This window comes from Sphaerisporangium dianthi (assembly GCF_042654065.1).
Classification (GTDB): domain Bacteria; phylum Actinomycetota; class Actinomycetes; order Streptosporangiales; family Streptosporangiaceae; genus Sphaerisporangium; species Sphaerisporangium dianthi.
On sequence record NZ_JBHSFP010000028.1, the window covers coordinates 56,982 to 111,600 of the forward strand.

Consider the following 54,619-nt stretch of genomic DNA (forward strand, 5'->3'; position numbering starts at 1 on the left):
CGGCCCTCGGGCCCCCCGACCATGGGCCGGTGGGGCGATATCTGTACGAACCGGACGGCGCCGCGATCAGGGCGCATCTCGTGGCCGAGGTGGCCGCCCAGGTGTCCGGCCGCCTGCTCGACCCCCAGATCGCCTACATCACCGGAGACGTCCCCGCGAGCACACCATGGGCCTCGCGGTACGAGGTTCTGGAGACGCTGCCTTTCTCGCTGAAACGCCTGCGCGCCGCGCTCCGCGAACGCCGCGTCGGCACCGTGACGTTGAAGAAACGCGGCTCGGCGCTCGATTTGGAACGCTTGCGAAAAGATCTGCACCTTTCCGGGGACAAGTCGTGTGTTGTGGTACTCACCCGCATCGGCGAGCGTCCTTTCGCATACATTTGTGACCCGTCCTGACCTGCGCCGACGCGTGTTCACCCATCAAATCGGGGCAATCTGGCGATATCACGATGTTTTAAAGTCGGCCCCGAAATTCTCCCGCCGAAGCACTACAGTTGGCCAGCGCGCGGGATTCTGCCTCATTGATGGTTCACCCGCCTGATTCGCCACGCAAGACGACCGCCCCGACCCCACCGCCGTGCGGCCGAACGCCCGCGAGTGAAGGAGCTTCCGGTGGATCACTCCAACCACACCCTCCTCCAGGCTGGAAGCCAGACCGCCATCTCCGACCGCATGCGCGAGCTGCTCGCCAGGGCCGCGCAGGACCACGTCTACGAGCAGCGCACCCAGGGCGCGGTGCTGGACGAGATCCGGCAGCGCCTCGAAGGCATGGAGTGGCTGCTGCGCGAGGTCCGCGAGCGCGAGCTGGGCGGGCTGAGCGGTGCGCTCGAAGGGGTCAACGGCCGGCTCGGCGAGCTCGCCACCCGGCCTCCGGCATGGGCGGAGGGCCTGGCCCAGCACGTCGAGATCGTCCGCGACCGCGTCGACGGCGTGGGCAACCGCCTCGCGGGGCTCGGCGACCGCATCGAGGCCGTGAGCGACCGCGTCAAACCCATCGCCGAGCTTCCCGGCCTGTGGACCGAGCTCGGCACGGTGCGCGAGGGCGTCGCCGAGTCCCTCAAGCGCGTCCAGGCCGTCCTCGACGGCGTCCAGGGCGTGCCCGAAGGCGTGGCCGAGCTGACCAGGCGGCTCGCCCAGCTCGGCACGAGCATGGAGGCCGCGGGGGGCCGGTTCACCCGGGTCGACAAGGCGCTGCTCGACCTCACGCAGCGCACCGAGCGGGTCGAGGGCAGCGTCCTCGACCTCACCGAGGGCCTGGAGGACACCCTCTCGTCGGCCGTCCAGCGCCTCAGCGGGTCCATCGAGCAGCTCACCGGCAAGATCGACGGCATGACCGCCCAGCTGGCCGAGACCGAGAGCCGGCTCACCACCCGCCTGGAGGGCGTCGAGGGCGGTCTCGCGGGCACCGGCGACGGGCTGGAGGCCCTCGGCGGGCGGCTGGAAGGCGTCGCAGAGCGACTCGCGACCGTGGACGAAGGGGTGCGGGCCGTGGACGGGCGGCTGGAGGCCGTGAGCGACCGGCTGACCGGCCTCGACGACCGGATGGACGGCGCCGCCGGGCACCTGGAGGCCGTCGCGGCCCGGGTGGAGGCCACCGACGGCCGCGTGGCCGGCCTCACGGGTCGATTCGACGCGGTGGACAGCCATGTCGGCGCGGCCGAAGGACGCCTGGAGACCGTCGACGTCCGCCTGCAGAGCATCGACGGACGCATCGAGACGGCCCAGTCCTGCCTCACCGGCCTCGCGGGCCAGGCCACAGGCATCCAGCAGCAGCTCACCGATACCGACGGCCGGCTGACCGCCCTCGACCAGCACGTGACCGGCGTGGACGACCGCCTGTCCAGGCAGGACGAACGCCTCGGCGCCATCGACGCCGGCTTCGAGGACGTCAACGAGCGGCTGGAGATGGTCGACGACCGCGTCGAGGCCGTCAACCAGCGCGTCGGGCAGCTGCCCGCCCTGCTGGAGGTCGGCGAGGTCCACAAGCGCGTCGGCGAGCTCATCAGCGCCCAGACCGACGGCCAGGGCAAGCGGTTCGACACGCTCGGCGAGCGGCTCGCCGAGGCCGCGGCCGCCCTGCCGCCCCTGGCCGAACTCGTGCGCGCCCGCCCCGACCGCGACCAGCTCTCAGAGACCGTCGACCAGATCGTCCAGCCCACGCACAGCGACCTCACCCGCAGGCTCGGAGCGCTGGAGGAGACCATGCTGGCCCTCGCCGAGGCGCTCCTGCGCCCCGCCCGCGCCCCCAAAGACTGAACGCGCCCGGCCGCGTCCCCGCCGTCAGACGTGGATGGCGGTGACGGGAAGCGAGGAGTCGGCGGGGATGTCCAGAGGCGACGGTTCCACGCCCGCCGCCACCAGCTCGGACCCGAGGGCCGCGATCATCGCGCCGTTGTCGGTGCACAACCCCGGCCGCGGCACGCGCAGGCGCACCCCCGCCGCGTCGCACCGCTCCTGCGCCAGAGCGCGCAGCCGCGAGTTCGCGGCCACCCCGCCCCCGATCAGCAGGTCCTTCACGTCGTACCGCCGGCACGCCTGCAACGCCTTGCGCGTGAGCACGTCCACCACGGCCTCCTGGAAGGACGCCGCCACGTCCGCCACGGGCACCGGCTCGCCCGCGCGCTCCTTGGCCTCCACCCAGCGCGCGACGGCCGTCTTCAGCCCCGAGAACGAGAAGTCGAGCGTGCCGTCGTCGTACTTGCCGCGCGGGAAGGCGACGGCCGTGCCCGACCCCTGGACGGCGGCACGGTCGATGTGCGGGCCGCCCGGGAAGGGCAGGCCGAGCACCCTGGCCACCTTGTCGAACGCCTCGCCCGCCGCGTCGTCCACCGTCGAGCCGAGGGAGATCACGTCCTTGGCCACGTCCGGCACCAGCAGCAGCGACGAGTGACCGCCCGACACCAGCATCGCGATCGACGGCTTGGGCAGCGGGCCGTGCTCCAGCTGGTCCACCGCCACGTGCGCGGCCAGATGGTTCACCCCGTACAACGGCACCCCGAGCCCCAGCGCGTACGCCTTGGCCGCCGCGACCCCCACCAGCAGCGCACCCGCCAGCCCCGGACCGGCCGTCACGGCCACGGCGTCGATGTCGGAGAACCGCAGCCCCGCCTGCTCGAGGGCGCGCTCGACGGTCGGCGTCATCGCCTCAAGGTGGGCGCGCGAGGCGACCTCGGGCACGACGCCGCCGAACCGCGCGTGCTCCTCGACGCTCGAAGCGACGGTGTTCGCCAGCAGCGTGTTCCCCTGGACGATGCCGACACCCGTCTCGTCGCAGGAGGTCTCGATGCCGAGGACCAAAGGTTCGTCAGCCATCAGCGTTCTCCGCCTCGTCCAGCTTTCTCATCATCATGATCGCGTCGGTTCCGTCGTCGTAGTACTCGCGCCGCAGCCCGATGCGCTCGAACCCGAAACGCTCGTACATCGTCTGCGCGGGCGGATTGTCCGCCCGCACCTCGAGGAACACCGCCTCCGCCCCCCGGCGCGTCGCCTCGTCGAGCAGAGCCCGCAACATCGCGCTGCCGATGCCCGCCCGCTGCCGGTCGGCGCTCACGGCGATCGTCTGAACGTCCGCCTGGTCGCCCGCCGCGGCCAGCCCGGCGTACCCCACGACCTCGCCGCCATCGGCCACGGCCACGATGTAGTGCCGGGTGCGCGGCTGGTCGGCGAGCTCACCTCGCAGCATGCCCTCGCTCCATGCGTCGAACGGGAACGTCGAGCGTTCGATCGCCAAGACCGCCGGCAGGTCGCCCACGGTCATCTGACGCAGCGTCGCGGCGCTCGTCATATGGTGACCTTCTTCGGCGGGCCGGGCACCCGCGCGTCCGGACGGCGCAGGTAGATCGGACGCGGCGCCGTCAGGACGCCACCGTCCGCGGGGGCGCCGGACGCCAGGATCTCGGCGGCCAGCGCGGCCAGCGCCCCCGCCGCCGGATACTCGGGAGCGCCCTGAACCAGCCGCGCCTCCCCCATGATCTCCGCGTACATGCGCGCGCCCGCCCCCAGCACGGGGAGCCCGCCCGGCACATCATGAGGACGGTCCACCGAGGGCCCCGCCACGCGCGTGCGCATGTCGGAATAGCGGCCCCAGAAGACCTCCTTGCGGCGGGCGTCGGTGGCCACGATGAAAGGCTCGTCCAGGCCACTCGCGTAAGCCAGCGCGTCCAGCGTGCACACCCCGTACGCCGGGGCCCCGCTCGTCGAGGCGAACGCCTGCGCCGTCATCAGCCCCACGCGCAGACCCGTGTACGGCCCCGGGCCCGCCCCCGCGACGATCGCCGTCACCTCGCGCAGCGACACGCCCGCCTCGCGCAACACCTCGCGCACGGACGGGACCAGCAGCTCGCCATGACGGCGCGCGTCTATCGTCGTCGACTCGGCGAGCACCCGCTCGCCGTCGTGGAGCGCCGCCGTGACGGCCGGAGTCGCGGTATCGAAGGCCAAGACCAGCACGAACATCAAGCCTAGCTGTGTTTGATTGCGCTCGCTCCGCTCGCGCGGTGCTCAGGCGCCCTTGAGCCGGCGCCCTTCCTCGTCGTTCACGAGCGCTCGTCCCTCGCACTCGCTCTCTCCTCGTCACGACACCGGCGCGCCCGAGCACAGTGCTCATGGCGCTCGCTCCGCTCCCGCAGTGCTCAGGCGCCCTTGAGCCGGCGCCCTTCCTCGTCGTTCACGAGCGCTCGTCCCTCGCACTCGCTCTCTCCTCGTCACGACACCGGCGCGCCCGAGCACAGTGCTCATGGCGCTCGCTCCGCTCGCGCGGTGCTCGGGCGCCTTTGAGCCGGTCCCCTTCCTTCGTCACTCGGAAGCGCTCGTTCCTCGCACTTCCTCCTTCCTCAGTCAGGGAACCGGCGCGCCCGAGCACGTGGGGGTGGAGGAGGCGGTCGGGTGGGGAGCGAGGAGCCGAGGGTGGGGCAGGGGAGGACCTGAGGGAGATCCACAGGTCAGGCACGAGAAGAGGGGTGGAGTGGTGATGGTTTGAGAGGCGGGAAGCCCGGGGGTCAGGAGACAGGGGCGGGGAGCGCTTTGAGGGGGGTGTCTCGGGGGGACTGGCGGGAGGCGTAGACGATGATGTTGTCGAGGTATTCGTGGGTCTTGCGGTCGAAGGCTCCGCCGCAGGTGACCAGGCGGAGGCCGTCTTCGACGTAGACGCGCTGTGCGGGGAAGTCGTTCTTGGCCACCTGTTCGACGGAGTCGACCTTGTAGGTGGCGGTCCTGCCGTCGCTGCGGAGGATCTTTACGACGGCGCCCTTCTTGACGTCGCGGAGGCGGTAGAAGACGGCCGGGGCCGTCTTGGTGTCCACATGCCCGATGATCACCGAGGCGCCGGAGTCGCCCGGCACGACGCTCTGGTCGAACCATCCGGCCATCGCGGGTTTCTCGAACGGGGGCAGCTCGACCTCGCCGTCATCGCCGAGCCCGAGCTTCATGAGAGGCGCCTTGAGGTTCAGCGAGGGAATGTCGAGCCGTTTGGGGACGGCGGCCTGCCGGGGCGCGGCGACGTCCTTGTCGCGGTTGGTGAGGGCGAACATGACCGTGCCCATGACGAAACCGATCGCCACGACCTTCAGCCACTTGGGGGAATCAGCCATCGAGGGGACGCCGGTTTCCGGTTCAGCCGGCCTTCGACCTGCGACGCGCCACGGCGATGCCACCGGCCAGGGCCGCGACGAGGCCGGCCGCGATCACGCCGCCGGGGATGCCGGAGGGCTCCTCGGCCGGCCCGCCGGCCGCCGTGCCGCCGCCGCCCGCGCGCGGCGCCCTGGAAGGCACGATGCGGGTGCGGGTCGGGTTCGGGGTGGCTCGGGGCCGCGCGACCACGGTGAGGGTGGCCTTGCCGATGTCGTTGGTGCCCTCGCACTTGACCTCGACCTGGAACTGCCCGGGGTCGGTGTCCTCGTCGACGAGCGCGAATCCGTGGACCTCCGGCGGCGGCGCGACCGCGGTCACCGGGGTGGACGACACGGCGGGGGTGGCCGGGGGCGGCTGGGTCAAGGTGACCAGGCCGGTGAACGCGTCCGACCGCGCGGTGGCGCGGTAGGCGGTGCCCCCCTGCGGCAGGGGGCAGAAGGCCCGGACGCGGATGGACCGCGTCGCCCCGCCCTGCACCCGCGCGGGAACGAGCTGCACGCGGATGTCCTGCCGGCTCACGGACGGCGTCGGCGTGGGCGCCGCTTCACCGCCGCTCTGCGCCTGCGCCGTGCAGGCGACGCCACCCAAGAGTAGGAATGCTCCAGCTAACGCGACCTGCCCGACCCTGTGCACCGTCGCACTCCACTTCGCCTGCGATACGACCCCGCCCGACATGACCACGCTGAGGCGTTACCCCACCTGCATACCCAGAAAAGTAACGGCAATCCATTGGAACGATCTTCATTCCGATGATCCGTAACATCGGGGGCATGCGTCAAGGTTGGCTAGATTACCGGTCTAGATCGCGGAAGGGCGGTCAATCGAGGGAGCCGGGCATGTCGCTCCATCGCCGACCGACGCCGCGCACGCGGACCAGCCGCTCGTCACCGGCGTCGCCGCGCTCGATGGAGATCTCGAGCCGGTCGTCGGCCAGGCCCTCCACCAGGCCCTCCCCCCACTCGACCACGGTCACCGAGTCGTCCAGGGAGGCGTCGAGGTCCAGGTCGTCGACCTCCAGCGCGCCGCCGAGGCGGTAGGCGTCCGCGTGGACGAGCGCCGGCCCGCCGGCCAGGGACGGATGGACCCTGGCGATCACGAACGTCGGCGAGGTGATCGGGCCTCGGACCTTGAGCCCTTCGGCGATGCCCTGCACCAGAGTGGTCTTGCCCGCGCCCAGCGGGCCGGACAGCACCACGAGGTCGCCGGGGCGCAGCAGGCGCGCGATCTCGTCGCCCAGCGCCCACATGTCCTCGGTCGTCGCCGCGCGCCTCATCGGGATTCCTCCACCGCGTGCCTCATCGAACCGTGCATCGAACTCTCTCTGATGGCCCGTATCGCCTATGGGACTCGAAGGGGCCCCCGCCGCGCCCCGCGCGTCCGCCGCGGGCTCGCCTGGCCGGCCCCAGAGGGGTGACGCCGCGCGCCTCAGCGGCCCGCGTCGCCCGTCCAGGATCTCATGGGGCCCGTCACGAGACCTCCTTCTCGTCCACGTCGCCCTCCTCGCTCACGGCCGCCCCCTCGCACTTCCCTGAGCCGGCGGCGGCCACGGCGCTCGGAGCCGCCTGGGCCTCCTTGAACTCGTCGACCTCGGCGACCCTTTCGAGCAGCTCGCCGATCACCTCGTTGACGATCGCCGGCTTCTCCATGAGGACCAGGTGGGAGGTGCCGGGGACCTCGGTGAGCCGGGCGGAGGCCACGGTGGCGCTGATCGCCTTGCTGTGGTCGGGCGGGGTCAGCCAGTCTTTGTCCCCGACGACGACCTCGACGGGCACCTTGCCGATCACATCGAGGGCGGCCAGCTTGTCGTGCGACATCAGCGCCGGGTAGAAGTCGGCGATGACGTCGGTCGGGGTCGAACGGATCATCGACTCGGCGAAGTCGACCACCGTGGGGCTGACGTTGGAGGGGTCGCCGAACGCCAGGTAGCGCAAGGCGAGGAACGACACGTCGTTGCCGGCCTGCCTGCCCCGGTCGATCAGCGCGGCGCGGCGGCCGAGCACCGACACCGCCGGCGGCGCCACCCAGTGGACGACCTTCGAGATCAGCGCGGGCATGCCGAGGGTGATCTCGGCGAGCCTGCCGGCCGAGGTGGAGATCAGCGCGACGCCGCGCACCTTGTCGCCGAACAGCTCAGGACGGCTGTCGGCCAGCGCCATGACCGTCATGCCGCCCATCGAGTGGCCGACCAGCACGCACGGCCCCGGCACCAGCTGCCTGAGGATCTCGGCCAGGTCGTCCCCGAGCCGGTCGATGGTGCAGTCTTCCGCCGGGGTGCGGGCCGAGCGCCCGTGGCACCGCTGGTCCCAGAAGACCATCCGGTAGCGGTCGCGCAGGTCGCGCCGCTGGTAGTGCCAGGAGTCGAGGTTCAGCGTGTACCCATGGCAGAAGACGACGGTCAGCGGAGCGTCATCGGGCCCGTCGACCTCGGCGTACAGCTCGATGCCGTCGGAGGTCTTGACCGTGGTGCCGCGTCCGCGCAACTCGCCGAACGGCTCGCTCACCTCCAGGTCGGGCCGCAGGCGGATGCGGCCCACGATGTACCGCTTCGCCAGGGCCGTCGCCGCGAGGCCCGCCGACGCCGTCCCGAAGACCGCCCCGGCGATCCCGACCCTGCGCCGTGTGGACATGCACGACCTCCTTCTACCGGTGAACGCGCGGCACGCGTGAACCAACCCTGGTCACGATCTCATGAGTGATCGTGCCGAGGGAATCGGCCCACTCTTGCGCGGTCGGCTCGCCTTCGGTCCCTGGCCCGAACAGGATGACCTCGTCGCCCTCGCTCGCGCGGTCGTCGCCGATGTCGATCATGAACTGGTCCATGCACACCCGGCCCGCGACGGTGCGCCGCCGGCCCGCCGCCCATACCTGCCCCCGATTGGACGCCGCACGCATCACGCCGTCGGCGTAGCCGAGGGGGACCAGCGCGAGCGTGGTCTCGCGCTCGGTGACGTAGAGGTGCCCGTAGGAGACGCCGGCGCCGGCCGGCACCCGCTTGACCATCGCGAGGCGGGCGCTGAGCGTCATGGCCGGACGCAGCCCGAAGTCGCCGAGCTCGGGGATGGGACTGAGCCCGTACACCGCGAGACCGGGCCGCACCATGTCGTAGTGGGCCTCAGGGATGTTCACCGTGGCCGCCGAGTTGGCGATGTGGCGCACGACGCGCGGCCCGGCCACCCCGGCCTTCTCGGCGACGGCGAGCGCGTCGTCGAACGCGGAGAGCTGGCGCTCGATGGAGGGATGCCCCGGGATGTCCGCGCAGGCCAGATGCGACCACAGCCCGGTGATCTCGATCAGGCCGTCGGCCTGCGCGGCCAGGGCGCGCTCGAGCAGCGCCGTCCACCCGCCGGCGGTCGCGCCGCCGCGCGTCATGCCGGTGTCGATCTTGAGGTGGACGCGCGCCGTGCGCTCGGCACGGCGGGCCGAGGCCGCGATGTCGTCCAGCAGCCAGACCGCGCCCGCCGACAGGTCGACCGCGGCGGCCACGGCGTCGTCGATGGGCTCGCCGGGTGTGACGATCCACGAGAGGATGGGCGCCGTCACGCCGGCGGCGCGCAGGTCCAGGGCCTCCTGGATGTAGGCGGTGCCGAGGCGCGAGGCGCCGGCGGCGAGGGCGGCCCGCGCGCAGGGCACCAGGCCGTGGCCGTAGGCGTCGGCCTTCACCACGGCCATCACCTCGGCGGCCGGGGCGTGCCCGCGGAGCACGGCGATGTTGTGCGCGATGGCCGAAAGATCCACCCGGGCCTGAGCCGGCGTCACGAGGGAACCGTCCATGGGAAAGCTCACCCTCTCAGTCTGGCAGCGACGCGCCGTGCCTGAGCCGGTCGGCGGCCGGACGGCGACGGCGGGTCGTCACAGTGGTGCGAATCGGCGAGATCGCGCCGGAGCCGGATGGTGATCGGCGGCGCCGGTCGCCGCGGACGGCGGGATCGGTCCTGGTCAGGCGCTCGCGGTGAGCGCGCGGACGGCGGCGGGGATCTGAAGGGCCACGTCGAGCGCGGCGATCGGCGCCTCGCCCTCTTCCGGCCCTCCGGCCGCGAGGCGTCCGGCGAGACCGTGCACGTAGGCCGCACAGGAAGCGGCGTCATAACAGCTCAGACCCCCGGCGAGGAAGGCTCCCGCGATGCCGGCGAGCACGTCGCCCGTGCCGCCGGTGGCCAGCCATGGGGTGCCCGTGACGTTCACCCGGACCGGCCTGCCCTCCTCGGCGACCAGGGTAGTCGACCCCTTGAGAAGAACGGTGACTCCGAGCTCGCGCGCCGCGCGGCGCGCGTAGTGGAGCCGGCGGGCCTCGATCTCGGCCGGCGCCACGTCCAGCAGGCGGCCCAGCTCCCCGGCGTGCGGGGTGATCAGCGTGGGCGCCTCGCGTCGCAGGAGCTCCCGGTCACGGGACACGACGGTCAGGCCGTCGGCGTCGACCAGCACCGGGACGTCGCCGCCGAGCACCGACCGTGCCAGGGCGTGCGCCTCGTCGCCGGTGCCCATGCCGGGCCCGAGCACCCACGCCTGCACCCGGCCGACGTCGCGCACCCCCTCGCCCGGGGTGATCACCTTGGTGACGGCCTCCGGCCACCTGGCGCGGACCTGGGCGACGGGTTCGGCGGCGCTCGCGAAGCGCACCAGCCCGGCCCCGGCCCGCACGGCGCCGCCGACCGACAGCACGGCGGCCCCGGTGAACCGGTCGCTGCCCGCGACGACGCCGACCACGCCTCTGCGGTACTTGTCGGACACGGCGGAAGGACGGGGCAGCAGGCCGGCCACGTCCGCGCCGGTGAGCGCGACCACGTCTGGGGCCGGCAGGTGCGGGCCGAGGCCGATGTCCGCCGGGTGGAGAGTGCCCACGCGGCTCGCCCCCGGGTCCACCAGCAGGCCCGCCTTGACCGCGCCGAAGGTCACCGTGAGATGGGCGGCGACCGCCTCCCCCTGGACCTCCCCCGTGCTCGCGTCGACGCCGCTCGGGACGTCCACGGCGACGACGACGCCGGGCGCGCCCGCCGTCAGCCGGGCCAGCGACGCGTACGGCTCGCGCAGCGCGCCGGCGCCGCCGATGCCCACCAGGCCGTCGACGATGACGTCCGCGCGCCCGACCAGGTCCGCGAGGACGCGGTCGGCGGCGATGTCGCCGTCTCGCGCGTCCACCGGCCTGCCTCCGGCGCGGAGGAGGTCGGAGAGGCCGCCCTCGTGCGCCGTCCGCCCGGCCAGGACGGCGTGCACCCGCGCGCCGCGGCGGGCGAGCAGGGCTCCGGCGTACAGCGCGTCGCCGCCGTTGTCACCGCTGCCGATCAGCAGGACGACGCGCGAGCCGTACACGCGGGGCAGGACGTTCACGCAGGCCACGGCGAGCGCGGAGGCGGCCCGGCGCATGAGCGTCCCATCGGGGAGGCGCGCCATGAGCGTCCGCTCGGCCGCCCTGATCTCGTCGGAGGTGTACGCGGTCAGCATCCCACCGAATGTAGCCTTCCCGATCACCGCGGCGAAGGTCACCCGCCGTGAGACGCCGCACTGTCGCGCCCCGGCCGCGTGTCCTCCGCCGTCGCCGTCCCTGTCGCGCCCGGCCGCGTGTCCGCCGTCGGCGTCCCTGCCGCGCCCGGCCGCGCCGCGCCGTCCCTCGCGCGCACGCGCCTCACCCCTCGGCGATCACGTAGGCGATGGCGAGGCCGCCGTCGTGGCTGAGGGAGACGTGCCAGCGCCGCACGCCGAGCCTCGCGGCCTCCTCGGCGACCCGGCCGGACACGCCGAGCACCGGACGGCCGTGCTCGGCAACCGTGATCTCGGCCTCCCGGTGCCCGAGGCCGGGCGGCGCGCCGAGCGCCTTGGCCACGGCCTCCTTCGCGGCGAACCGGGCGGCCAGCGACGCGACGGGCAGCTCTTTCTCGACGTCGGTGAAGACGCGGTCGCGCAGGCTCGGAGTGCGTTCGAGGGCGGCGCCGAGACGCGCGATGTCAACGATGTCCACGCCGATGCCCACGATCACCGGCCCATTCTGCCGCAGACCGGCCCCGCCGAGATCGAAGGCCGGGCCGTCAGTAGAGTTTGCGCCCATGGAGGCACCGAATCCCTACGTGGAGCTCAGCCGCGCGCAGTGGCGGGATCTCCGAGAGAACACGCCTCTCACCCTCACGGCGGGCGAGCTCGAAGAGCTGCGCGGCGTCGACGACCCGATCGACCTGGCCGAGGTCACCGACATCTACCTCCCGCTGACGCGCCTGCTCAACCTGCACTTCACCGGGGCGCGGCAGCGCAGCGCGGCCGTCAACACCTTCCTCGGCGACGATCGCGAGCCGCCGCCGTACATCCTGGGCATCGCCGGCAGCGTCGCGGTCGGCAAGTCCACGACGGCCCGGCTGCTGCACACGCTGCTCGCGCGCTGGCCGGAGCACTCCCGGGTGGACCTGATCACCACCGACGCCTTCCTCCACCCCAACGCGGTGCTCGAACAACGGGGCATCACGCACCGCAAGGGCTTCCCCGAGAGCTATGACCGCCGGGCGCTGGTGCGCTTCGTCGCCGACGTCAAGGCGGGGGTGCCGCAGGTCGACGCCCCCGTCTACAGCCACCTCGAGTACGACATCGTCCCCGGCGCCGTCCAGACCGTGCGCCGGCCGGACATCCTGATCGTCGAGGGTCTCAACGTACTGCAGCCGGCCCCGCCGACGGCGCTCGCGGTGAACGACTACTTCGACTTCTCGATCTACGTGGACGCCAAGGTGGAGGACATCCGGTCCTGGTACGTCGACCGGTTCCACAAACTGCGCCGCACGGCGTTCGCCGATCCCAAGTCGTACTTCGCCTACCTCGCCGACCTGTCGGAGCAGGACGCGACCCGGTTCGCCAAGGACGTCTGGCGGGACGTCAACGAGCGCAATCTGGTCGAGAACATCGCCCCCACCCGCGGGCGCGCCGGGCTGGTCCTGCACAAGGGCGCCGACCACGCGGTACGCCGCGTACGGCTCCGCCGCACCTGAGCTCGTCCCCGGCATCCCCCGCGAACGGCGCGGGCGCGAGACGGTCATGGGCGTCCCCTGCCGTACATAGGCTTTGATCGTGCTGCACTTGCGGGTGATCTCCCCCTCGGACCGCACCGTCGACGTGCTGGGCCTCCTCGACGGCGCCTCCGGCGTCACCAACGTCGTCGTCCTGCCGGGCGCCGGCCACCGTCCCAAGGGCGACGTGGTCCTCTTCGACGCCGCCCGCGAGGCGACGAACGAGGTCATCGAGCGGCTGAAGGAGCTGCGGCTGCCCGAGGAGGGCTCGATCGCGGTCGAGCGGGTCGACCTCTCGCTGTCCGACGTTGCCGACACCGCCGAGGCGGAGGCGCCGGGCGCTCCCGAGGACGCCGTGGTGTGGGAGGAGTTCGCCCGCCAGGTCGCGAGCGACTGCCGCATCACCTGGGCCTACCTGGTGTTCCTCACCATCGCCACGCAGCTCACGGCGATCGGCGTCCTGCTCCCGTCGATCATCCTGATCGTCGGGGCGATGGTCCTCGGGCCGGAGTTCGGGGCCGTGACGGGCATCGCGTTCGGCCTGCTGCGCCGCGACCGGCAGCTCATCGTGAGCGCCGCCCGCGCGCTCGTCATCGGGTTCGCCGTGGCCATCGCCATCACCTGCGTATGCGCGCTGGTGTTCTCCGCCCTCGGATGGATCACCCCTCAGAGCCTCAGCGGGCACAACGAGGTCGAGTTCATCGTCAAGCCCGACAAGTGGTCGTTCATCGTCGCGCTGCTCGCCGGGACCGCCGGAGTGCTGTCGGTCACGGCGGGCAAGTCCTCGGCGCTGGTCGGCGTCTTCATCTCGGTCACCACGGTGCCCGCCGCGGGGTACGCCGCGGTCGCCATCGCGCTGGGCCGCTGGGGGGACGTCGGCGGCTCGGTCGTCCAGCTCGCGGTGAACATCGCCGGCATGGTGATCTCCGGCACGGCGACGCTGCTCGTCCAGCGGTTCTTCTGGGCGAAGTACGGGCTGCGCATCACCCACCCCTCCCCCTCGTCGCGCCCGGTGGGCTCGGGGCCGCCCACCGCTGGGATGAGGCGTGGTTCCTCCATGTGAGGGAGGAACCACGACGGGCGCTTGGATAGTGTCCTGGTCATGACCATCCTCGCCACCGAGGGACTCACCAAACGCTTTCCCCGGGTGACGGCGCTCGACCGCCTCACCGTCAGCGCGGGGTCGGGCGTCACCGGCCTGGTCGGCGCCAACGGAGCGGGGAAGTCCACCCTCATCAAGATCCTGCTCGGCCTGCTGCCGCCCACCGAGGGCAGCGCCACCGTCCTCGGCCTGGACCCGGCCGCCCAGTCCCTCGACATCCGGCGCGTCGTGGGCTACATGCCCGAGCACGACTGCCTGCCGCCCGACATGTCCGCCACCGAGTTCACGGTGCACATGGCGCAGATGTCCGGCCTGCCGCGCAGCGCCGCGCGCGAGCGCGCCGCCGACACGCTGCGCCACGTCGGGCTGTACGAGGAGCGCTACCGGCCCATCGGCGGTTACTCCACCGGCATGCGGCAGCGGGTCAAGCTTGCCCAGGCCCTCGTGCACGATCCGCGGCTGGTCTTCCTCGACGAGCCCACCAACGGCCTCGACCCGCAGGGCCGTGACGACATGCTGGCCCTGATCCGGCGCATCGGCACCGAGTTCGGCATCAGCGTGGTCGTCACCTCCCACCTGCTCGGCGAGCTCGAACGGGTCTGCGACCACGTCATCGTCATCGACGGGGGGCGCCTGCTGCGCTCCTCGGCCATCGGCGAGTTCACCCAGGCCACCCAGTCGATCACCGTCGAGGTGGAGGAGGGCGCCGAGCGCCTGGCCGCACGGCTCGCCGAGGTGGGACGCCAGGTCACGCCGCTCGGCCGCCTGCTGATCGTCGAGACGAGCTCCCCCGACACCTTCGACGTCGTCCGGGACGCCGTGTGCGACCTGGAGCTCAGCCTGGTCCGCCTGGAACAGGGCCGCCACCGCATCGAGGACGTCTTCCGGGAGGAGGCCGCCAATGTCTGAGACCGTCCCGGCGCCCCTCCAGGCGCCCACCGGGGTCATCCACGACATCGGCTACCGGCACTACGAGGGCGCGCGGCTCGGCAGGGGCAACGCGTTCGCCGCGCTCGTGCTGCACAGCCTGCGCGGCGTCTTCGGCCTGGGCCGCCCCGCCCGCGCCAAGATCATGCCGTTCGCGCTGGCCGGGGTCATGATGCTGCCGGCCGCCGTGTCGATCGCCGCGATGGCCCTGATCCAGCGGACCGCGCTGGGCTATCCCGCCTACGCCGTGACCATGCAGGCGGTCCTCGCGGTCTTCCTCGCGGCCCAGTCGCCCTACCTGGTGGCCCCCGACCTGCGGTTCCGCGTGCTGCCGCTGTACCTGTCGCGGCCGGTGAAGACCGGCGACTACGTGGCGGCCAAGCTCGCGGCCATGGCCGTCGCACTGTTCCTGCTGGTGGCGGTGCCGCTGACCACCCTGTACATCGGCGAGCTGCTCATCGACCTGCCGGGCCCGCCGGACACCGACGGGTACTTCGCCGCGCTCGCCACCTCGGTGGTCTACGCGGTGCTGCTGGCGTCCGTCGGCGTCGCGCTGGCCTCCTTCACGCCCCGGCGCGGGCTCGGCGTGGCCGCGGTCATCGCCGTCTACCTGCTCTCCTCGGCGATCTCGGGGGTGATGGTCGGCGTGCTGCTGTCGGCCAGCCGCGACAGCGCCGCCCAGTGGGCCTGGCTGATCAACCCGTTCTTCCTGGTGGACGCCGTGCAGGTGTGGCTGTTCGGCACCGACCCCAACAACGGCGACGGCTATCCGCCCGGCGCGGGCGGGCCGATGGCCGCGGTCGCCGTCCTGGTGGTCGTCGTGCTGTCGGTGACCGCGCTCGTCCTCCGCTACCGCAAGGCGGCCTCATCGTGAACATCGAACTGGCACAGGTCTCCCGCTGGTACGGCAACGTGGTGGCCGTCAACGACGTCACGATGACCGTCGGCCCCGGCGTGACCGGGCTGCTCGGCCCGAACGGCGCGGGGAAGTCCACGCTGCTGCACATGATGGCCGGGTTCCTCGCCCCCTCCACCGGCACCGCCACGCTCGACGGCAAGCCCATCTGGCGCAACCACCAGATCTACCGCTCCATCGGGCTGGTGCCCGAGCGCGAGGCCGTCTACGGCTTCCTCACCGGCTGGCAGTTCGTGCTGTCCAGCGCGCGTCTGCACCGCCTGCCCTCCCCCGAGGACGCCGCGGCCAAGGCGCTTGCCATGGTCGAGATGGAGGACGCCAAGGAGCGCCGCATCGAGACCTACTCCAAGGGCATGCGCCAGCGCGTCAAGGTCGCCGCCGCGCTCGTCCACGACCCCCAGGTGCTGCTGCTGGACGAGCCGTTCAACGGCATGGACCCCCGCCAGCGCCTCCACCTGATGGACCTGGTCAGAGAGCTCGGGGCCGCCGGCCGCACCATCTTGTTCAGCTCGCACATCCTTGAGGAGGTCGAGCGGGTCGCCCAGCAGATCGAGGTGCTCGTGGCGGGCCGGCACGCCGCCTCCGGAGACTTCCGCGAGATCCGGCGGCGCATGACCGACCGGCCCCACCTGTTCCGCGTGCGGTCGAGCGACGACCGGCGCCTGGCCTCGGCGCTGATCGCCGACGCCTCCTCGGGCGCGGTGTCGCTGAGCGAGGCCGGCCTGGAGGTTCAGGCGGTGGACTTCCGCAGGTTCACCTGGCTGCTGCCCCGCGTCGCGCGCGACGCCGGCGTCACCGTCTGGCAGCTGTCCCCCGCCGACGAGGACCTCGAAAGCGTCTTCTCCTACCTGATCTCCCGGAGCACCCGATGACCGGTCCCCACCCGCTGGACCGCTCTGTGACCGACCCGCACCGGACCGGCCGCCCGACCCTCGCAGACCTGACCTTCCGGAGCATCCGATGAACTCCGTCGTAGCCGGCATCACCTACCGCGCCGTCCTCGGACGCCGCCGGGTGCTGCTGCTGATCCTGCTGCCTCTCGTGCTCATCGGCCTGGCCGTGGTGCTGCGCCTGGTGGGCAGCACCGACGAGCGTGCCACGGTCACCCTCATGCAGGTCTACGCCATCGGGACGATGCTGCCGCTGCTCGGACTGATCGCCGGCACGGGCACGATCGCGCCCGAGATCGACGACGGGACGATCATCCACCTGCTGTCCAAGCCGATCTCGCGCCCGGTGATCGCCGTCACGAAGTTCGCGGTCTCCGCCTCGCTGCTCGCGCTGTTCGCGGCCGTCCCGACGTTCGTCGCCGGCTACCTCCTGCTCCGCGGCGAGTCGGGCATCGCGGCGGGGTTCGCGCTGGGCTCGCTGATCGGCGGCATCGCCTACTCGGCGGTGTTCCTGCTGCTCGGCGTCATCACCCGGCACGCCGTGACGGTCGGCATCATCTACGCGGTGGTCTGGGAGAGCCTGGTCGGCGGCCTGGTCCCCGGGGCGCGCAACTTCTCCATCCAGCAGTGGGCGCAGACCTTCGCCGCGCAGCTCACCTCCACCGACTTCTTCAAGCCCACGGTGACGATGGGCTTCGCCGTGCCCGCCGTGCTGATCGTCACGATCGGCGCCGTCCTGCTCGCCGGCCAGCGCCTGCGCTCCCTCTCCCTCACCGGCGACGAGTAGCCGACCTCAGTCGCGGACGAGCACGATCACCTCGTTCGCCGGCAGCCGCCCCTCGAACCGCTCCTGCAGCCCCACCAGCCCGGCAAAGGCCTCGGTGAACAGTTCGGCGGGATCCGGGTCGGCGGCGACCCGCCTTTCGAACAACGTGCGGGGAGGTCGCAGCCGCAGCACCGCGGCGATCAAGCGCACGCGCGCGTGGGCGAAGTCGGCCACGTTGTAGGAAGCGCCGTAACACAGCACCGGAGCGATCAGCGCCTCGGCCTCCTCGGCCAGACGCAGGACCTGTCCGAGGGTGTTCTCTTGAGGGTCGCGTGGGGTCGCCGACAGGACGGCTGTGCCCCTCCGCAGGGCCGCCACCGGGTTCCCGCGGTGGCTCAGCGTGAAGGACAGGCCCTTGGTGTAATCGCTGAGCGCATAACCGAAATGATCGCTGTTGAAGATCGGGGGTCCGCCTCCGCCCGCAGGTGGCCGTGTCCGGGCGCGCGCGATCGCGCGCGCCCTCGATTGCCACAAAGTGAACAGAGCACGCAGCGCGATCATCGTTCCCTCGAATCGTGCGTCATGCATCACGAGGGCCAGGCCGAGCGCGCGCCTGAGGTCGCTCTCCTGGCCGGAGGTGTCGGCGCCGTCGTAGAAGTCGAGAAGGGCGTCCGGGCGGGGAGCCGGGGCGCCCTCTAGGCCGGACAGCCGGGCCAAAGCGCCGGCTTTGGCCATGCGATCGAGTCGGCGCGCGCGAGCCAGGTCAGCGGCATGCTGGAGCGCCTCTTCCAAGTTCCACACGATGAGTCCCCGCTGGGACGGTCGCAGGAAGTCGGAAAGGTCGGACTCGATGCGTCCGACGGCGTCCACAGCCTCGTCGATCCACTCGAGCAGCGAGAACAACGAGGACAGATCTCCGGAGCGCGGAAATGCCTTGCCCAGCGCCGGCGCGTCGACCGGTTCATCTGACCTGAGCAGCCCGGTGAGGTCCGCGTGGGCCGGCAAATCCAGGCCGAGGGCCTGTCCCAGCCGCATGACGCGGGCGAGCACCACGGCACGGCGGACGTGCGGCGCGCGGGATGTGACGAGGTGCCCGAGGTGTTCGAGCTCCAGGCGCAACGCCAGGACCAGGACGCGGGCGAAGTCATCCCGGTCGCGGCCCGGCGACGGCTCCTCGACCGATCTCAGCGCGGCGGCGAAGATACGCGCGTGCGACCACACCCCCGCAGGTGGCTCCGTGCCCAGTGTCAGGGCCAGGTAGTCACCGCAGAGAGCAACGTCGCGCTCCGGGTAGCCGACGAGGCGCGCAACATCGGGCGCGTACGGGGAGGTGACGCGGGACGGTTGGTGAAGGACGACGCCATCGGTGGAGGTGCCTTCGGACGACCCGGGGACGCCGGAGCCGCGCACCCAGACGGTGTGGCCCTGTATGCCGGCCACCAGACTGAGAGCGGGGTCGTCGATCTCCTCGGGGGTCGGCAACCGGTAGGTGACGTCGCCGTCGAACAGGGCGTTGAGCCAGGCGACGAAGAGGTGCGCGTGACCGGCGAGGACGCCCGTCGCCGGCACGTCTCCGGCCGCCCCGGGCGGCGCGTCCCCGGCACCGGCACCGGCGGGAGACCCGTCCCGGCGGTCCCTGGACGGCGCGTCGCCGCCGCGCGGAGGCGAGGCCCCGTCGTGACCGGGCGATGCCGCCTCGCCGCCGTGGCCGGGCGACGCGGTGTCGCGCGCGCCGTACCAGGTGTCGCCCCGCACGCCGGTGTCGCGGAGGAACATGTCGTAAAGGTCGCGCGAGACCGGGCGGGCGCACACGGCGGTGTTCTCGTCGAGCCAGATGACCTCGCGCAGGCTGCGCGCGGCCTTCACCCCGGCGAGCAGCCGGCGACGGCCCTCGTCCTGCTCGCCGTCGTCCGCGTCCAGCAGGGCCTCCAGCCGCTCCCGGACGCCCGGGTCCACCTGGAGGGCCTGCTCGGCGCAGTCGAAGGCCAGCGCCAGGGCCCCGATGGTGCCCGAGGCCACGCACGTCTCGATGACGGGGGTCGCGTCGGCGTTCGCGGACCACAGCAGGATGGTCTCCCGCCACCACGGGTCGTCCACGTGGCCGGCGAGCGGGCCGGCGTCCTGCTGGCCGATCTGGGCGGCGGCCAGGTACTCCTGCAAGGTCAGGTGGGCGAAGGCGTACATGCCGTGCTCGCGCTCCACGAGCAGGCCGCTCTTTCTGGCCTCCTCCAGGAACACCTCGGGGGTCACCGTCCCCGACACCTGGCGCAGCGCCCGCCTGATGGCCCTGCGCGCGTCCACGGCGGCCATGTCGCGGACCCTGCCCCGCATCATGGCCAGCGCCAGGTGCCGGACGACGCGCTCCTTCTGCGGGCCGCGCAGGCCCGTGGCGTCGGTCAGGTTGCGGGCCTCCTGGCGACGGTGCAGCAGGACGTCGCACATCTCGGCGTACAGGGCGGCGCGGCTGCCCGGGAGCCGGCCGCGGTAACGGTGCACGTTCGCGATCATGGTGAGCAGCAGCGGGTTGGCCGCCAGATCGTACAGGCCGGGAGTCGCGCGGATGCGGGCGAGCAGTTCGTCGGCCTTCCCAGCGGCGAGCTCCTTCACGGGCGGTCCCGCGTCGCCGGCGGCGCGGCTCTCGATGGCGTGGTACCAGCCGTGCAGGTAGCGCGTGATCTGCTCGTGGGTGAACCGCCGCACCTGGAGCACCTCGGCGCTCGGCAGCGGGTTGGACAGGTAGCCGTGCGGCCGGGAGGTGACGACGTACCGGTTGCGGGGGTGGCGCTCGATCTGCCGCCGGATCCACGCCACCACACGGACGCGGTCGTCCTCGTCGGCGACCTCGTCCAGCCCGTCCAGCAGCACGACGCAGCCGCCCCGGTCGAGCCGCCGCTCCAGCCACGCGGCGGGGATCTTCCCCGCCAGCCAGCCGGCCGACGTCGCCACGGCGGCGAGCTCGCGAGGCTCCTCGGCCAGCAACGCGGCCGCGTGGTCGCGCAGGTAGAGCAGGACGGGCAGCGGGCCGCGCCTCCAGAACCGCCATCCACGCGTGCTCAGGCCGAACGTGGTGCTGCGGGCGAGGGTCGTCTTGCCCGAGCCGGGGCCGCCGATGACCGCGAGCACCTGGCCGTCGCCGTCCCCCGCATCGAGGAACGACTCCAGCGTCCGCCGCTCACTGTGCGCCGCTCGCGGCCGCGCGGGGACGGCGCCGACGTACGGCTCGCGGGCGGTGTCGTGCGTGGGCTTGGGCATCAGGCTGACGTCGACGTACACCTGCCGCGTGCCCAGCGTGAACTCGCCCTGGGTGGCCACCCCGACGGTCTCCATGTAGCTCACGCTGGCGCGCACCTGGCGCAGGTAGACGCCGAGGCTTCCGCGCGGCGGCCGCGAACCCGGGGAAGGCTGGGAGGCGAGCAGTTCCCTGGACAGCTCGGCGATCAGGGCCACGCCGAACGCGGCGTACGCCCAGTTCCAGCTCAGCGCGCCGTTGTTCAGCACCTGGTTGGTGGCCACTCCGGCCGCGACGACGCCGCCCGCGCCGGCGACCACGCGCAGCAGAACCTTCAGAGCCCGCACCGGCCCCTCCCTCCCGGCAGGTCACGGGCTCCACTGAACCGGAATCGGCCCCGTCGGACCAGGCGTGTGGCCGATCCGAGATCTCCGGCCTCTCCCCCGCCGGGTGACATCCCCCGCCCCCAACCCGGCGGCTCCGCGGCCGGTCAGGCCTCGGCGCGCACGTCGGAGCGGAACCACAGGAGGATCGTCCGCGGCCGATCAGATTTCGACGTGTACGTCGGAGCGGGATCGCAGGACGGTTCTCCGCGGCCGGTCAGGTTTCGACGTGTACGTCGGAGCGGGATCGCAGGACGGTTCTCCGCGGCCGGTCAGGTTTCGACGTGTACGTCGGAGCAGGAACGCAGGACGATGTCGGGGGCGTCTGCGCCGAGCCGGACGATGCCGTTGCCGTGGAAGCGGATGCCGTGCGTGCTCTTGGCGTCGAGCGCGGGCACCCCGTCGAGCACGAACCGGTTGCCGGTCACGACCACGCCACTGTGGACGGGACGCCCGGCGTCGCATCCGGTGGTCGCCGGGTCGAGGAACACCGCCGGCCCGCCCGGGTCGACGAACTCGTTGCCGCGGATCGTCAGCTCGCGCACCGGCCCCGACTCCCACCACTCGCCGGCGTCGCAGGAGACGTAGACGGCGGCCATCCCCGTGCGCTCGAAACGGTTTCCCTCGATCAGCACCGCGCGCCGGGTGGTCACGAGCACGCCGCGCGTGGGGACGTTGCGGAAGGTGTTGCCCGCGATGCGCACGGACGGCGTCCGGGTGAGGTTCTCCGCCGCGGTCCACCCTGCGAGATCGCCTGGAAGGTCCGCCTCGACGGTCACGACGACGCGGCGCAGCGGCCGGTCGTGGTCGCGGCCGCTCGGCTGCCGCGCCCTGAGCACCGTGGCCGAGGCGACGGCCTGGAGCGTGGCACGGTCGACGATCTCGACCTGGTCGCCGGGCGCGAACTGCGGGAAGCCGGCCGTCTCGCGGTGCGGGTACTCCAGTTCGAGCGTGCGGGGGTCCGGCTGACCGGTGACCCGCAGGTAGCTGCCGTGGACGTTGATCGGGTCGTCGTGCGGCCCGTCGAACAGGCAGTCGCGGACGACCGCCCGCCCCGAGCAGCCGGAGAACTGCAAAAAGTCGGCGAAGCCCGCGCTGTGCCGCCCGCTGCCGGGCGGGGTCTGGAACTCGCACTCCTCGACGGTGACGTCCCGGCTCGTCTGGGCGACCACGCCGAACCCGTGCAGGAAGCGGAACCGCATCCGCGACAGCGTCACCCCTGAGCTGTCGAGCACGAGCCCGCCGGGGTGGTCGCGGGTCGTCTGCCTCATCGAGTAGACGAGTCCGAGGTCGGCAGGTTCCTCGGCGTGCTCGTAGTCGACGCGGATGTCGCGCTCCCCGACCGTCCGGACCGTCCGGACACGTTCGAAAAGGGGGTTGTGACCGCGCCAGGTCCGCCGGCGGGCGGGGTCGTGGATCTGCGTGTACTCGAGCGCGTCGTGCCCCGACCAGGCCTCCGCGCCCGAGCCGAGCACTTCCCCGTGCCAGCGGACCGAGGCGCCCTCGACGGAGAACAACGTGGCGGCGGGCACCCGGATCACGCGGTAGGCCCGGCCCGCCTCGACGCCCGCGCCCACCACGGTGGCGTCGACGACCGTCGGCACCGCGAAGTCGAACTCGAGCCCGGAAAGGCGCACCCGCCGCGAGTCGATGACGGCGAACGTCGTCTGGAGCCCGTGCAGGACCAGGCGCGCGCCCTCCCCCTCGATGGCGAGATCCTCCGCCGCCTCGACGACAAGCGCGATCGCCTTGTCGCGGTGTCTCGGGTCGTCGCCCACCGTGTTGGAGACGTACAGCTCCCGGCACCGCGCGGCGTCCGGCCACAGGTGGTACTCGCCGGGCGGGAAGCGGAGCAGCGCCGGGCCGGGGACGGCGCCCGCCGCGTGCAGCGCCGCCCGGATCCCGGGAGCGGCATCGGTGTGGTCGTGATCGGGGAGCACCCCGAAGTCGGTGACGTCGAACGGTGCCGGCATCCGCGTCAGCCCCCGGCCCGGCCGGCGAGGGGCGCCGCCGTCGCCGGCCGGTATCGGAGCACGGCCGGGCGCGTGCGGCGCGGTGCCGGCCGGTATCGGAGCACGGCCGAACGTGTGCGGCGCGGTGCCGGGAGGATGCCCCGCCGGCCCGCTCCGCGTCCGGCGCGGGCCGGTCGGGGCGTGGGGGTCACCGGCCGGTCTTGTACTTGTCGTAGGCCTGCTGGTTCAGTTCCAGGTAGCGCTTGATGCCGACGCCGTCGAGACCCTTGACGAAGGCGTCCCAGTCGGTGTCGATGTTCTTCGAACCGGTGATGAAGCCCAGCTGGGCCTGGGTGACATAGCTGTCGAGGTTGGTCTTCAGGGTCGCGATTTCGGCGCTGGCGCTCGGGTCGACCCAGACCGAGGCGGCCGGGAAGAACTGCGTCTTGTCCTCGTGGCCCTCGTACAGCTTCGTCGCCTGGAACAGCCGCCGCTCGTAGCCGGTCTCGGCGTAGATGTCCTCCGGCACGACCTGCGCGTTGCGGAACGCGAGGGTGTTGTTGTACTGCGCCAGCGCGCCCCAGGCGGTGTTCTTCGGGACCGACGCCATCAGCGGGGGCTTGTACATCGGCTTGGTCGCCGGGTCGAGCGCGACGTCGCCGGGCTCCGGCTTCAGCCAGCCGACGCCCTCGGGCCCGGCCCACGCCGCGAGCTGGCCTTCGTCGGTGTAGATGTAGTCCAGCATCTTGATCGCCGCGACCTGGGCCTCCTTGCTGGCCTTGTTGGTCAGCATGAACGTGTAACCGTTGGAGGTCGGGTACTGCAGCCCGGTGTAGCTCTTGCCGCCGGGGCCGGTCAGCGGCGGCGCGGCGTCGTACTGCTTGTCACGGCCGTCCTTGGAGCCCAGCTGGACGAAGATGCCGGGGTGCAGGACGGGCGACGAGCCGATCTGGACGGCCGAGGGGTTGTTGCCGAGAGCCTGCAGCGTCTCGGGGTTCTGGGTGAAGGAGGCCGGGTCGATCAGGCCGTCCTTGTACAGGGAGTTGATGTACTTCAGACCCTCGCGCCAGGCGTCCTTGTCGACCGGCGTGTCGACCTTGTCCCCGTTCAGCACCAGCAGCGACCTGACGCCGTTGTTCGCGCCGACCGGGTCGTAGGCGAAGGCGCCCATCAGGTAGGCGATCAGGCTGCTGTCGCGGGCGTCGGTGGTCATCGGGATCTCGTCGGCCTTGCCGTTGCCGTTCGGGTCCTGCGTCTTGAACGCCTTCAGGACGGAGCGCAGTTCCTCGGTGGTCTTCGGCATCTGCAGATTCAGCTTCTTCAGCCAGGTGCTGTTGATCCACAGCTTGTCCGGATACGTGCAGTGGAAGCAGTCGGCCCACTGCGGCAGGGCGTAGATGTGGCCGTCCGGGGCGACCGACATCTCCTTCAGCGTCTTGTTGGAGTCCAGCGCCTTCTGGATGTTCGGCGCGTTCTCCTTGATCAGCTTCTCCAGCGGCACCGCGATGCCCTGCTTGCCGAGCTTCATCACCTCGGGCTGGGTGAACCCGTCCACCCACGGGATCAGGAAGAACAGGTCGGGGTAGTCGCCGCTGGCGAGCGCGACCTGGCGCTTCTCCTTGGCCGGCCCGGCGTCGAAGGTGGTGGTCTGGAACCGGAACTGGATCTTGAACTTGTCGCTCATCTGCTTCGACACGGTGTTGGTGTCCAGCTTCGTGTCCGGGTCGGCCGGCGAGAACACGTCCAGGATCACCTTGCCGTCGGCGCCGAACTCGGGCTTGGCGCCGCTGCCGCCGTCACCGCCGGAACTGCACCCTGCCGCGGCCAGTGCCGTGGCGCCCGTCAGCGCAGCGACCACTTTCTTGATGGTGCGCTTCTTCATGCGTGTTTCCAATCGTGAGTTACCGCTAGCCCTTGACGGCGCCGACCATCACGCCCTTGGTGAAGTGGCGGGCGATGAACGGGTAGATGATCAGTACGGGCAGGCTCGAGACGACGATGAGGGCGTACTTCAGGACGTTGGCGAGCTGTTGCTGTTCGAGCTGCTGCGCCAGGTCGGTGGAACCGCCGTTGGTCGTGTTGAGGATGAGCATGTTCCTGAGCACGATCTGCAACGGGTAGAGGTCGGGATCCTTGAGATAGATCAGGGCGTCGAAGTAGGTGTTCCACTGGAAGATCACGTACATCAGCGCGAGGACGGCCAGCAGCGGCTTCGAAAGCGGCAGCACCACCGACCGCAGATATCGCAGCTCACTGGCCCCGTCCAGCGTCGCCGCCTCGTGCAGTTCCTCGGGGATGCCGTTGGCGAAGAACGTGCGCGCGATGATCACCTGCCAGACGCCGATGGCGTTGGGGATCAGCAGCGCCCAGCGGGTGTTCAGCATCCCGAGGTCCTGGACCACCATGTACGTCGGGATCAGGCCGCCCGAGAACAGCATGGTGAAGATCAGGCCGGTCATCAGCACGTTGCGCCCGAAGAACGTCCTGCGCGACAACGGGTAGGCGACGGCGACGGTCAGCGTGACGCTGATGACGGTGCCGGCGACGGCGTAGACCAGCGAGTTGTAGTACCCCTGCAGGACCTGCGGGTTGCTCAGGGCGACCTCGTAGGCGCGCAGCGAGAACTCGACCGGCCAGAAGGACACCTTGCCGGAGGAGACGGCGCCCGCGCTGCTGAACGAGCTGGCGACGATGTAGACCAGCGGCAGCAGCACCAGCGCCAGGATCACCGCCAGCATGCTCGTGACGACGATCACGAACACGCGGTCGCGGAACGGCTCGCGGATCCTCTCGCCCGCCACCGGGTTCCGTCGCAGCCTGGACAGGGCCGACGTCGTCAGCGCGCTCATCCCCACAGTCCCTTTCCGGTGATCCGCTTGGCGGCGACGTTGACGAACAGCAGCAGGCAGAGGTTGACCACCGAGTTGAACAGCCCGACGGCGGTCGCCATGCTGAAGTCGGCGTTCACCAGGCCGGTCTTGTAGACGTAGGTCGGGATGATCTCCGACTGCGCCAGGTTCAGGTCGTTCTGCAGCAGGTAGGCCTTCTCGAACCCGATCGCCATCATGTTCCCCACGCCGAGCACCAGGATGATCACGGCGGTGGGCATGATCCCCGGCAGGTCGACGTTCCAGATCCGCTGCATCCGGCTGGCTCCGTCGATCTTGGCGGCCTCGTGCAGCGCCGGATCGATGCCGGCGAGAGCCGCCATGTAGATGACCGCCGAGTAGCCCGTGGTCTGCCAGACCTCGGACCAGACGTAGATGTGCCGGAAGTACTGCGGATCGCCGAGGAAGTCGATCGCCGGGATCCCGAACAGCCCGAGCCCGTCGTTCACGATGCCGAGCCGTGGCGACAGGATGAGGATCGTCATCGACACCACCACGACGGTGGAGATGAAGTAGGGTGCGTAAGTGATCATCTGTACCGAGCGCTTGAACAGGCCGTCACGGATCTCGTTCAGCGCGATGGCCAAAATGATCGGAATCGGGAAGCTCGCCAGCACCAGGTAGAACGCCAGGACGAAGGTGTTCTTCAGCAGCGTGCCGAAGACCGGGTTGCCGAAGAACCGCTCGAAGTTCGCGAACCCGATCCACTCGCTGCCCCATGGGCCCGCGATGACGTTGTAGTCCTTGAACGCGATGACGGCGTTGCTGATCGGGACGTACTTGAAGATGACGAAGTACGCCACCGGCACGATCACCAGCAGGTACAGCTGCCAGTACTGCCGCCAGGACCGCCGCGCCTCGCCCCAGCGGCTCCGCAGATAGCGCGCGGGCGCGCCCCGGCGCCGGGAGGGCCGGCCCGGCGGCTCGGCCGCGTGGGCCGACGGGCCGGGACGCCGCGTCGTGATCTCCATTAGTCCACTCCAAGTGGTGACTTCACAGTCACACCTCCTGGTTGAGGGGCGGGTGGTGCCTGCTTGCGAAATGGCGGACGGTGGCGGCCGGAGGAGTCAGGGAACGATGATCGACCGGCCGTTCATCGCGGCTGCTCGACACGTCCATTCGTCGGAGGTATCCGGCGCCTGGACAGGAGTGCGAGCCGGCACGCGAGGGACACCCGAGTGAGTGGACCCTGAGACGGCACGGCAGGCGGCACGGGAGGCGGCACGGTGGTGAACACCGTCGCCGCCGCCGCTGCCGCCGCGAGCGAGCCCGTGCTGTTCGGGGGAAACATAGCCGAAACGTAGGGTCAATATTTAACTTCGTCAACTATTGATTTCGGCTCGAGGGCCGTCCTATGCTCGGCGGCACCCACCGGGCCTGTCGCCCCCCGCAGAACCGAGAACCTCATGCTCCCTGTGCCGTCCGGCCCCGCTCACCGACCCCGGCCGTCGCAGCCCGCTCAGCGGCGGAACATCAGGCGGACGCACACGCCGATGGCGACGCAGCCGACCGAGAAGACCAGCAGCAGCGTCGAGATCACAAAGCCGAGCGCCCACATGCCGCCTTCCCCGTCCGGGTGCGGCGTCATGCCGTCCCACACGGCCAGCAGTGGTTGCGGGATCGAGAAGGGCACGAGGACGGCGACCGCGCTGCGGACCGGCACGACGGCGCCCAGGACCAGCCCTAACAGCAGGACCCCCGCGCACGTCCACGGATACAGCAGCGAGCGGAAGAAGTCACCGTCGGTACCGGTGGCCGTCAGCATCCACGTCACGAGGACACCTCCGACAAGGGAGATGACGGCTATCACCTGGTACCTGCGCCTACGAACCACGACCAGCAACCCTAAATCACCCCTGGCGAGAAAAGCGGTTGAGTCTCCACCGACTGGAGGGTGAAGTCTTGGTCCTCGAAGCATCGCCCGGAGCGGTACTTCGACGACATGACTGAGGAGACCAGGAAACATGCACGATTTGGCGAACCTGTCCGCACCAGAGCGGCAGCGGATCATCGACGGCTTCGTCGGCGAGGCGTTCGCGGGCATCAGCCCCGAGGCCCCCGGCGCGGGCATCGCCGAGGCCATGCGGCAGCTGCCGGCCGAGCCGGCGCAGGAGCCGGACACCGAGCTGAGCGCGGCGTGGTCCGAGCTCGACGCGCTGATCTCCGACGCCGCGTTCCTGCAGCGCGTCCGGCAGATGGCGCTGGCGGGCGCCGAGGCCGGCGGCCAGGCGCAGCCGTACGACCCGCAGCCGGTGATCGAGCACGCAGGGGCGGCGGTGTCGGCGGGCATCGATCCCGGATCGCCGGACGCCCGGCAGGTGCTCGACCGCATCGTCGCGCCGGACCTGCCGGCCGATGAGCGGGCCGAGCTGGCCGAGCGGCTGGAGACCTTCGCCGACCGCCGGGTCGAGCGCTACTGGGAGCTGATGGGCGTGCTCAACGGCCGCCCGCCGTTCCCCTCCAGCCTCGCGGCCTTCGAGTGGTTCACCGCGGCGCTGCGCGCCCACGCCTGAACATGAGAACGTCCCCCGGACGACGAGGTCGTACGGGGGACGTCGGCAGGCGGCCGCGGTGGCCGTCTACGCGCAGGTGGTGCGGACGACCTCGGCCAGTTTGCCCGCGATGGCCTCGGCCTCGTCCTGCGACTCGGCCTCCACCATCACCCGGACCATCGGCTCGGTGCCGCTCGGCCGGATGAGCACCCGGCCGCCGTCACCGAGCGACTCCTCGGCGGCGGCCACGGCGGCGGCGAGATCCTGCGAGCCGGCCGCCTTGGCCTTGGAGACGTCCCGGACGTTCACCAGCACCTGCGGCAGCCGCGTCATGACCGAGGCCAGCTCGGAGAGCGAGCGGCCCGATCGGGTGACCTCGGCGAGCAGGTGCAGCGAGGTGAGCAGGCCGTCGCCCGTGGTGGCGTGGTCGAGCAGCAACACGTGCCCTGACTGCTCACCGCCCAGGTTGTGCCCGCCCGCCTGCATGGCCTCAAGGACGTAGCGGTCGCCGACGGCGGTCTCCACCATGGCCAGCCCGGCCTTGGTCAAGGCGTGCCTGAAGCCGAGGTTGGACATGATGGTGGCCACGACGGTGTCCTTGGCCAGGGTGCCGGCCTCGTGCATGGCCAGCGCCAGCACCAGCATGATCTGGTCGCCGTCCACGATCTCGCCGGACGCCGTCACGGCCAGGCAGCGGTCGGCGTCGCCGTCGTAGGCGATGCCGGCGTCGGCCCCGCGTTCCACGACCGCCTCGCGCAACGCGTCGAGGTGGGTGGAGCCGACGCCCTCGTTGATGTTGAGGCCGTCGGGTGAGGCGCCGATCGTCTCGACGACGGCCCCCGCGCGAAGCAGGGCCTCCGGCGCCACCATGTGCGCGGCGCCGTGCGCGCAGTCGACGATCACCCGCAGGCCGTCCAGGCGTCCCGGCAACGTCTCCAGCAGGTGGGAGACATAACGGTCGGCCTCGCCGTACGCCTCACGCACCCGCCCGACGGCCGCGCCGACCGGACGGCTCCACTTCTCGCCGAGCCGCTGCTCGATGTCGTTCTCGACCGCGTCGGGCAGCTTGTACCCGCCCCGGGCGAAGAACTTGATCCCATTGTCCGGGGCCGGGTTGTGCGATGCGGAGATCATGACCCCGAGGTCGGCCCCGAGGGCTGAGGTCAGATACGCGACGGCCGGGGTGGGCAGCACGCCGAGGCGCAGCACGTCCACACCGGACGACGCGAGGCCGGCGACCACGGCGGCCTCGAGGAACTCCCCCGAGGCACGCGGGTCCCGGCCCACGACGGCGACCGGGCGGCCACGCCGCCCGACGCTCGACTCGAACGCGCCGGCATCACCGAGGACGTGAGCCGCCGCGACCGAGAGGTCCATGGCGAGCTCGGCCGTGAGGTCGCGACCCGCGACCCCACGAACCCCGTCGGTGCCGAAGAGCCGACCCGTCAACGCTTGCTGTACTGCGGAGCCTTACGGGCCTTCTTCAGACCGGCCTTCTTCCGCTCCGTCTCACGGGCGTCACGGGTGAGGAAGCCGGCCTTCTTCAGCGGCGGACGGTTGACCTCGGTGTCCAGCGCGGTGAGCGCGCGGGCGAGGCCCATGCGCACGGCGCCGGCCTGACCGGTCACGCCGCCACCGTCGATGCGGACGAAGACATCGAACTGGTCCTCGGCGCCGAGCGTCACGAACGGCTCGTTGACGATCTGCTGGTGGACCTTGTTCGGGAAGTAGTTCTCCAGCGAGCGGCCCTCGATGGTCCACTTGCCGGTGCCCGGCATGATGCGAACCCGGGCGATCGCCTCCTTGCGGCGGCCGGTGCCGTAAGAGTTGCCCGTGGTGATGGGCTTACGTGCGGCGACCTCGCTGCTGGGAGCGGACTCGCTGGTGTACTCGGACGGGAACTCCTCGGAGTTGTTGTCCGCAATGTCCAGCTCGCCCTCGAGGGGCGTCTCGACACCGGTGGGCTCGGCCACGGTTCTCCTCTAACTTTCGATCTCGCGTCAGCCGTCGGCCAACGGTGTGCGACTACTGGGCGACCTGGGTGATCTCGAACGGCACCGGCTGCTGCGCCAGGTGCGGGTGCTCGGAACCGGCGTACACCTTGAGCTTCTTGGCCATCTTCCGGCCGAGGGAGTTCTTGGGGAGCATGCCCTTCACGGCCTTCTCCACGGCCCGGTCCGGCCGCTTCTCCATCAGCTCGCTGTAGGAGACCGAGCGCAGACCGCCCGGGTAACCCGAGTGGCGGTACGCCTTCTTCTGCTGCAGCTTGTTGCCGGTCAGGGCCACCTTGTCGGCGTTGATGACGATGACGAAGTCGCCGGTGTCGACGTGCGGCGCGAAGATCGGCTTGTGCTTACCGCGGAGCAGCGTCGCGACCTGGGTGGCCAGCCGACCCAGCACGACGTCGGTGGCGTCGATGACGTACCACTGACGCTGTACGTCGGTGGCCTTAGGGGTGAACGTGCGCACGGTGGAAAGCCTTCTGTCGGGTTGGCGTCTCTGGCGGAGGTCATGGGCGGGCGCACGACAGCCCAGACCTTCCGTCTCCACGAGCAGGGAGATGACGCCGGACGCGCCGCGCTTCGGTCACGATGGACCGATTCGCACACAACGAATCTGCAGACTACCGCCTGTGACAGGCCCGGGTCAAAACGACGACGCCGACGCATGGACCGTCACAACGGGTCCGCGCGCTCAGTCTACTGGGTGATCGGACGAATGCCCCAACGAAAACCAGTCTCTCGCGTCTCTTCTTTAACATGAGCTGACCTCTCTATATTGGCAGCGGTATGTGTCAGCGTCCTCACCTACGGCACACCCAGCGGTTCCCCCACAGGCGGGCCCGCGTGGGTCTGCTGGCATGCCTGACACTGGCCCTGCTCGCCGGCTTCGCGGTCGTCTGGCTCGACGACGCCGACCGGCCCAGCGAGGTGTACCTCCAGAACAGCACGCCCGCGCCGTCCGTCACCCGGATGCTCGCCGCGCCGGAGCCCACCGCGACGTCCTCCGTCCGGGCGCCGCTCGGTCACGTCGCCCGCCCGTACGTCTCCCCCACGGCCGACCCACGTCCGCGCTCCACTCCGACGGTCGCCGAACGGCGCCAGGCCATCGACGGCTCGGGGGGCGAGATGCCGGCCGGCACGAGCGTCGGCGCGGCCGGAGGCCGGGACGCCGAGCAGCCGACGTCCGACGAGGCTCCCCCCGCCGCACAACTGGAAGCCGCGGCCGTCCGCCTCACCAACCGAGAGCGGACGATGCGGGGGTGCGCGCCGCTGCGCGCCGACCAGCGCCTCACCCGGTCCGCGCGCGCACACAGCCGCGACATGGCGGCGAGGGGCTATTTCGGCCACACCTCGCCCGGCGGGCTCAGCCCGTGGGACCGCATGGCCCGGGCGGGATACGGCAACAGCGCGGCCGAGAACATCGCCCGCGGCTACCAGTCCGCCGAGGAGGCCGTACGCGGCTGGATGGCCAACACCGGGCACCGCCGCAACATCCTGAACTGCCGCATCACCACCGTCGGCGTGGGGGTGGCCTACGGTTCGGGCGACACATGGTGGACACAGGACTTCGGCTATTCCTGACCTGTCATGTCGTCGTGCCGGGCTAGTCTCGGCGCATGGGTTACCCCGGGGATCGACAGCCACGCCGCCAGCCTTACCAGCCGTACGAGACACCTCGGCAGACCGGCGACCTCCAGCCCGAGACAGAGCCGCGCGAGAGCGCCCGCGAGTCGGGGTCATGGCCCGTCGCGCCCGAACCCGGCCCTGACCAGCCCTCGTGGGCCCGCGCCGACGAACGGCAGCGGCACTCGTACGGCGACCCCGCGTTCGGCGGCCCGGGCGACCCCACCTTCGGCCTCGGCCGCACGTACGGCACGCCTCGCAGCGCCGCATTCCCCGAGCAGGCCGCCTTCCCCGAACCTGAGGGCGACGTCCGGCACCTCGAGGTCCCGCGGGCACGCGGCGCGTTCACCCCTCCCAGCGAAGGCGGCTTCGGCGAGCCGCCCGCCCGCGACGGCGCATACGGCGAAGCGCGGGGCGGCGCCTTCGAGCCGCGCGAAAGCGGCCCGCTCAGCGGCCGCCAGGCACAGCCGCGTCCCTTCGAAGACCTCGGCCGCCACCCGTTCGAGCCTCCCGCGCGGCAACAGGGCGCCCCCTTCGCCACCACGCCGCCGCAGAGCGGCCCCTTCCCCTCCCCCCCGTCACAGACCGGCCCCTTCCCCACCACGCCACCGCGGACGACGGGCTCCTTCGAGAGCACGCGGGCGCAGGCCCCGACCGCGTCGTCCGAGACCGGGCGGCCGTGGAACGCGGCCGGCGAGCGGGCTCCGTACGAGAGCGGCGGGCAGACCGCCGCCGAGCGCGGCGGCGAGACCGCGGCGTCCGTGCCGCCGCCTCCCAAGAAGGACAGGAGAAGCGAGCCGGAGCCCGGGCCGCGCACCTCCCGTGCCCCGCTGTTCGTGCTCGGCGGCATCGTCGGTCTGGTCGCCGTGATCGTCGCGGGCGTCTTCGTCATGAGCCAGAGCGACACCCCGGCCGGCACTGCCGCCCCCTCGCCCGGCGGGCCGACGGCCCAGGCGCCCGTGGTGGGCCGCGTCGGCGGCGGCAAGTACGGCTTCGCGGCCTCGCGCAAGAGCGACCCGCAACCCCTCACGATCAATGAGGTGTTCGGGGACAGGAAGATCACCGTCCGCGAGCGCTCGTACCTCATGACCGTGCGACGGCTCGACAAGAAGTGCAAGGAGGCCGTGCACGGCACCGAGATGCAGAAGGTCCTGACCGCGGGCAAGTGCACGCAGTTCCTGCGGGCGAGCTTCCGCGACGCGCCGGGCAAGCTCATCGGCACGGTCGGTGTGGCCAACTTGAGCACCGCCGCCGGGGCGAAGAAGGCGGCGAAGGTCGGCACCGGCGGCGAGCTGGAGGACTACGTCAACCCGCTCCAGGGGAAGGACTCCGCGACGAAGCTGCTCGGCAGCGGCGGCGAGTCGTACGCCACCGCGTGGCCGCACGGTCACTACCTGGTGTTGATGTGGTTCCAGTACAAGGACGGGCACAAGCCGTCCAAGGCCGAGCTCAAGCGCCTCAACCGGGCGGCGATGGACATCACCGATAAGACCGTCTTCTCAGCGCTGGACACCCGAGCCCTCACCGGCGCCCGCGGCAACTGACCCCGCGCCCGCCGCGACCGACCACCCACCACGCATGATGATCGCCCCCGGGCGAGCGTGGTGATCGACCGCCGGGCGCCTGTTGCGATGGACCACCAGCGCCCGTGACGACCGAGCATCCGCGCTCTGCGCAACCAACCACTAAATCCCCCTATAGGCACAGATAACCGGACATACCACCTGTCGAGCTAGACCAGGAAACGCCCATAGCGGTATGCCGATCTCCGACTGTGGATACGCTTTCGCGTATGCGTGGCCAGGATTCCGGATCCGAGCACGAACGCGGGACCGAAAGCTCGGGGGCTCCCTCAACGCCACCCCCGAGCTTCGGGCAGGTACGCCCGCGGGTGCCAGGGACCGACCAGAGCGTGACGGACCCCGACTCGACCCTGGAGGTGAGATCCTCCGCTCTCAGAGAGGTGAGGGGCCTCGCCTCCGCCAAGGAGACGACCGCCCCGGCCTCCGGCGACGCCTTGACGGACCGCCCCTCGCTCCCCGAGCCGGCGACCGGAGTCTCCGGCACCCCTGACTCTCTCTTCGCCTCCGCACCCCTCGGCGCCCAACCCCCCACACCCGCCGCTCCCCCCGGCACCCCACCCGCCGGGACGTCCAGCACCACCCCCGCCACCCCCATCGGCACCACTCCTCTTGGGATGTCGGACACCGGCTCCGCCGACGCCACACTCCCCGGAACCATCGGCGGCCCACCCGCCACTCCCCCCAGTGCCACGCCCCCAGGGACCTTCGGCAACACACCTGCCACTCCCCCCGGCACCACAGTCCCTGGAAGCCTCGGCGACGCGCCTGCCGTGCCCTTCGGGGGCACGGCTCCTGTGGCGTCCGGTGCCTTGCCGCCCGCGGCTTCTTCAGGCCTCGCGTCGGCTCCCTCGGCAGGGGCCTCCGCTCCGCCAGGAGCAGAGCGCGGCACGGGCGGGGATCCTTGGCGGCCGGCTGATCGTTTCCCCCTCGACTACGAGTGGTTCGACCCCGACCAGCCGCCCCGGCAGAACTACCGGTCCGTCGGCGCCCACGGCACTCCGACCGCCGCCGCCGACCCCGGCGGCGTGTCCCCGAGCCCACAGCCCGGCGGACTGCCTCCGAGCCCACAGCCCGGCGCCGCCGCATTCCCGAGCCCTCAGCCTGGCATGTCCGGAAATCCCCAGTCTGGTGACACGTCCGTAAATGCCGGACCTGGTGGCGGATCCGGCAACCCCCGGCCCGGCGACATGGCCGCTCTCTCGTATCCCGCCGGCACTCCGGTCACCTCCGAGCCCGGCGGCCTGGCGGGCGGTGCACCGGCGAACGGCACGCAGACCGGGCCAGAGACATGGCAGTCACCCCCGCCGTTCGACGCGTCCGGCGCTCGCACCACCAACGTGTCCGGTGCGGGGCAGATGTGGGCCGCACCGGTGCTCCTGCCCCCGGAGGCTCCCGCCGCCGAGCCGCGCACCGCCGAGCCGCTCGCCCCGCCGAACTCCTGGTCCGTTCCTCCGGCCCCCTCGACGCCCGTCCCCCAGGACGCGCCGCCCACTCCCCAGGATCGGCCGTGGGCGCCGCCCACGCCGCAAGACGGCCCATGGACTCCCCCCGCATCACAAGACGGCCCTTGGGCTCCACCCACGCCGCAAGACGGCCCATGGACTCCCACGGCGTCGCAAAACGGCCCGTGGACTCCACCCACGCCGCAAGACAGCCCGTGGACTCCCGCGGCGTCGCAAAACGGCCCGTGGACTCCACCCGCACCGCAAGACGGCTCAGGAGGGCCACTTACGCCGCAAGACGGCTCAGGCTCGGTGAGGACACCTGCGCCTCAGGATGCTTCGTGGGCGCCTTCTCAGCCGCGTCACGGAAACTGGTCGCCCCCGGCGTCGCAGCCTCCGACGCCTCAGGACTCCCGGTACGCGCCCCCGTCGGCGCAGGACGCCCTGACCTCGCCCCGCATGCCGCAGGACGCCCCGACCGCTCGTCCCATGCCTCAGGACGCGTCCGCTCATCCGGCGCCTCAGGACGCGCCGCCTCGGCCGCAGGACGTGCACCCTCGGCCGCCGCAGGACGCGCGATCTCAGTCGCAGGGTGCGCACTCTCGGCCGCAGGATGCGCCGTTCGGCCCGCAGGACGCCTCACCGCCGCCCAGCAGCGCGCCGAAGGACGCCGGGCGCCATTCCGGTGATGGCGCGTGGCGTCCTCAGACGCCGCAGTACCCCGACATCCCGGTCTGGCCTCCGCCCCACCCGCCGGCAGGCGGGGGCGCCGAGGCGCCCGGAACGTCGCCCGCGCAAGGGCACGGCGACCGCCAAGTGCCGGGCGCGGACCGGTCCGACACGTCGCCCGAGTCCGTACCTCCGCCCCAGCCGCCGCCCGTTCCCCCGCCCGGTCCGAGACCGTCCCCCACCATCCCCGCGCCCTCGCCCCCCCCGGTGCCGACGCCGACGATCCCGGCGCCACGTCCTCCCGCGCCTGCCACCGCGCCGCCGTCCGAGCCGCCGGCGCCTCTGGCGTCCGGGTCTCCCGGTCTCCCCCCGGCGACCTCCGACACGCCGGCCTCCGCAGGCGTCACGCCGGCCTCCGCAGGCATGTCGTCGGCGCCCGAGGCCGGCGCCGGCACGTCAGCGGCGTCCGGCGTCGCGAAGCAGGATGACGTGAGGGGCATGCCTGCCATCAAGCGCTCGCAGGCCGGGCCTCCGCCGAGGGCAGCCCTGCCTCCTCCGCCTCCACCTGGCACTCCGCTCCCGCCCGCGCCGATGTCGCTCGACCCGCTGGACCGCCGGTCGCCGGGGGCGCACGCCTCCGAGGGCCCGACCACGCCAGGACGGGTGCCGGGTACGCCTTTCCCGCCGGCCCCCATGGCGAGCGGACGAGTGCCGGGTACGCCGCTCCCGCCCGCGCCCATGACGAGCGACGCGCTCCCGCTACGCCCGAGGAACGCCCTCTCGCGCGAGGCGTCCGTGGAGACGCCACAGCAGACCACCAGAACGTCCCAGCCTGGAACGTCCCAGCCCCGCGAGGGAACGTCTCAGCCCGGCGAAGGAACACGGCGTGCGGGCGAGGGAACTCGGCGAGCGGGTGCGTCCGCCGCGGGGCTGCCACCCGCTCACGCGCCGGGCACGCCGCTGCCGCCGGCGCCGCGGAGCCTCTCGCCCTTGCCCCTCCCTCCGGCCGGCGCCGCCTCGCCCGCGAAGGACGCCACGACCGGTGAGGGCGCCACGCCCACCACCTCTCACAGACGCGAGAGCAGAGGCGCCCTCGCGTCCGGCGACAAGCACGGCAAGGACGCCTCCGACCACCTCTCGTCCAGCGGCGCCGCCGGCCCGTCCACGGTCGACGGCATGGCCGCCGGCCCGTCCACGGTCGATGGCATGGCCTCCAGTCCGCCCGCTGCCAGTGGCGTGACCACCAGTCCGCCCGCTGCCGGTGGCGTGACCACCGGTCCGCCGGCTGCCGGCGGCGCCGGCGCCGGGTCGGCGAGCGGTGTCACGACGGCCTCGCCGGCTGCCGCGGCACCGGCTTCCCCAACGGGAGTCGCATCGGGTGTCACGTCGGCCCCGCCCTCCGGCGCCGCGCCGGCCACCGGCATCGCCGCCTCCGCGTCCCCCGGCGCCGGCACGGGCCTCGGGATGGGCGCGAGCTTCGGGAGCGGGGAACGTCCTACGGCGTCCGAGGTCGCGGTGGAACGTCCTCCGTTCGTCCCCCCGGGTGCCACGCCGCCCGAGCCGCCCGCCGCGACCGGACCCGCCGAGCCGGCTCCTCGTTCCGGGAAGAGGGTGGTGCTGGCAGCGGGTGTGGCCGTGGCGATCGCGGCGATCGGCACGGCGGCGTACTTCGGCTACCAGACCTACAACACGGGCGGCAAGCCGGTGACGATGCCCGACCCGTTGCCGTCGGTGGACGTACGCCTGCCCGAGGAGCCGACCGAGACCGCCTCCCCCGAGCCGAGTCCCGCGGTCACCACCGTCCTGGACTCGGCGAAGACCGACCCGAAGAAGCTCACCCTCAAGGAGGCGTTCGCGCGGCGGCGGGTGACCATCGGCGGGCGCGCCTACACCCGCGCCAAGGTGGACATCACGGCACGCTGCGACAAGGTGGCAGTGAGCACCTTCGCCACGGCGCTGAAGCGCCAGAAGTGCACCCGGGTCCTGCGGGCGACGTACGTCGACAACAAGCGCCGCTACGCGGTGACGACGGGCATCGCCGTCTTCCCCACCAAGCAGGCGGCCGTCGCGGCGGACAAGAGGAAGAACCTCGCGAAGACCGTGTGGTTCCGCGGTCTGGCGGGCGGTACGGGCACCGGGACCGACAAGGCCGACATCTCCGGCGGCTACGCCGCGGGACTGGTCTGGGGACGCTACATCGTCTTCAGTTTCGCCACCTACAGCGACGGCCACACGCCGGGCGGCCAGGAGAAGGATCTGGGCCCGGTCAGCGGCGCCTTCCGCGACTACACCGCCCGAGTGATCGAGAAGCGCGTCACCGACTGACAGCGCCCCTGGCACGCGGCGCCCGTGTCACGGTCGGCCGCCGGCGCCCCGCCACAGGGGCGTCGGCGGCGTACCCGGCCAGTGGATGTCCAGCGGAGCCACGGCGGTACGGGTGGGAACGAGCTCAGGGGCCGAGGGTGCGCAGGTGGCGGGTCTCGCCGGCGCGGCGGGCGAGTTCGTCGTCGGCGGGGTAGCGGACCTCTTCGAGGCAGAGGCCGCGCGCGGGCGCGACGTTCACCCCTGAGTCGCGCGCGCCCTTGAGCAGCACCTCGGCGGGCCAGTCGACGAGCCGCTGACCTTCGCCGACGGCGAGCAGGCCGCCGACGAGCGCGCGCACCATCGAGTGGCAGAAGGCGTCGGCGACGACGGTGGCGACGAGCAGGCCGCCGGCGTCGCGCGTCCACTCCAGGCGCTGGAGTTCACGGATGGTCGTGGCGCCGTCCCTCTTCTTGCAGAAGGCGGCGAAGTCGTGCTCGCCGAGCAGATGCACCGCGGCGGCGTTCATACGGTCCACGTCGAGGGGCCGCGGGTACCAGAGCACTTCGCGCCTGCGCAGCGGGTCGCCCCCTCCCGGGGAGTCGCAGACGCGGTAGGCGTAGCGCCGGAAGAGCGCCGAGAAACGGGCGTCAAAGCCCCCAGGCGCCTTGCTGACGGCATGAACCCGTACATCCGGGGGCAAGACTCCTGCCAGCCGCCGGGTGAGCGCAGCGAGGCGCTCAGAGACGCTCATCGAGCCGCCGGCCCCCTTCCTCCGCCCCTCGACCGCCTGGAGCGCCTCGGCGGGCAGGTCGACATGGGCGACCTGCCCGCGCGCGTGCACCCCCGCGTCGGTACGGCCGGCGACCGTCAGGGAAGGGGAGGGTTCGAGGCGCAGGATGCGGCCGAGCGCGCTCTCGAGCTCGCCTTGGACGGTCCGCCGCTCGGGCTGGCGTGCCCAGCCGGAGAACTCGGTGCCGTCATAGCCGAGGTCGAGCCGCAGGCGCAGAGTCTCCCCCGCCCCCGGCGAGACCTCCCCCGGCGAACCGGCCGGCGCGGCCTCGGGCCGGGACGGCGCCACGCCGGAGACGAGCTCCGCCATGTCCGCGCTGTCCGCGCTGTCCGGCGTGAGCGGCGTGGGCTGCCTGAGCTGCGTGGTCGAAGTGGGCTGCCTGGGCGGCGTGGCCTGCGTGAGCGGTGCCTCGCCGGATGTCGCGGTCTCGGGCCCTTCGGGCGGTGATGCGGGCACTGCGTTCCCCCTGAGTGCCGGAGTTGCCGTTGTACTGCTCGTCCTGAGCGCCGGAGTCGCCGTCGTACTGCTCGTCGCCGGTGCCGGCCGGCCTCCGGCCACGGACGGCCGAGGTGACCAGAACGTCGGAGCCACCAGCCCACGAGACCTCGCAGCCGGCGCGGCCGAGGTGGTCAGAACGTCGCGGACACGAGCCCACCAGACCAGCCCGGCCGAGGTGGTCAGGACGTCGCAGACACGGGCCCAGTAGACCAACCGGCGCGGCCGGTGAGCCGCGAAGCCGCGGAGCCGACGCGCCGTGGGCCGTGGGCCGGTTAACGCGGACGGGCCCAGCGCACCGAGGTGGTGTGCTGGGCCCGTCCATGAGCATTCGGTGGGCCGATGGCCCCCGACAGGCCCGGGGGCGGTGAGCCCCCGGGATCGCCGCTTCGAGGTCAGGCCTCGTCCTTCTTGGACTCGGGCTTCTCGTCGGCCGCCGCGGTCTCCTCGGCCGGAGCCGCGTCTGCGGGGGCCTCGTCGGCCGGGGTCTCGTCGACGGGAGCGTCGTTCTCGGGGAGCTCGACGATCTCCTCGGCCGGCGCGGCGGCGGCCGGCGCGGCGGCGGGCGCCGTACGGGTCGTCGTCACCGCGTTCAGCGGCTCCGTCACCAGCTCGATCAGCGCCATCGGGGCGTTGTCGCCCTTACGCGGGCCGAGCTTGGTGATGCGCGTGTAGCCACCGGGACGCTCGGCGAAGGTCGGCGCGATCTCGGTGAACAGGTGGTGGACGACGCCCTTGTCCTTGACCACGGTCAGGACCTGGCGGCGGTTGTGGATGTCGCCCTTCTTGGCCTTGGTGATGAGACGCTCGGCCACAGGCCGAAGGCGCTTGGCCTTGGTCTCGGTGGTGCGGATGCGGCCGTGCTGGAACAGCTGGGTGGCGAGGTTCGCCAGGATCAGCCGCTCGTGGGCCGGGCTGCCGCCGAGACGTGCGCCCTTCGCAGGCTTGGGCATGGTCGTTCTCCTTTGAGGTAACCCGCTCCGGCCGTGTCAGGTACCGGAGTCGGGCCGGGAGCCCATGTCGGACGACAGGGGCTCCCGTTGACAGAAATGCGTCGTCGGCCGGAGCCGATCAGTACTGCTCGGTCTCGACGTAACGGGCGTCGTCGTCGTCGTAGTCGCCGCCGGCGACGGCCGTCGGGTCGAATCCGGGCGGGGAGTCCTTGAGGGACAGGGTCATCTCGTGCAGCTTCTGCTTGACCTCTTCGATCGACTTGGCGCCGAAATTCCTTATATCGAGAAGGTCCTGCTCGCTGCGCGCCACGAGCTCGCCCACGGTGTGGATGCCCTCGCGCTTGAGGCAGTTGTAGGAGCGGACGGTGAGGTTCAGCTCCTCGATCGGCAGCGCCAGGTCGGCGGCGAGCGCCGCGTCCGTCGGCGACGGGCCGATGTCGATGCCCTCGGCCTCGACGTTGAGCTCGCGGGCCAGGCCGAACAGCTCGACCAGGGTCTTGCCGGCGGAGGCCACCGCGTCGCGGGGCTTCATCGACGGCTTGGTCTCGACGTCCAGGATCAGACGGTCGAAGTCGGTGCGCTGCTCGACTCGGGTGGCCTCGACCTTGTAGGTCACCTTGAGGACCGGCGAGTAGATCGAGTCGACGGGAACGCGACCGATCTCCTGGCCGGGCTGCTTGTTCTGCGCGGCGGAGACGTAGCCGCGACCGCGCTCGACGGTCAGCTCCATCTCCAGCTTGGCCTTGCCGTTCAGCGTGGCGATGTGCAGGTCGGGGTTGTGCACCTCGACACCGGCGGGCGGCGCGATGTCGGCGGCCGTGACCTCGCCGGGGCCCTGCTTGCGCAGGTACATCACCACGGGCTCGTCGTGCTCGGAGGAGACGACCAGGGCCTTGAGGTTGAGGATGATGTCGGTGACGTCTTCCTTGACCCCGGGCACGGTCGAGAACTCGTGCAGGACGCCCTCGATGCGGATGCTCGTGACGGCCGCCCCCGGGATGGAGGACAGCAGCGTGCGGCGCAGCGAGTTGCCGATGGTGTAGCCGAAGCCAGGCTCCAGCGGCTCGATGACGAACCGGGACCTGGTCTCCTCGATCGACTCTTCGAGAAGGGACGGGCGCTGTGCGATCAGCATGGGTTCTCCCCTGGTTACGCGGGGCCCGCTATTTGACCACCGCGATCGGGTTCTTCACTGCCGAAGCTGTACGGCCTCCGCGAGGAGGCCGTACAGCTCTGCGGCAGACTTGCTCGAGCCTTACTTGGAGTAGAGCTCGACGATCAACTGCTCCTGGACCTGGGTGTCGATCTGCTGACGGACCGGAAGCTGGTGCACGAGAATGCGCAGCTTGTCCGGGACGACGCCGAGCCAGGCCGGGATGGTGCGGTCGCCCGTGGTGGCGCGAGCCACCTCGTACGGCATCAGGTTGCGAGCCTTCTCGCGGACCTCGATGATGTCGTGCTCGCGGACGCGGTAGGACGGGATGTCGACCTTCTTGCCGTTGACCAGGATGTGGCCGTGGCGCACCTGCTGGCGGGCGGCGTCACGGGACACGGCCAGACCGGCGCGGAAGACGACGTTGTCGAGACGGCTCTCCAGGATCTGGAGGAGGTTCTCACCCGTCTTGCCGGACTTGCGGTTGGCTTCCTCGTAGTAATTGCGGAACTGCTTCTCGAGGATGCCGTAGATGCGGCGCGTCTTCTGCTTCTCACGAAGCTGGAGCTGGTACTCCGACTCCTTGGGACGGCCGCGGCCGTGCTCACCCGGCGGGTAAGGACGGATCTCGATGGGGCACTTGGGGGACTCACACTTGCTGCCCTTGAGGAAGAGCTTGGTCTTCTCACGGCGGCAGAGCTTGCAGTCCGCTCCGGTGTAACGAGCCATTTCTCTATTTCTCCTGGGCCTCAGACGCGGCGGCGCTTGGGCGGACGGCAGCCGTTGTGCGGAACCGGGGTCACGTCCTGGATGGACCCCACCTCCAGGCCGGTGGCCTGGAGGGACCGGATGGCGGTCTCACGACCGGACCCGGGGCCCTTCACGAAGACATCGACCTTGCGCATGCCGTGCTCCATGGCGCGGCGGGCGGCGTTCTCGGCGGCCATCTGCGCCGCGAACGGCGTGGACTTGCGGGAGCCCTTGAAGCCGACGTGGCCGGCGCTGGCCCAGGAGATCACGTTCCCGCTCGGGTCGGTGATCGAAACGATCGTGTTGTTGAACGTGCTCTTGATGTGGGCGTGCCCGTGAGCGACGTTCTTCTTTTCCTTGCGGCGCACCTTCTTCGGTGCACCCTGGCGGCTCTTCGGAGGCATGTAGCGCTATCTCCTGAGGTGGTCGGTCCTGCTGCGTGGACGGCGGCGCGGCATCGGGCCATTGGCCGGCCCGGCTCTGCGCACCGTCGCGGACTACTTCTTGCCGGGCTTCTTCTTGCCGGCCACGGTCTTCTTCTTGCCCTTGCGGGTGCGTGCGTTGGTCTGCGTGCGCTGACCATGCACGGGAAGGCCGCGGCGGTGACGGATGCCCTGGTAGCAGCCGATTTCGATCTTGCGGCGGATGTCGGCCTGAACTTCGCGGCGAAGGTCACCTTCGATCTTGAAGGTGGCCTCGATGTAGTCACGCAGTGGCACGAGCTCGGTGTCGCTGAGCTGGTGGACCCGAAGGTCACCGTTCACGCCGGTGGCGTTCAGGATCTCAAGGGCGCGGCTGCGGCCGATTCCGTAGATGTAGGTGAGAGCGATCTCCAGCCGCTTGTCGCGGGGGAGGTCGACGCCAACCAGGCGAGCCATGGTCGGGCATTCTCCTTCGATGTGGCGGAGGTCCTGCGCCCCACTACCCCTCCCCATGCCCGGGGTGAGGGCCCCGGCCTCCGACCGGGGGTCGCCCGCGCGGTTCGGCCCTGAGGCCGCCTGCGCGGGTGTGGTGCGCGATTACGTTGTTTCCCGGCGAGGCCGCCCGTCCCCCTTGAGGGGGGCCGGCCGTCCCGCACGGGCCGCGATCAGCCCTGGCGCTGCTTGTGGCGCAGGTTGTCGCAGATCACCATGACGCGACCGTGCCGGCGGATCACCTTGCACTTGTCGCAGATCTTCTTGACGCTCGGCTTGACCTTCATAGTCCCTGTCGTTCCTCAGACGGCCCGCCCGCCGGCCCTGCCCGGTAGTCCCGCCTCACGCCGTGCGGAGCGCACGACCAGGCGGATCCTCCTCGCAGCCGGGACGGGGGGGGCTTACTTGTATCGGTAGACGATCCGCCCACGACTGAGGTCGTAGGGGCTCAGTTCAACGACCACCCTGTCGTCGGGGAGGATCCGGATGTAGTGCATCCGCATCCGTCCACTGATGTGGGCCAGGACCTTATGGCCGTTGTCGAGTTGCACCCGGAACATCGCGTTCGGGAGCGACTCAACCACAGTGCCCTCGATCTCGATGGCGCCGTCCTTCTTGGCCATGTCCCTCGCGTTTCACTGATCGGTCGTCTGAGGTATCGGCACACTAAGCAGCCGCGACCTAGAGCGCGCATGAGAGAGCGGCGATAGCTGACCGCCGACGCGCAATGGTCATAGTGAGCCGACAAAGGAGTGTACGACAACCGGCGAGGAATTGCGAAACGCCTGGCGCTTGTCCGGACACAACCGACCACTAGCGTACCTCAGATGGGTGGGATGGGAAGAGGACGCGCCCACCCGGCCGCACGGTACCGCCGATACCGGGCCAGGGTGGGCGCGTGATCATGGCGGGCCGGGGGTGGGCTCGCAAAAGCTCACCTACCCGGCGACACCCCGGAAAACTGCCACCAGCGGTAAAGCCTGCGTCCAATGCCCGTGAACAGGCCAATGGCCCTGAACGCGGGAAGAGCGGGCGCTCCCCCAGGAGCGCCCGCTCTGTTGTTCCCCCCGCCTCCGGTCCCCCTCACTGAGACCGGAAGGTCTGATCACCGTGAGAGGAGACCGATCAGAAGCTGCCGTACCGGTGCCAGCCGCTCCAGTCGTAGTCACGGGTGGAACCCTCGCCCACGCGGAACCGGAAGCCGTCGACACCGCGGTTGAAGTCGATCCGGTGGTCGAAGTGGCCGAAGGTGCGGTAACGCTTGTAGAAGTGCCAGCCGCTGTTGTTGTGGTAGTAGACGTCGAACCACGCGTACTGGCGGTCACGGTCGCGGTCGAACAGGTCGAAGTCGAGGTAGTAGTGGCCGCCCGACCGGCCCCAGAAGCCCTTGGCGTAGGAGCGGTCGTCCCGGTCCTCGCGCCCGCCGAAGCCGGAGAAGAACGGGCCGAAGTTGTGGCGGGACAGAGCCTGGGTGGCCGGGGTGGCGGCGGCCGCGCCGGCCGTCGACGCCGAGGCGGCGGGGGCGGCGGCGATGCCGACGGCCAGAGCACCGGCGAGGGCGGTGCCGACGAGCAGGTTGCGAATCTTTCGCACTGTGTTCCTCCTGTGAGCGAGCGTCCTCGGGATGAGAACGGATTCCCCGTTCCGGTCGAGCTTTCCGTGTGCTGCTCGTTCCGGACATCGCTCACGTTATGGAGGCCGGCCGTTCTGTTCTGCGTACGAATACGCACTGGCCGCCGAGGGTGTACTACTACACAGAACGGACGAAGACGGAGGGCTCAGCCCTTCTTGCCGGAGTCATGCGAACCCGCCCCGAAGATGGTCGCGACCAGCAGGATCGCGCCCCAGGGGCCCGCCACCCACATCGGCCAGAAATATCCGCCGAAGTCGGTGAGGGCGTAGGTCACCGAGCAGATCGCCACCACGGTGGCCCACGCCGTCCAGGACGCCTTGATGTTCTTAGCGGACTGGCCGGTCTGCGGCGCCCGTGCCGGCTCTTGGGCCGCAGGAAGGTTGTGCATGTCGATGTCAGGCAGGTCGGCGGTGAGTTTCTGCAGGTCACCGTAGGTGCGCCCGACATAGACCAGCTCCAGGCGCTCGTTGAACTCCTCCATGGTGAGCCGGCCCTGCGCGCAGTGCTCACGCAGCGCGGCGGCGACCTTGTCCCTGTCGCCGTCGGACGCCCTCATGTCCGGTGTCGCCGCCATCGCCATCCACTCCCGCTCACGTCAGCCAGTGGGCCGTTCCACGAGCGGGTCAAAGGAGTGCGTCACTCCGTCTTGCCGTCGGTACCGGCCTTCTCTCCAAGAAGCTCGCCAAGGCGTGCCTTCCCCCCGTCAAGGGCGGTGAGCACCCAAGGACCATTATCGGTCACGGCGACGCTGTGCTCGAAGTGTGCGGAAGGTTTTCCATCGATGGTCACGACGGTCCAGTCGTCGGCCAGCACGCGGGTGCGGTCGGTGCCCAGGTTCACCATCGGCTCGATCGCGAAGCACATGCCCGTCTCGAAGCGCGGGCCCCGGCCCGGCCGCCCGTGATTGGCCACCCACGGGTCCATGTGCATCTCGGTGCCGATGCCGTGGCCGCCGTACTCCTGAGGGATGCCGTAGCGGCCCTGAGAGCGCACGTAGCGCTCGACCTCGAACCCGATGTCGGACAGGTGCCTGCCGACCGTCAGGGCGGCGATGCCACGCCACATGGCCTCTTCGGTCACCCGCATCAGCTCGGTCAGCTTGGGGTCGATCTCGCCGACGCCCACGGTGATCGCCGAGTCGCCGTGCCAGCCGTCGAGGATGGCGCCGCAGTCGATGGAGATGACGTCGCCCTCGCGCAGAGGACGCCGGTCGCCCGGGATGCCGTGGACGACCTCCTCGTTCACCGAGGCGCAGATCGTCGCGGGATAACCCTGGTAGCCCTTGAACGACGGGATGGCCCCCTCGTCGCGGATCGCCTTCTCGGCGATGGCGTCGAGGTCGAGCGGTGTCATCCCCGGCCGCACGGAGTCGCGCAGGAGTTGGAGTGTGCGTCCCACCACCAGGCCGGCGGACCGCATCTTCTCCAGCTGCTCAGGTGTCTTGACCTGTATTCCGTGCTTGTTCTTCTTGAACACTTACTGGCACCCCCTGGGGTGAATCAACGGACCGCCCTGCATCCCAATTCCCCCGATTGTCCCCTTGATTGTCCCCCGGCAAGCCGGACGCCACCCCTGGGACAGGTCCCAAAGGTGGCGTCGGAGGTGTTCGTCAGTCGGCGAAGCGGCGCAGTTCCGCCATCGCCCGCTGGGTGATCTCTTCGACCGGCCCCGTCGCGTCGACGCCGTGGAGGATGCCCTCATCGGCGTAGAAGGAGATCAGCGGAGCCGTCTGCTGCTGGTAGACCTCCAGGCGATGACGGATGGTCTCTTCGCGGTCGTCGTCGCGCTGGAACAGATCGCCGCCGCAGGCGTCGCAGACGCCGTCCTTGGAGGGAGGGTCGAAGACCACGTGCCACACCTTGCCGCAGGAACGGCAGGTGCGCCGCCCGGCCAGGCGTCGCACGACCTCTTCGTCGTCGACGACGAGCTCCAGCACCACATCGAGATGAGTGCCGAACTCCGCGAGCATCTTGTTCAGGATCTGCGCCTGCGGCACGTTACGCGGGAAGCCGTCGAGCAGGAAACCCTCCTGCGCGTCCGGCTCCCCGAGGCGGTCGCGGACCATGGCGACGGTCACCTCGTCGGGTACGAGGTCGCCACGGTCCATGTACTCCTTGGCAAGCTTGCCGAGTTCCGTGCCGCCCGACACGTTGGCACGGAAGATGTCACCTGTCGAGATCTTCGGGATGGACAGGTTCGATGCGATGAACTGGGCCTGTGTCCCCTTGCCCGCTCCGGGGGGCCCGACCAGGACGACGCGCACTACTTGAGGAAGCCCTCGTAGTTCCGCTGCTGGAGCTGGCTCTCGATCTGCTTAACGGTGTCCAGCCCAACACCAACCATGATCAGAATGCTCGTGCCTCCGAACGGGAAGTTCTGGCTCGCCCCGGCCACCGCGAGCGCGATGATCGGGACCATGGAGATCAACCCCAGATAGAGCGAACCCGGAGCGGTCAGCCGGTTGAGCACGTAGCTCAGGTACTCGGCGGTCGGCCGGCCCGGACGGATGCCTGGGATGAATCCACCGTACTTCTTCATGTTGTCGGCCACCTCAACGGGGTTGAAGGTGATGGACACGTAGAAGTAGGTGAAGAAGATGATCAGCACGAAGAACGTGAGCATGTAGACCGGGTGGTCACCGCGGACGAAGTTCTGCGCGAGCCACTGCACCACCACGCCAGGGTTCTCGGCGTTCCCGAACAGCGAGACGACGAGCTGCGGCAGGTAGAGCAGCGAGGAGGCGAAGATGACCGGGATGATGCCGGCCTGGTTGACCTTCAGCGGGATGTAGGTCGAGGTGCCGCCGTACATGCGGCGGCCCACCATGCGCTTGGCGTACTGCACCGGGATGCGGCGCTGAGCCTGCTCGACGAACACCACGGCCGCGATCATGAACACACCGACGATCATCACCACGACGAAGGTGAAGGCGTTCTGCCGGAAGATGTTCAGCAGCTCCGACGGGAAGACCGCGATGACCTGCGTGAAGATCAGGATCGACATGCCGTTGCCCACGCCGCGGTCGGTGACCAGCTCGCCCAGCCACATGATGACCGAGGTGCCGGCCGTCATGACGACCACCATCGTGACGATGGTGAAGGCGTCGTTGTTCACCAGGAGCGGCTGGCGGCAGTTCGGGAACAGCTGCCCGGTGCGCGCGAGCGCGACGAATGCCGTCGACTGCAGGATCGCCAGGCCGATGGTCAGGTAACGCGTGTACTGCGTGATCTTCGCGGTGCCGGACTGGCCCTCCTTCTTGAGGGCCTCGAGGCGGGGGATCACCACCGTCAAGAGCTGAAGGATGATGCTCGAGGTGATGTACGGCATGATTCCGAGCGCGAACACTGAAAGTTTCAGCAGCGCGCCGCCACTGAACAGCTGCACCATGCCATAGATGTTGGCGGCGTCGCCCGCCTGCGCCTCTTTCAGACACTGCTGCACGTTGACCGTGTTGACGCCCGGGGTCGGCAGCACCGAACCCAGCCGGAACAACACGATGATGCCCAGTGTGAAGAGCAGCTTGTTGCGCAGGTCGGGCGTACGGAACGCCCGGGTAATCGCGGTCAGCACGGTCCCTCCTGCGCGCCCATAAGGCGATATCGGTCAGCGAAGGTCTGAAAGTGATGCATCGGCACGTCTCTGATCAACGAGCCCTGGACAGCCTTTGTCCAGCGCACTCTAACGCACTACGGGCGCGGCGGCTCCCACGGAGCCCCCGCGCCTCGTACTGCCTTGACTACAGCTCGGTGACAGAGCCACCGGCTGCAGCGATCTTCTCCTTCGCGGAGGCGGAGAAAGCGTGCGCCTGCACGTTCAACGCCACCGAGATGTCACCGGTTCCCAGAATCTTGACCGGCTGGTTCTTGCGGACCGCGCCACGCTCGACCAGGGTCTCCACCGTGACGTCGCCGCCCTCGGAGAAGAGCTCGCCCAGCCTGTCCAGGTTGACGACCTGATAGGTCGTCTTGAACAGGGCGTTGGAGAAGCCCTTCCGCTTCGGCAGCCGCCGCTGGAGCGGAACCTGGCCACCCTCGAAACCGAGAGGGACGTTCGTGCGCGACTTGGTGCCCTTGGTGCCACGCCCCGCGGTCTTGCCCTTGGACGCCTCGCCACGGCCCTTGCGGACCTTGGACTTGTTGGCGCCGGGGGCCGGACGCAGGTGGTGAATGCGCAGCGGCGTTCCGCCGCCCGTGTTCTCAGCGTTAGCCATGACTAGTCGACCTCTTCCACCTCGACGAGGTGCGTCACCACGGCGACCATGCCCCGGATCTCCGGGCGGTCCTCCTTGACGACGACATCGCCGATTCGCTTCAGGCCCAGCGAGCGCAGCGAGTCACGCTGGTTCTGCTTGCCACCGATCTTCGACCGGGTCTGGGTGATCTTGAGACGAGCCATCGGCTAGCTCACCGCCTTCGCCGCGGCGGCGGCCTCGGCGATGCCCTCGGCGCGAGCCTTGAGCATGCGCACGGGGGCGACGTGCTCGATCGGCAGTCCACGGCGGGCGGCGATCTCCTCGGGCCTGCTGAGGCCCTTCAGAGCCGCCACGGTGGCGTGGACGATGTTGATCGGGTTGTCCGAGCCGAGCGACTTGGACAGCACGTCGTGGATGCCGGCGCACTCAAGGACGGCGCGCACGGGGCCACCCGCGATGACACCGGTACCCGGCGAGGCCGGGCGCAGCAGGACGACGCCCGCGGCGTCCTCACCCTGCGAGGTGTGCGGGATGGTGCCCTGGATGCGCGGCACCTTGAAGAAGTGCTTCTTGGCCTCTTCGACGCCCTTGGCGATCGCCGCGGGCACTTCCTTGGCCTTGCCGTATCCGACGCCGACCAGGCCGTTGCCGTCACCGACGACAACCAGGGCGGTGAAGCTGAAGCGCCGACCACCCTTGACGACCTTGGCCACTCGGTTGATCTTCACGACGCGCTCGATGTACGAGACGCCCTTCTCGGCGGCGCCACCGCGGCGATCGTCGCGACGGTCACGCCGCTCACCACCGCCGCCGGCGCCGCGACGCGGAGCTGCAGCCATCAGTGGTTCCTCTCCTCGTTGCTCTTGATTGCGATGCCGGCCGGAGACATCAGTTGCGATTCTCGCAGCATCAGAACTCCAGCCCGCCTTCACGGGCGCTGTCCGCGAGAGCCGCGATGCGGCCCGCGTAGCGATTGCCACCGCGGTCGAAGACCACGGCGGTGATCCCGGCGGCCTTGGCCCGCTGAGCGAGGAGCTCGCCGACCTTCTTCGCCTTGTCGGTCTTGGTGCCCTCGGCCGTGCGAAGCGAGGCGTCCAGAGTGGACGCGCTCACCATCGTGTGGCCGGCGAGGTCGTCGACGATCTGCACGAACAGGTGACGCGCGGAGCGGTTGACGACCAGGCGCGGACGGGCCGGAGAGCCCACGACCTTCTTGCGGACACGACGGTGACGACGCGAACGCGACAGCGCGCGCGCGGCCGTGTGCTTGGCAACCTTGGTGAAGGCCATGACTACTTACCAGCCTTTCCGACCTTGCGGCGGATGACTTCGCCCTGGTACCGCACACCCTTGCCCTTGTAGGGGTCAGGCTTGCGCAGCTTGCGGATGTTCGCGGCGACCTCGCCGACCTTCTGCTTGTCGATGCCGTCCACATGGAACAGGGTCGGCCTGTCGACTCGGAAGGAGACACCCTCAGGCGCGTCGACGATCACGGGGTGACTGAAGCCCAGTGAGAACTCCAGCTGCGCCGGGCTCTTGGCCTGGACGCGGTAACCCACGCCGACGATCTCCAGCGTCTTGCTGTATCCCTTGGTCACGCCGTCCACCATGTTGGCGATCAGCGTGCGGGAGAGCCCGTGCAGCGCACGGACCTTCTGCTCGTCGTTGGGGCGGGTGACGGCGATAGCGCCGTCGTCGCCCTTCTCGACCACGATCGGCTCGACGACCGTGTGCGAAAGCGTGCCCTTGGGGCCCTTGACCGTGACATCCCGGCCGTCGATGGTGACGTCGACACCATTCGGTACAGGGATGGGCAGCCGTCCAATTCGCGACATGCTGTGATTCCTCCCCTCTACCAAACGTAGGCGAGGACTTCCCCGCCCACACCACGCTTGCCGGCCTGCTTGTCGGTCATGAGCCCGCCGGACGTCGAGATGATCGCGACGCCCAGCCCGCCCAGGACCCGAGGCAGGTTGTCCTTCTTTGCATAGACCCGCAGACCAGGCTTGGAAACCCGGCGCAGGCCCGCGATAGACCGTTCACGCGTAGGCCCGAACTTGAGCTCCACCACGAGGTTCTTTCCGACCTTGGCGTCTTCGACGGCCCAGGCCTGGATGTAACCCTCCTGCTGGAGGATCTCGGCGATATGCGCCTTGATCTTCGAGTACGGCATGGCCACGGTGTCGTGGTATGCCGAGTTCGCGTTACGCAGACGTGTCAACATGTCTGCGATCGGGTCGGTCATCGTCATGGCCGGTGGCCCTCCTCACCGCGGTTTCCCTGTGACGGGACCTACGGTGTGGTCATGGGCGCCTAGAGCAGCGCCCGGTTGATATGACTTATACGTACGGCTGGCGCCGTGCGGGCCCCTCCCTGAGGGATGTCCCTGGGGAGCCCCTCTAAGAGGAGCCCGCACGCGAACTACCAGCTCGACTTGGTGATGCCGGGCAGCTCGCCCCGGTGCGCCATCTCACGGAAGCACACGCGGCAGAGGCCGAACTTGCGGTAGACGGCGCGGGGCCGGCCACAGCGCGAGCATCGAGTGTACGCCCGCACGCCGAACTTCGGCTTGCGCTCGGCCTTCGCGATCAGAGACTTCTTGGCCATCAGGCCTCCTTGAAGGGGAAGCCGAGGAGCTTCAGCAGCGCCCGGCCCTGGTCGTCGGTCGTGGCCGTGGTCACGACCGTGATGTCCATGCCCCGCTGGCGGTCGACCCGGTCGGGGTCCACCTCGTGGAACATGACCTGCTCGGTCAGACCGAAGGTGTAGTTCCCGTTGCCGTCGAACTGCTTGGGCGACAGCCCGCGGAAGTCCCGGATGCGCGGAAGCGCCAGGGAGAGCAGCCGGTCAAGGAACTCCCACATGCGGTCGCCGCGCAGAGTCACGTGCGCGCCGATCGGCATGCCCTCGCGCAGCTTGAACTGGGCGATGGACTTGCGGGCGTGGGCGACGGCCGGCTTCTGGCCGGTGATGGCGGTGAGATCGCGCACCGCGCCCTCGATGAGCTTGGAGTCACGAGCGGCCTCGCCGACGCCCATGTTCACCTTGATCTTGGTGAGCCTGGGGATCTGCATGGCGTTCTCGATGCCGAACTGCTCGCGCAGCTTGGCGGCGATCTCCTCGTGATAACGCTGCTTGAGGCGAGGCGCGACGCGCTCGGTCTCAGTTGTGGTGGCGGTCATCAGTTGTCCTCACCCGATTCGTCGGCCTTGTCGGCCTTCTTGGCGGGCTTGTCGTCCTTCTTCGCCTCATCCTTGAGCTTCTTCACGTTGCTCACGTGGATGGGGGCCTCCATGGTCTGCACGCCGCCTTCCTTGGCGCCGCGCGGACCCTGGTGGGTGACCTTCGAGTGCTTCTTGATCATGTTGACGCCCTCGATGACCACGCGATCCTCGCGCGGGAGAGCGAGGATCACGCGACCCTTGGCACCCTTGTCCTTACCGGCGATGACCTGGACGAGGTCACCCTTCTTCACATGCAGCTTCGGCATTACAACACCTCCGGCGCGAGCGAGATGATGCGCATGAACTTCTTCTCGCGCAGCTCGCGACCCACCGGACCGAAGATACGCGTGCCCCGAGGGTCACCGCTGTCCTTGATGATGACCGCGGCGTTCTCGTCGAAGCGGATGTAGGAGCCGTCGGGGCGGCGGCGCTCCTTAGTGGTGCGCACCACGACAGCCTTGACCACATCACCCTTTTTGACACCCGCGGCGGGAAGGGCGTCCTTCACCGTCGCGACGATGATGTCGCCGATACCCGCGTAGCGCCGACCCGAGCCACCGAGCACACGGATGCACAAGATCTCCTTGGCACCCGTGTTGTCGGCGACCTTGAGCCGCGACTCCTGCTGGATCACGTCAACTCCCGTGTGTCACGCCGGTTCTCATTCGCTGAGCCTGGCGGAACTAGATTTCGGTCTAATGCACCCTCGTGCCGGCCTGACCGGCGCCGAGGGGGGACGCCCGCGCGGGAGACCCCCTTCCAGAGGGGTCTCCCGCAAGGCGACTTACTTGGCCCGCTCGAGGATCTCCACGACCCGCCACCGCTTGGTGGCGGACAGCGGCCGGGTCTCCATCAGGAGGACGCGGTCGCCGACGCCGCAGGAGTTGGCCTCGTCGTGGGCCTTGTACTTGGTCGTACGGCGGATGACCTTGCCGTACAGCGGGTGCTTGACGCGGTCCTCGACGGCGACGACGACGGTCTTGTCCATCTTGTCGCTGACGACCAGACCCTCACGGGTCTTGCGGTAGTTCCGCGCCTGCTTGTCGGTGGTCTCAGTTGTCTCAGCCATCGCTCGGCTCCTTCTCGACCGTGATGATTCCGAGCTCCCGCTCGCGCATCACGGTGTAGATACGGGCGATCTCGCGGCGGACGGCCCGGAGCCGCCCATGGCTTTCCAACTGACCGGTCGCCGCCTGGAAGCGGAGGTTGAACAGCTCCTCCTTGGCTTCCTTCAGCTTCTGGACCAGTTCATCCTGGTCAGAAGTCCGCAGCTCACCGGCGGTCAGGCCCTTAGCCATCACGCCTCACCCACTTCACGCTTAACAAACCGGCACTTCATCGGGAGCTTGTGCATCGCGCGCCGGAGGGCCTCACGGGCCACCGGCTCGGAGACGCCCGAGAGCTCGAACATGACGCGGCCGGGCTTGACGTTGGCGATCCACCACTCCGGCGAACCCTTACCGGAACCCATGCGGGTCTCGGCCGGCTTCTTCGTCAGGGGACGGTCCGGGTAGATGTTGATCCACACCTTGCCGCCACGGCGGATGTGCCGGGTCATGGCGATACGAGCGGCCTCGATCTGGCGGTTGGTCACGTAGTGGTGCTCAAGCGCCTGGATGCCGAACTCGCCGAACACGACCCTGGTGCCGCCCTTGGCGGCTCCGCTGCGGTCAGGCCGGTGCTGCTTGCGGTGCTTGACCCTGCGAGGGATCAGCATGGTCAGCTCCCTTCAGCACCCGGCTGCTCTGCCGGGCCGGTCTCGGGCGCCCCAGCGGGCGCGGTGCTTTCGGTCCTCGGGCCACGGCCGCCGCCACGGGGGGCGCCGCCGTCACGGCCACGACCGCCGCCACCGCCACCGCCCGCGCCACGGCCGCGCTGCGGCCGGTCGGTGCGGTCGCGACGCTGGCCGCCCGCGCGCGCACCGGCCGCGGCCGCCTCGCGCTCGGCGCGGCTGGTCGGAGCCTCGCCCTTGTAGATCCACACCTTCACGCCGATGCGGCCGAAGGTGGTGCGGGCCTCGTAGAAGCCGTAGTCGATGTCAGCGCGGAGGGTGTGCAGGGGCACGCGGCCCTCGCGGTAGAACTCCGAGCGCGACATCTCGGCGCCGCCGAGACGACCGGAGCACTGGACACGGATGCCCTTGGCGCCGCTCTTCATCGCCGACTGCATGGCCTTGCGCATCGCACGCCGGAACGAGACCCGGCTGGAGAGCTGCTCGGCCACGCCCTGGGCGACGAGCTGGGCGTCGACCTCGGGGTTCTTGACCTCGAGGATGTTCAGCTGGACCTGCTTCTTGGTCAGCTTCTCGAGGTCGCCACGGATGCGGTCCGCCTCGGCGCCGCGGCGTCCGATGACGATGCCGGGCCGGGCGGTGTGGATGTCGACCTGGACGCGGTCGGTGGTGCGCTCGATCTCGACCTTGGAGATGCCGGCCCGCTCCATGCCCTTCTGCAGCATGCGGCGGATCGACACGTCCTCGGCGACGTAGGACTTGTACAGCTTGTCGGCGTACCACCGGCTCTTGAAGTCGGTCGTGATGCCGAGCCGGAACCCGTGCGGGTTAACCTTCTGGCCCACTAGCGGGTCCTTCCCTTCGGCCTGCCCTGACCTTCCGGCCGGGCTTCGACGATCACAGTGATGTGGCTCGTCCGCTTGTTGATCCGATAGGCACGGCCCTGGGCACGGGGACGGAACCTCTTCAGCGTCGGGCCCTCATCGACCCACGCCCGGCTCACGACC

60 protein-coding genes (2 of these 60 only partly in view) are annotated in these 54,619 nt (G+C 70.5%); 13 read left to right on the top strand and 47 right to left on the bottom strand.

What is annotated here, in order from left to right; genetic code table 11:
• Together ACFO60_RS30505 and ACFO60_RS30510 are read left to right on the top strand one after the other, a co-directional pair.
• Nucleotides 1–395, top strand: partial view of a class I SAM-dependent methyltransferase gene (locus ACFO60_RS30505; protein ID WP_380847084.1) — the end only. It extends 808 nt beyond the left edge of the window; only the last 395 of its 1,203 coding nucleotides appear in the window; its start codon lies beyond the left edge, outside the window; its stop codon occupies nt 393–395.
• 216 nt (nt 396–611) lie between these two features.
• Nucleotides 612–2,255 carry a coiled-coil domain-containing protein gene (locus ACFO60_RS30510; RefSeq protein WP_380847087.1) on the top strand — a complete coding sequence of 548 codons (1,644 nt, stop codon included), beginning with the start codon at nt 612–614 and terminating at the stop codon, nt 2,253–2,255.
• Nucleotides 2,256–2,279: 24 nt separating this feature from the next.
• On the opposite strand, the gene tsaD is transcribed toward ACFO60_RS30510, so the two are convergent.
• The 10 genes from tsaD to ACFO60_RS30560 form a co-directional block, all read right to left on the bottom strand.
• On the bottom strand, nt 2,280–3,311 hold the full coding sequence (gene tsaD / locus ACFO60_RS30515) for a tRNA (adenosine(37)-N6)-threonylcarbamoyltransferase complex transferase subunit TsaD (RefSeq protein WP_380847090.1): 1,032 nt from the start codon (nt 3,309–3,311) through the stop codon (nt 2,280–2,282).
• Nucleotides 3,304–3,783: a ribosomal protein S18-alanine N-acetyltransferase gene (gene rimI, locus ACFO60_RS30520; RefSeq protein WP_380847093.1), complete on the bottom strand. Its 480-nt coding sequence runs from the start codon at nt 3,781–3,783 to the stop codon at nt 3,304–3,306. The genes tsaD and rimI overlap by 8 nt, the downstream gene beginning before the upstream one ends.
• A complete protein-coding gene (gene tsaB, locus ACFO60_RS30525) occupies nt 3,780–4,448 on the bottom strand; it encodes a tRNA (adenosine(37)-N6)-threonylcarbamoyltransferase complex dimerization subunit type 1 TsaB (RefSeq protein ID WP_380847096.1) in 669 nt (222 codons plus the stop codon). Before tsaB ends, rimI begins: the two co-directional genes overlap by 4 nt.
• Nucleotides 4,449–4,996: 548 nt before the next feature.
• A complete protein-coding gene (locus tag ACFO60_RS30530) occupies nt 4,997–5,587 on the bottom strand; it encodes a class F sortase (RefSeq protein ID WP_380847099.1) in 591 nt (196 codons plus the stop codon).
• A gap of 22 nt (nt 5,588–5,609) precedes the next feature.
• Entirely contained in the window at nt 5,610–6,125 is a 516-nt protein-coding gene (locus ACFO60_RS30535; RefSeq protein WP_380847102.1) for a hypothetical protein, read from the bottom strand.
• Nucleotides 6,126–6,444: 319 nt separating this feature from the next.
• Nucleotides 6,445–6,900: a tRNA (adenosine(37)-N6)-threonylcarbamoyltransferase complex ATPase subunit type 1 TsaE gene (gene tsaE, locus ACFO60_RS30540; protein ID WP_380847105.1), complete on the bottom strand. Its 456-nt coding sequence runs from the start codon at nt 6,898–6,900 to the stop codon at nt 6,445–6,447.
• Between the two features lie 193 nt (nt 6,901–7,093).
• Nucleotides 7,094–8,254, bottom strand: coding sequence for an alpha/beta fold hydrolase (locus ACFO60_RS30545; RefSeq protein WP_380847108.1), 1,161 nt, complete (start codon nt 8,252–8,254; stop codon nt 7,094–7,096).
• 13 nt (nt 8,255–8,267) lie between these two features.
• Nucleotides 8,268–9,398, bottom strand: coding sequence for an alanine racemase (alr, locus tag ACFO60_RS30550; RefSeq protein ID WP_380847111.1), 1,131 nt, complete (start codon nt 9,396–9,398; stop codon nt 8,268–8,270).
• Between the two features lie 165 nt (nt 9,399–9,563).
• Nucleotides 9,564–11,066, bottom strand: a complete 1,503-nt coding sequence (locus ACFO60_RS30555; protein ID WP_380847114.1) for an NAD(P)H-hydrate dehydratase — start codon at nt 11,064–11,066, stop codon at nt 9,564–9,566.
• Nucleotides 11,067–11,247: 181 nt separating this feature from the next.
• The gene (locus tag ACFO60_RS30560; protein ID WP_380847117.1) at nt 11,248–11,598 is read right to left on the bottom strand and encodes a holo-ACP synthase; all 351 of its coding nucleotides are present in this window, start codon (nt 11,596–11,598) and stop codon (nt 11,248–11,250) included.
• 88 nt (nt 11,599–11,686) lie between these two features.
• Between ACFO60_RS30560 and coaA the strand changes: the two genes are divergently transcribed.
• The 6 genes from coaA (at nt 11,687) to ACFO60_RS30590 (ending at nt 17,229) form a co-directional block, all read left to right on the top strand.
• The gene (gene coaA / locus ACFO60_RS30565) at nt 11,687–12,589 is read left to right on the top strand and encodes a type I pantothenate kinase (protein WP_380847247.1); all 903 of its coding nucleotides are present in this window, start codon (nt 11,687–11,689) and stop codon (nt 12,587–12,589) included.
• A 79-nt stretch (nt 12,590–12,668) separates the two neighbouring features.
• A complete protein-coding gene (locus tag ACFO60_RS30570; RefSeq protein ID WP_380847120.1) occupies nt 12,669–13,670 on the top strand; it encodes a DUF389 domain-containing protein in 1,002 nt (333 codons plus the stop codon).
• Between the two features lie 39 nt (nt 13,671–13,709).
• Complete coding sequence (locus tag ACFO60_RS30575) at nt 13,710–14,618, top strand: ABC transporter ATP-binding protein (RefSeq protein WP_380847123.1); 909 nt, start codon at nt 13,710–13,712, stop codon at nt 14,616–14,618.
• Nucleotides 14,611–15,510, top strand: a complete 900-nt coding sequence (locus tag ACFO60_RS30580) for an ABC transporter permease subunit (RefSeq protein ID WP_380847126.1) — start codon at nt 14,611–14,613, stop codon at nt 15,508–15,510. The genes ACFO60_RS30575 and ACFO60_RS30580 overlap by 8 nt, the downstream gene beginning before the upstream one ends.
• Nucleotides 15,507–16,424, top strand: a complete 918-nt coding sequence (locus ACFO60_RS30585; protein ID WP_380847129.1) for an ABC transporter ATP-binding protein — start codon at nt 15,507–15,509, stop codon at nt 16,422–16,424. The genes ACFO60_RS30580 and ACFO60_RS30585 overlap by 4 nt, the downstream gene beginning before the upstream one ends.
• Before the next feature lie 88 nt (nt 16,425–16,512).
• Nucleotides 16,513–17,229 (top strand): ABC transporter permease, encoded by a 717-nt coding sequence (locus tag ACFO60_RS30590; RefSeq protein ID WP_380847132.1) that lies wholly within the window; start codon nt 16,513–16,515, stop codon nt 17,227–17,229.
• A 6-nt stretch (nt 17,230–17,235) separates the two neighbouring features.
• Here the strand turns inward: ACFO60_RS30590 and ACFO60_RS30595 are convergent, their stop codons facing one another.
• The 6 genes from ACFO60_RS30595 to ACFO60_RS30620 form a co-directional block, all read right to left on the bottom strand.
• Entirely contained in the window at nt 17,236–20,784 is a 3,549-nt protein-coding gene (locus ACFO60_RS30595; RefSeq protein ID WP_380847135.1) for an NACHT domain-containing protein, read from the bottom strand.
• Between the two features lie 308 nt (nt 20,785–21,092).
• Nucleotides 21,093–22,793: a right-handed parallel beta-helix repeat-containing protein gene (locus ACFO60_RS30600; RefSeq protein WP_380847137.1), complete on the bottom strand. Its 1,701-nt coding sequence runs from the start codon at nt 22,791–22,793 to the stop codon at nt 21,093–21,095.
• Between the two features lie 187 nt (nt 22,794–22,980).
• Nucleotides 22,981–24,654, bottom strand: a complete 1,674-nt coding sequence (locus tag ACFO60_RS30605; protein WP_380847140.1) for a type 2 periplasmic-binding domain-containing protein — start codon at nt 24,652–24,654, stop codon at nt 22,981–22,983.
• 25 nt (nt 24,655–24,679) lie between these two features.
• Nucleotides 24,680–25,621: a carbohydrate ABC transporter permease gene (locus ACFO60_RS30610; RefSeq protein WP_380847143.1), complete on the bottom strand. Its 942-nt coding sequence runs from the start codon at nt 25,619–25,621 to the stop codon at nt 24,680–24,682.
• Nucleotides 25,618–26,631 carry an ABC transporter permease gene (locus tag ACFO60_RS30615; protein WP_380847146.1) on the bottom strand — a complete coding sequence of 338 codons (1,014 nt, stop codon included), beginning with the start codon at nt 26,629–26,631 and terminating at the stop codon, nt 25,618–25,620. Before ACFO60_RS30615 ends, ACFO60_RS30610 begins: the two co-directional genes overlap by 4 nt.
• Before the next feature lie 488 nt (nt 26,632–27,119).
• On the bottom strand, nt 27,120–27,434 hold the full coding sequence (locus ACFO60_RS30620; protein WP_380847149.1) for a hypothetical protein: 315 nt from the start codon (nt 27,432–27,434) through the stop codon (nt 27,120–27,122).
• Nucleotides 27,435–27,624: 190 nt separating this feature from the next.
• Here ACFO60_RS30620 and ACFO60_RS30625 point away from each other — a divergent pair, with 190 nt between their 5' ends.
• Nucleotides 27,625–28,173 carry a hypothetical protein gene (locus ACFO60_RS30625; RefSeq protein ID WP_380847152.1) on the top strand — a complete coding sequence of 183 codons (549 nt, stop codon included), beginning with the start codon at nt 27,625–27,627 and terminating at the stop codon, nt 28,171–28,173.
• A 66-nt stretch (nt 28,174–28,239) separates the two neighbouring features.
• Here ACFO60_RS30625 and glmM read toward each other — a convergent pair whose 3' ends face one another.
• Genes glmM through rplM form a run of 3 tightly spaced genes read right to left on the bottom strand, consistent with a single transcriptional unit; the run spans nt 28,240 to nt 30,621 of the window.
• Nucleotides 28,240–29,601 (bottom strand): phosphoglucosamine mutase, encoded by a 1,362-nt coding sequence (gene glmM, locus ACFO60_RS30630; protein ID WP_380847155.1) that lies wholly within the window; start codon nt 29,599–29,601, stop codon nt 28,240–28,242.
• Nucleotides 29,598–30,125, bottom strand: coding sequence for a 30S ribosomal protein S9 (gene rpsI / locus ACFO60_RS30635; RefSeq protein ID WP_380847157.1), 528 nt, complete (start codon nt 30,123–30,125; stop codon nt 29,598–29,600). Before rpsI ends, glmM begins: the two co-directional genes overlap by 4 nt.
• 52 nt (nt 30,126–30,177) lie before the next feature.
• Nucleotides 30,178–30,621 (bottom strand): 50S ribosomal protein L13, encoded by a 444-nt coding sequence (gene rplM / locus ACFO60_RS30640; RefSeq protein WP_380847161.1) that lies wholly within the window; start codon nt 30,619–30,621, stop codon nt 30,178–30,180.
• A gap of 377 nt (nt 30,622–30,998) precedes the next feature.
• Here rplM and ACFO60_RS30645 point away from each other — a divergent pair, with 377 nt between their 5' ends.
• From ACFO60_RS30645 to ACFO60_RS30655, 3 genes are all read left to right on the top strand, one after another.
• Complete coding sequence (locus ACFO60_RS30645) at nt 30,999–31,736, top strand: CAP domain-containing protein (RefSeq protein ID WP_380847164.1); 738 nt, start codon at nt 30,999–31,001, stop codon at nt 31,734–31,736.
• A 35-nt stretch (nt 31,737–31,771) separates the two neighbouring features.
• A complete protein-coding gene (locus ACFO60_RS30650; RefSeq protein ID WP_380847167.1) occupies nt 31,772–33,322 on the top strand; it encodes a hypothetical protein in 1,551 nt (516 codons plus the stop codon).
• Between the two features lie 3,140 nt (nt 33,323–36,462).
• The gene (locus ACFO60_RS30655) at nt 36,463–37,797 is read left to right on the top strand and encodes a hypothetical protein (protein WP_380847170.1); all 1,335 of its coding nucleotides are present in this window, start codon (nt 36,463–36,465) and stop codon (nt 37,795–37,797) included.
• A 124-nt stretch (nt 37,798–37,921) separates the two neighbouring features.
• Here the strand turns inward: ACFO60_RS30655 and truA are convergent, their stop codons facing one another.
• Complete coding sequence (gene truA / locus ACFO60_RS30660; RefSeq protein ID WP_380847173.1) at nt 37,922–38,875, bottom strand: tRNA pseudouridine(38-40) synthase TruA; 954 nt, start codon at nt 38,873–38,875, stop codon at nt 37,922–37,924.
• Here truA and ACFO60_RS30665 point away from each other — a divergent pair.
• Nucleotides 38,874–39,272 carry a hypothetical protein gene (locus tag ACFO60_RS30665; protein ID WP_380847176.1) on the top strand — a complete coding sequence of 133 codons (399 nt, stop codon included), beginning with the start codon at nt 38,874–38,876 and terminating at the stop codon, nt 39,270–39,272. The genes truA and ACFO60_RS30665 overlap by 2 nt on opposite strands.
• Nucleotides 39,273–39,456: 184 nt before the next feature.
• Here ACFO60_RS30665 and rplQ read toward each other — a convergent pair whose 3' ends face one another.
• The 27 genes from rplQ to rplV form a co-directional block, all read right to left on the bottom strand.
• Nucleotides 39,457–40,014 (bottom strand): 50S ribosomal protein L17, encoded by a 558-nt coding sequence (gene rplQ, locus ACFO60_RS30670; RefSeq protein WP_380847179.1) that lies wholly within the window; start codon nt 40,012–40,014, stop codon nt 39,457–39,459.
• A 118-nt stretch (nt 40,015–40,132) separates the two neighbouring features.
• Entirely contained in the window at nt 40,133–41,149 is a 1,017-nt protein-coding gene (locus ACFO60_RS30675) for a DNA-directed RNA polymerase subunit alpha (protein ID WP_354837543.1), read from the bottom strand.
• Between the two features lie 120 nt (nt 41,150–41,269).
• Nucleotides 41,270–41,896 carry a 30S ribosomal protein S4 gene (gene rpsD / locus ACFO60_RS30680; RefSeq protein WP_380847182.1) on the bottom strand — a complete coding sequence of 209 codons (627 nt, stop codon included), beginning with the start codon at nt 41,894–41,896 and terminating at the stop codon, nt 41,270–41,272.
• 20 nt (nt 41,897–41,916) lie between these two features.
• A complete protein-coding gene (rpsK, locus tag ACFO60_RS30685) occupies nt 41,917–42,321 on the bottom strand; it encodes a 30S ribosomal protein S11 (RefSeq protein ID WP_012887860.1) in 405 nt (134 codons plus the stop codon).
• A 93-nt stretch (nt 42,322–42,414) separates the two neighbouring features.
• On the bottom strand, nt 42,415–42,795 hold the full coding sequence (gene rpsM, locus ACFO60_RS30690; RefSeq protein WP_354837548.1) for a 30S ribosomal protein S13: 381 nt from the start codon (nt 42,793–42,795) through the stop codon (nt 42,415–42,417).
• 209 nt (nt 42,796–43,004) lie between these two features.
• On the bottom strand, nt 43,005–43,118 hold the full coding sequence (gene rpmJ / locus ACFO60_RS30695; protein ID WP_003956441.1) for a 50S ribosomal protein L36: 114 nt from the start codon (nt 43,116–43,118) through the stop codon (nt 43,005–43,007).
• A gap of 114 nt (nt 43,119–43,232) precedes the next feature.
• Nucleotides 43,233–43,454: a translation initiation factor IF-1 gene (gene infA / locus ACFO60_RS30700; protein WP_012887858.1), complete on the bottom strand. Its 222-nt coding sequence runs from the start codon at nt 43,452–43,454 to the stop codon at nt 43,233–43,235.
• A 502-nt stretch (nt 43,455–43,956) separates the two neighbouring features.
• Entirely contained in the window at nt 43,957–44,424 is a 468-nt protein-coding gene (locus ACFO60_RS30705) for a hypothetical protein (protein ID WP_380847185.1), read from the bottom strand.
• 185 nt (nt 44,425–44,609) lie between these two features.
• Entirely contained in the window at nt 44,610–45,038 is a 429-nt protein-coding gene (locus ACFO60_RS30710; protein WP_380847188.1) for a DUF1707 SHOCT-like domain-containing protein, read from the bottom strand.
• Between the two features lie 62 nt (nt 45,039–45,100).
• Nucleotides 45,101–45,940, bottom strand: coding sequence for a type I methionyl aminopeptidase (gene map, locus ACFO60_RS30715; protein ID WP_380847191.1), 840 nt, complete (start codon nt 45,938–45,940; stop codon nt 45,101–45,103).
• Between the two features lie 133 nt (nt 45,941–46,073).
• Complete coding sequence (locus ACFO60_RS30720; protein ID WP_380847194.1) at nt 46,074–46,727, bottom strand: adenylate kinase; 654 nt, start codon at nt 46,725–46,727, stop codon at nt 46,074–46,076.
• A complete protein-coding gene (gene secY / locus ACFO60_RS30725; protein ID WP_380847197.1) occupies nt 46,727–48,034 on the bottom strand; it encodes a preprotein translocase subunit SecY in 1,308 nt (435 codons plus the stop codon). The genes ACFO60_RS30720 and secY overlap by 1 nt, the downstream gene beginning before the upstream one ends.
• Nucleotides 48,035–48,200: 166 nt before the next feature.
• Complete coding sequence (gene rplO / locus ACFO60_RS30730) at nt 48,201–48,674, bottom strand: 50S ribosomal protein L15 (protein WP_380847200.1); 474 nt, start codon at nt 48,672–48,674, stop codon at nt 48,201–48,203.
• A 2-nt stretch (nt 48,675–48,676) separates the two neighbouring features.
• Nucleotides 48,677–48,859: a 50S ribosomal protein L30 gene (rpmD, locus tag ACFO60_RS30735; protein WP_030451484.1), complete on the bottom strand. Its 183-nt coding sequence runs from the start codon at nt 48,857–48,859 to the stop codon at nt 48,677–48,679.
• Between the two features lie 3 nt (nt 48,860–48,862).
• On the bottom strand, nt 48,863–49,495 hold the full coding sequence (rpsE, locus tag ACFO60_RS30740; protein WP_347632437.1) for a 30S ribosomal protein S5: 633 nt from the start codon (nt 49,493–49,495) through the stop codon (nt 48,863–48,865).
• A gap of 70 nt (nt 49,496–49,565) precedes the next feature.
• Nucleotides 49,566–49,946 carry a 50S ribosomal protein L18 gene (gene rplR, locus ACFO60_RS30745; RefSeq protein WP_380847203.1) on the bottom strand — a complete coding sequence of 127 codons (381 nt, stop codon included), beginning with the start codon at nt 49,944–49,946 and terminating at the stop codon, nt 49,566–49,568.
• A 2-nt stretch (nt 49,947–49,948) separates the two neighbouring features.
• Entirely contained in the window at nt 49,949–50,491 is a 543-nt protein-coding gene (rplF, locus tag ACFO60_RS30750) for a 50S ribosomal protein L6 (RefSeq protein WP_380847206.1), read from the bottom strand.
• A gap of 17 nt (nt 50,492–50,508) precedes the next feature.
• Nucleotides 50,509–50,907 (bottom strand): 30S ribosomal protein S8, encoded by a 399-nt coding sequence (gene rpsH, locus ACFO60_RS30755; protein ID WP_354837570.1) that lies wholly within the window; start codon nt 50,905–50,907, stop codon nt 50,509–50,511.
• A 170-nt stretch (nt 50,908–51,077) separates the two neighbouring features.
• Nucleotides 51,078–51,263, bottom strand: coding sequence for a type Z 30S ribosomal protein S14 (locus ACFO60_RS30760; RefSeq protein WP_114032742.1), 186 nt, complete (start codon nt 51,261–51,263; stop codon nt 51,078–51,080).
• Nucleotides 51,263–51,838, bottom strand: a complete 576-nt coding sequence (gene rplE / locus ACFO60_RS30765) for a 50S ribosomal protein L5 (RefSeq protein WP_380847209.1) — start codon at nt 51,836–51,838, stop codon at nt 51,263–51,265. The genes ACFO60_RS30760 and rplE overlap by 1 nt, the downstream gene beginning before the upstream one ends.
• Nucleotides 51,838–52,137 (bottom strand): 50S ribosomal protein L24, encoded by a 300-nt coding sequence (gene rplX / locus ACFO60_RS30770; RefSeq protein WP_380847250.1) that lies wholly within the window; start codon nt 52,135–52,137, stop codon nt 51,838–51,840. The genes rplE and rplX overlap by 1 nt, the downstream gene beginning before the upstream one ends.
• Nucleotides 52,138–52,145: 8 nt before the next feature.
• Nucleotides 52,146–52,514 (bottom strand): 50S ribosomal protein L14, encoded by a 369-nt coding sequence (gene rplN / locus ACFO60_RS30775; RefSeq protein WP_189162756.1) that lies wholly within the window; start codon nt 52,512–52,514, stop codon nt 52,146–52,148.
• A gap of 150 nt (nt 52,515–52,664) precedes the next feature.
• Nucleotides 52,665–52,949, bottom strand: a complete 285-nt coding sequence (rpsQ, locus tag ACFO60_RS30780; RefSeq protein WP_380847212.1) for a 30S ribosomal protein S17 — start codon at nt 52,947–52,949, stop codon at nt 52,665–52,667.
• Nucleotides 52,942–53,178: a 50S ribosomal protein L29 gene (gene rpmC, locus ACFO60_RS30785; protein ID WP_114032840.1), complete on the bottom strand. Its 237-nt coding sequence runs from the start codon at nt 53,176–53,178 to the stop codon at nt 52,942–52,944. Before rpmC ends, rpsQ begins: the two co-directional genes overlap by 8 nt.
• A complete protein-coding gene (gene rplP / locus ACFO60_RS30790; protein ID WP_184608221.1) occupies nt 53,178–53,597 on the bottom strand; it encodes a 50S ribosomal protein L16 in 420 nt (139 codons plus the stop codon). The genes rpmC and rplP overlap by 1 nt, the downstream gene beginning before the upstream one ends.
• A gap of 2 nt (nt 53,598–53,599) precedes the next feature.
• Nucleotides 53,600–54,457 carry a 30S ribosomal protein S3 gene (gene rpsC, locus ACFO60_RS30795; RefSeq protein ID WP_380847216.1) on the bottom strand — a complete coding sequence of 286 codons (858 nt, stop codon included), beginning with the start codon at nt 54,455–54,457 and terminating at the stop codon, nt 53,600–53,602.
• Nucleotides 54,457–54,619, bottom strand: the 3' end of a protein-coding gene (gene rplV, locus ACFO60_RS30800) for a 50S ribosomal protein L22 (RefSeq protein ID WP_380847219.1). 206 nt of this gene lie beyond the right edge of the window; the window shows 163 of its 369 coding nt (coding positions 207–369); the start codon falls outside the window, past its right edge; its stop codon occupies nt 54,457–54,459. The genes rpsC and rplV overlap by 1 nt, the downstream gene beginning before the upstream one ends.

Bases quoted from the DNA above. Each gene is read 5' to 3' on its own strand.
- tsaD (WP_380847090.1), bottom strand. From the start codon at position 3,311: ATGGCTGACGAACCTTTGGTCCTCGGCATCGAGACCTCCTGCGACGAG.
- rimI (WP_380847093.1), bottom strand. From the start codon at position 3,783: ATGACGAGCGCCGCGACGCTGCGTCAGATGACCGTGGGCGACCTGCCG.
- ACFO60_RS30530 (WP_380847099.1), bottom strand. From the start codon at position 5,587: ATGGCTGATTCCCCCAAGTGGCTGAAGGTCGTGGCGATCGGTTTCGTC.
- tsaE (WP_380847105.1), bottom strand. From the start codon at position 6,900: ATGAGGCGCGCGGCGACGACCGAGGACATGTGGGCGCTGGGCGACGAG.
- ACFO60_RS30545 (WP_380847108.1), bottom strand. From the start codon at position 8,254: ATGTCCACACGGCGCAGGGTCGGGATCGCCGGGGCGGTCTTCGGGACG.
- alr (WP_380847111.1), bottom strand. From the start codon at position 9,398: ATGGACGGTTCCCTCGTGACGCCGGCTCAGGCCCGGGTGGATCTTTCG.
- ACFO60_RS30555 (WP_380847114.1), bottom strand. From the start codon at position 11,066: ATGCTGACCGCGTACACCTCCGACGAGATCAGGGCGGCCGAGCGGACG.
- ACFO60_RS30575 (WP_380847123.1), top strand. From the start codon at position 13,710: ATGACCATCCTCGCCACCGAGGGACTCACCAAACGCTTTCCCCGGGTG.
- ACFO60_RS30580 (WP_380847126.1), top strand. From the start codon at position 14,611: ATGTCTGAGACCGTCCCGGCGCCCCTCCAGGCGCCCACCGGGGTCATC.
- ACFO60_RS30590 (WP_380847132.1), top strand. From the start codon at position 16,513: ATGAACTCCGTCGTAGCCGGCATCACCTACCGCGCCGTCCTCGGACGC.
- ACFO60_RS30600 (WP_380847137.1), bottom strand. From the start codon at position 22,793: ATGCCGGCACCGTTCGACGTCACCGACTTCGGGGTGCTCCCCGATCAC.
- ACFO60_RS30605 (WP_380847140.1), bottom strand. From the start codon at position 24,654: ATGAAGAAGCGCACCATCAAGAAAGTGGTCGCTGCGCTGACGGGCGCC.
- ACFO60_RS30610 (WP_380847143.1), bottom strand. From the start codon at position 25,621: ATGAGCGCGCTGACGACGTCGGCCCTGTCCAGGCTGCGACGGAACCCG.
- ACFO60_RS30615 (WP_380847146.1), bottom strand. From the start codon at position 26,631: ATGGAGATCACGACGCGGCGTCCCGGCCCGTCGGCCCACGCGGCCGAG.
- ACFO60_RS30625 (WP_380847152.1), top strand. From the start codon at position 27,625: ATGCACGATTTGGCGAACCTGTCCGCACCAGAGCGGCAGCGGATCATC.
- ACFO60_RS30650 (WP_380847167.1), top strand. From the start codon at position 31,772: ATGGGTTACCCCGGGGATCGACAGCCACGCCGCCAGCCTTACCAGCCG.
- ACFO60_RS30665 (WP_380847176.1), top strand. From the start codon at position 38,874: ATGTCCGCGCTGTCCGCGCTGTCCGGCGTGAGCGGCGTGGGCTGCCTG.
- truA (WP_380847173.1), bottom strand. From the start codon at position 38,875: ATGGCGGAGCTCGTCTCCGGCGTGGCGCCGTCCCGGCCCGAGGCCGCG.
- rplQ (WP_380847179.1), bottom strand. From the start codon at position 40,014: ATGCCCAAGCCTGCGAAGGGCGCACGTCTCGGCGGCAGCCCGGCCCAC.
- ACFO60_RS30675 (WP_354837543.1), bottom strand. From the start codon at position 41,149: ATGCTGATCGCACAGCGCCCGTCCCTTCTCGAAGAGTCGATCGAGGAG.
- rpsD (WP_380847182.1), bottom strand. From the start codon at position 41,896: ATGGCTCGTTACACCGGAGCGGACTGCAAGCTCTGCCGCCGTGAGAAG.
- rpsK (WP_012887860.1), bottom strand. From the start codon at position 42,321: ATGCCTCCGAAGAGCCGCCAGGGTGCACCGAAGAAGGTGCGCCGCAAG.
- rpsM (WP_354837548.1), bottom strand. From the start codon at position 42,795: ATGGCTCGCCTGGTTGGCGTCGACCTCCCCCGCGACAAGCGGCTGGAG.
- rpmJ (WP_003956441.1), bottom strand. From the start codon at position 43,118: ATGAAGGTCAAGCCGAGCGTCAAGAAGATCTGCGACAAGTGCAAGGTG.
- infA (WP_012887858.1), bottom strand. From the start codon at position 43,454: ATGGCCAAGAAGGACGGCGCCATCGAGATCGAGGGCACTGTGGTTGAG.
- ACFO60_RS30710 (WP_380847188.1), bottom strand. From the start codon at position 45,038: ATGGCGGCGACACCGGACATGAGGGCGTCCGACGGCGACAGGGACAAG.
- rplO (WP_380847200.1), bottom strand. From the start codon at position 48,674: ATGGCTAACGCTGAGAACACGGGCGGCGGAACGCCGCTGCGCATTCAC.
- rpmD (WP_030451484.1), bottom strand. From the start codon at position 48,859: ATGGCTCGTCTCAAGATCACCCAGACCCGGTCGAAGATCGGTGGCAAG.
- rpsE (WP_347632437.1), bottom strand. From the start codon at position 49,495: ATGGCTGCAGCTCCGCGTCGCGGCGCCGGCGGCGGTGGTGAGCGGCGT.
- rplR (WP_380847203.1), bottom strand. From the start codon at position 49,946: ATGGCCTTCACCAAGGTTGCCAAGCACACGGCCGCGCGCGCGCTGTCG.
- rplF (WP_380847206.1), bottom strand. From the start codon at position 50,491: ATGTCGCGAATTGGACGGCTGCCCATCCCTGTACCGAATGGTGTCGAC.
- rpsH (WP_354837570.1), bottom strand. From the start codon at position 50,907: ATGACGATGACCGACCCGATCGCAGACATGTTGACACGTCTGCGTAAC.
- ACFO60_RS30760 (WP_114032742.1), bottom strand. From the start codon at position 51,263: ATGGCCAAGAAGTCTCTGATCGCGAAGGCCGAGCGCAAGCCGAAGTTC.
- rplE (WP_380847209.1), bottom strand. From the start codon at position 51,838: ATGACCGCCACCACAACTGAGACCGAGCGCGTCGCGCCTCGCCTCAAG.
- rpsQ (WP_380847212.1), bottom strand. From the start codon at position 52,949: ATGGCTGAGACAACTGAGACCACCGACAAGCAGGCGCGGAACTACCGC.
- rpmC (WP_114032840.1), bottom strand. From the start codon at position 53,178: ATGGCTAAGGGCCTGACCGCCGGTGAGCTGCGGACTTCTGACCAGGAT.
- rplP (WP_184608221.1), bottom strand. From the start codon at position 53,597: ATGCTGATCCCTCGCAGGGTCAAGCACCGCAAGCAGCACCGGCCTGAC.